This is a genomic window from Alcanivorax sp. REN37 (assembly GCF_041102775.1).
In the GTDB taxonomy this organism is placed as follows: domain Bacteria; phylum Pseudomonadota; class Gammaproteobacteria; order Pseudomonadales; family Alcanivoracaceae; genus Isoalcanivorax; species Isoalcanivorax beigongshangi.
Window position 1 is genome coordinate 212521 of record NZ_JBGCUO010000002.1, and the last position, 57347, is coordinate 269867.

48 protein-coding genes (1 of these 48 running past the window's edge) are annotated in these 57347 nt (G+C 63.5%); 15 read left to right on the top strand and 33 right to left on the bottom strand.

Going from position 1 to position 57347, the window contains the following annotated elements; genetic code table 11:
• On the top strand, positions 1–865 hold the 3' portion of the coding sequence (locus tag AB5I84_RS12650) for an S-(hydroxymethyl)glutathione dehydrogenase/class III alcohol dehydrogenase (protein WP_369456273.1). 245 nt of this gene lie to the left of the window's left edge; 865 of the gene's 1110 nt are visible here — the last part of the coding sequence; its start codon lies off the left edge, out of view; it ends in the stop codon at positions 863–865.
• Positions 866–1035: 170 nt separating this feature from the next.
• Here AB5I84_RS12650 and AB5I84_RS12655 read toward each other — a convergent pair whose 3' ends face one another.
• From AB5I84_RS12655 to ubiD, 3 genes are all read right to left on the bottom strand, one after another.
• Positions 1036–2949, bottom strand: coding sequence for an FTR1 family protein (locus AB5I84_RS12655; protein WP_369456274.1), 1914 nt, complete (start codon positions 2947–2949; stop codon positions 1036–1038).
• A gap of 129 nt (positions 2950–3078) precedes the next feature.
• Complete coding sequence (locus tag AB5I84_RS12660) at positions 3079–3564, bottom strand: FKBP-type peptidyl-prolyl cis-trans isomerase (RefSeq protein WP_369456275.1); 486 nt, start codon at positions 3562–3564, stop codon at positions 3079–3081.
• A gap of 109 nt (positions 3565–3673) precedes the next feature.
• Entirely contained in the window at positions 3674–5140 is a 1467-nt protein-coding gene (ubiD, locus tag AB5I84_RS12665) for a 4-hydroxy-3-polyprenylbenzoate decarboxylase (RefSeq protein ID WP_369456276.1), read from the bottom strand.
• 197 nt (positions 5141–5337) lie between these two features.
• Between ubiD and AB5I84_RS12670 the strand changes: the two genes are divergently transcribed.
• The gene (locus tag AB5I84_RS12670) at positions 5338–7113 is read left to right on the top strand and encodes a hypothetical protein (RefSeq protein WP_369456277.1); all 1776 of its coding nucleotides are present in this window, start codon (positions 5338–5340) and stop codon (positions 7111–7113) included.
• 141 nt (positions 7114–7254) lie between these two features.
• Positions 7255–9309 (top strand): PhoX family protein, encoded by a 2055-nt coding sequence (locus tag AB5I84_RS12675; RefSeq protein WP_369456278.1) that lies wholly within the window; start codon positions 7255–7257, stop codon positions 9307–9309.
• A gap of 64 nt (positions 9310–9373) precedes the next feature.
• Here AB5I84_RS12675 and rho read toward each other — a convergent pair whose 3' ends face one another.
• Together rho and trxA are read right to left on the bottom strand one after the other, a co-directional pair.
• Positions 9374–10633 (bottom strand): transcription termination factor Rho, encoded by a 1260-nt coding sequence (gene rho / locus AB5I84_RS12680; RefSeq protein WP_369456279.1) that lies wholly within the window; start codon positions 10631–10633, stop codon positions 9374–9376.
• 209 nt (positions 10634–10842) lie between these two features.
• The gene (gene trxA / locus AB5I84_RS12685; RefSeq protein WP_369456280.1) at positions 10843–11169 is read right to left on the bottom strand and encodes a thioredoxin TrxA; all 327 of its coding nucleotides are present in this window, start codon (positions 11167–11169) and stop codon (positions 10843–10845) included.
• Positions 11170–11326: 157 nt separating this feature from the next.
• On the opposite strand from trxA, the gene ppx reads away from it, so the two are divergent.
• On the top strand, positions 11327–12823 hold the full coding sequence (gene ppx, locus AB5I84_RS12690) for an exopolyphosphatase (protein ID WP_369456281.1): 1497 nt from the start codon (positions 11327–11329) through the stop codon (positions 12821–12823).
• A 5-nt stretch (positions 12824–12828) separates the two neighbouring features.
• Here ppx and ppk1 read toward each other — a convergent pair whose 3' ends face one another.
• The gene (gene ppk1, locus AB5I84_RS12695; protein ID WP_369456282.1) at positions 12829–14919 is read right to left on the bottom strand and encodes a polyphosphate kinase 1; all 2091 of its coding nucleotides are present in this window, start codon (positions 14917–14919) and stop codon (positions 12829–12831) included.
• A gap of 128 nt (positions 14920–15047) precedes the next feature.
• A complete protein-coding gene (hemB, locus tag AB5I84_RS12700) occupies positions 15048–16016 on the bottom strand; it encodes a porphobilinogen synthase (RefSeq protein WP_369456339.1) in 969 nt (322 codons plus the stop codon).
• 190 nt (positions 16017–16206) lie between these two features.
• Between hemB and greB the strand changes: the two genes are divergently transcribed.
• From greB to AB5I84_RS12730, 6 genes are all read left to right on the top strand, one after another.
• A complete protein-coding gene (gene greB, locus AB5I84_RS12705) occupies positions 16207–16728 on the top strand; it encodes a transcription elongation factor GreB (RefSeq protein ID WP_369456283.1) in 522 nt (173 codons plus the stop codon).
• Positions 16725–17396, top strand: coding sequence for a DUF502 domain-containing protein (locus AB5I84_RS12710; protein WP_369456284.1), 672 nt, complete (start codon positions 16725–16727; stop codon positions 17394–17396). The genes greB and AB5I84_RS12710 overlap by 4 nt, the downstream gene beginning before the upstream one ends.
• Positions 17393–18049 carry an isoprenoid biosynthesis glyoxalase ElbB gene (elbB, locus tag AB5I84_RS12715; protein WP_369456285.1) on the top strand — a complete coding sequence of 219 codons (657 nt, stop codon included), beginning with the start codon at positions 17393–17395 and terminating at the stop codon, positions 18047–18049. The genes AB5I84_RS12710 and elbB overlap by 4 nt, the downstream gene beginning before the upstream one ends.
• Before the next feature lie 203 nt (positions 18050–18252).
• A complete protein-coding gene (locus AB5I84_RS12720; RefSeq protein WP_369456286.1) occupies positions 18253–20328 on the top strand; it encodes a TonB-dependent receptor family protein in 2076 nt (691 codons plus the stop codon).
• Positions 20316–21011 carry a redoxin domain-containing protein gene (locus AB5I84_RS12725; protein WP_369456287.1) on the top strand — a complete coding sequence of 232 codons (696 nt, stop codon included), beginning with the start codon at positions 20316–20318 and terminating at the stop codon, positions 21009–21011. Before AB5I84_RS12720 ends, AB5I84_RS12725 begins: the two co-directional genes overlap by 13 nt.
• A 133-nt stretch (positions 21012–21144) precedes the next feature.
• Complete coding sequence (locus AB5I84_RS12730; protein WP_369456288.1) at positions 21145–22293, top strand: porin; 1149 nt, start codon at positions 21145–21147, stop codon at positions 22291–22293.
• 67 nt (positions 22294–22360) lie between these two features.
• On the opposite strand, the gene AB5I84_RS12735 is transcribed toward AB5I84_RS12730, so the two are convergent.
• From AB5I84_RS12735 to pedF, 5 genes are all read right to left on the bottom strand, one after another.
• A complete protein-coding gene (locus AB5I84_RS12735; RefSeq protein ID WP_369456289.1) occupies positions 22361–23752 on the bottom strand; it encodes a protein adenylyltransferase SelO family protein in 1392 nt (463 codons plus the stop codon).
• Between the two features lie 78 nt (positions 23753–23830).
• The gene (gene exaC / locus AB5I84_RS12740) at positions 23831–25351 is read right to left on the bottom strand and encodes an acetaldehyde dehydrogenase ExaC (protein WP_369456290.1); all 1521 of its coding nucleotides are present in this window, start codon (positions 25349–25351) and stop codon (positions 23831–23833) included.
• 62 nt (positions 25352–25413) lie between these two features.
• The gene (locus AB5I84_RS12745; RefSeq protein ID WP_369456291.1) at positions 25414–26427 is read right to left on the bottom strand and encodes an MBL fold metallo-hydrolase; all 1014 of its coding nucleotides are present in this window, start codon (positions 26425–26427) and stop codon (positions 25414–25416) included.
• A complete protein-coding gene (locus AB5I84_RS12750; RefSeq protein WP_369456292.1) occupies positions 26399–27166 on the bottom strand; it encodes a quinoprotein dehydrogenase-associated SoxYZ-like carrier in 768 nt (255 codons plus the stop codon). Before AB5I84_RS12750 ends, AB5I84_RS12745 begins: the two co-directional genes overlap by 29 nt.
• 14 nt (positions 27167–27180) lie before the next feature.
• Positions 27181–27615 (bottom strand): cytochrome c-550 PedF, encoded by a 435-nt coding sequence (pedF, locus tag AB5I84_RS12755; protein ID WP_369456293.1) that lies wholly within the window; start codon positions 27613–27615, stop codon positions 27181–27183.
• A 342-nt stretch (positions 27616–27957) separates the two neighbouring features.
• Between pedF and AB5I84_RS12760 the strand changes: the two genes are divergently transcribed.
• On the top strand, positions 27958–29763 hold the full coding sequence (locus AB5I84_RS12760) for a methanol/ethanol family PQQ-dependent dehydrogenase (protein ID WP_369456340.1): 1806 nt from the start codon (positions 27958–27960) through the stop codon (positions 29761–29763).
• 58 nt (positions 29764–29821) lie between these two features.
• Positions 29822–30487: a pentapeptide repeat-containing protein gene (locus AB5I84_RS12765; RefSeq protein ID WP_369456294.1), complete on the top strand. Its 666-nt coding sequence runs from the start codon at positions 29822–29824 to the stop codon at positions 30485–30487.
• Between the two features lie 3 nt (positions 30488–30490).
• Here the strand turns inward: AB5I84_RS12765 and AB5I84_RS12770 are convergent, their stop codons facing one another.
• The 14 genes from AB5I84_RS12770 to dksA form a co-directional block, all read right to left on the bottom strand.
• The gene (locus AB5I84_RS12770) at positions 30491–31903 is read right to left on the bottom strand and encodes an ATP-binding response regulator (RefSeq protein ID WP_369456295.1); all 1413 of its coding nucleotides are present in this window, start codon (positions 31901–31903) and stop codon (positions 30491–30493) included.
• Positions 31872–33035, bottom strand: coding sequence for a nitric oxide-sensing protein NosP (gene nosP, locus AB5I84_RS12775; RefSeq protein WP_369456296.1), 1164 nt, complete (start codon positions 33033–33035; stop codon positions 31872–31874). The genes AB5I84_RS12770 and nosP overlap by 32 nt, the downstream gene beginning before the upstream one ends.
• A 37-nt stretch (positions 33036–33072) precedes the next feature.
• A complete protein-coding gene (locus AB5I84_RS12780) occupies positions 33073–33759 on the bottom strand; it encodes a response regulator (protein ID WP_369456297.1) in 687 nt (228 codons plus the stop codon).
• 815 nt (positions 33760–34574) lie between these two features.
• The gene (gene acs, locus AB5I84_RS12785; RefSeq protein ID WP_369456298.1) at positions 34575–36512 is read right to left on the bottom strand and encodes an acetate--CoA ligase; all 1938 of its coding nucleotides are present in this window, start codon (positions 36510–36512) and stop codon (positions 34575–34577) included.
• 213 nt (positions 36513–36725) lie between these two features.
• Entirely contained in the window at positions 36726–37106 is a 381-nt protein-coding gene (gene panD / locus AB5I84_RS12790) for an aspartate 1-decarboxylase (protein ID WP_369456299.1), read from the bottom strand.
• A gap of 148 nt (positions 37107–37254) precedes the next feature.
• A complete protein-coding gene (gene panC / locus AB5I84_RS12795; protein ID WP_369456300.1) occupies positions 37255–38106 on the bottom strand; it encodes a pantoate--beta-alanine ligase in 852 nt (283 codons plus the stop codon).
• Between the two features lie 53 nt (positions 38107–38159).
• A complete protein-coding gene (gene panB, locus AB5I84_RS12800) occupies positions 38160–38951 on the bottom strand; it encodes a 3-methyl-2-oxobutanoate hydroxymethyltransferase (RefSeq protein ID WP_369456301.1) in 792 nt (263 codons plus the stop codon).
• A 105-nt stretch (positions 38952–39056) separates the two neighbouring features.
• Positions 39057–39557 (bottom strand): 2-amino-4-hydroxy-6-hydroxymethyldihydropteridine diphosphokinase, encoded by a 501-nt coding sequence (gene folK, locus AB5I84_RS12805; RefSeq protein ID WP_369456302.1) that lies wholly within the window; start codon positions 39555–39557, stop codon positions 39057–39059.
• Positions 39554–40936 (bottom strand): polynucleotide adenylyltransferase PcnB, encoded by a 1383-nt coding sequence (gene pcnB, locus AB5I84_RS12810; RefSeq protein WP_369456303.1) that lies wholly within the window; start codon positions 40934–40936, stop codon positions 39554–39556. The genes folK and pcnB overlap by 4 nt, the downstream gene beginning before the upstream one ends.
• Positions 40937–41485: 549 nt before the next feature.
• Complete coding sequence (locus AB5I84_RS12815; RefSeq protein ID WP_369456304.1) at positions 41486–42862, bottom strand: sigma-54-dependent transcriptional regulator; 1377 nt, start codon at positions 42860–42862, stop codon at positions 41486–41488.
• Positions 42863–42881: 19 nt separating this feature from the next.
• Complete coding sequence (locus AB5I84_RS12820; protein ID WP_369456305.1) at positions 42882–45821, bottom strand: ATP-binding protein; 2940 nt, start codon at positions 45819–45821, stop codon at positions 42882–42884.
• Positions 45811–45987 (bottom strand): hypothetical protein, encoded by a 177-nt coding sequence (locus AB5I84_RS12825; RefSeq protein ID WP_369456306.1) that lies wholly within the window; start codon positions 45985–45987, stop codon positions 45811–45813. The genes AB5I84_RS12820 and AB5I84_RS12825 overlap by 11 nt, the downstream gene beginning before the upstream one ends.
• A 10-nt stretch (positions 45988–45997) precedes the next feature.
• Positions 45998–46861, bottom strand: a complete 864-nt coding sequence (gluQRS, locus tag AB5I84_RS12830; protein ID WP_369456307.1) for a tRNA glutamyl-Q(34) synthetase GluQRS — start codon at positions 46859–46861, stop codon at positions 45998–46000.
• 82 nt (positions 46862–46943) lie between these two features.
• On the bottom strand, positions 46944–47384 hold the full coding sequence (gene dksA, locus AB5I84_RS12835; RefSeq protein WP_369456341.1) for an RNA polymerase-binding protein DksA: 441 nt from the start codon (positions 47382–47384) through the stop codon (positions 46944–46946).
• 259 nt (positions 47385–47643) lie between these two features.
• Between dksA and AB5I84_RS12840 the strand changes: the two genes are divergently transcribed.
• The 3 genes from AB5I84_RS12840 (at position 47644) to sfsA (ending at position 50306) form a co-directional block, all read left to right on the top strand.
• Entirely contained in the window at positions 47644–48264 is a 621-nt protein-coding gene (locus tag AB5I84_RS12840) for a hypothetical protein (RefSeq protein ID WP_369456308.1), read from the top strand.
• A 147-nt stretch (positions 48265–48411) separates the two neighbouring features.
• Complete coding sequence (locus tag AB5I84_RS12845) at positions 48412–49596, top strand: aminotransferase class I/II-fold pyridoxal phosphate-dependent enzyme (protein WP_369456309.1); 1185 nt, start codon at positions 48412–48414, stop codon at positions 49594–49596.
• On the top strand, positions 49593–50306 hold the full coding sequence (sfsA, locus tag AB5I84_RS12850) for a DNA/RNA nuclease SfsA (protein ID WP_369456310.1): 714 nt from the start codon (positions 49593–49595) through the stop codon (positions 50304–50306). The genes AB5I84_RS12845 and sfsA overlap by 4 nt, the downstream gene beginning before the upstream one ends.
• A 1-nt stretch (position 50307) precedes the next feature.
• Here sfsA and AB5I84_RS12855 read toward each other — a convergent pair whose 3' ends face one another.
• From AB5I84_RS12855 to AB5I84_RS12885, 7 genes are all read right to left on the bottom strand, one after another.
• Positions 50308–50811: a JAB domain-containing protein gene (locus AB5I84_RS12855; protein WP_369456311.1), complete on the bottom strand. Its 504-nt coding sequence runs from the start codon at positions 50809–50811 to the stop codon at positions 50308–50310.
• 289 nt (positions 50812–51100) lie between these two features.
• The gene (locus tag AB5I84_RS12860) at positions 51101–52075 is read right to left on the bottom strand and encodes a serine/threonine protein kinase (RefSeq protein ID WP_369456312.1); all 975 of its coding nucleotides are present in this window, start codon (positions 52073–52075) and stop codon (positions 51101–51103) included.
• Positions 52076–52090: 15 nt separating this feature from the next.
• The gene (locus AB5I84_RS12865) at positions 52091–52846 is read right to left on the bottom strand and encodes a sulfite exporter TauE/SafE family protein (protein WP_369456313.1); all 756 of its coding nucleotides are present in this window, start codon (positions 52844–52846) and stop codon (positions 52091–52093) included.
• Complete coding sequence (ccoS, locus tag AB5I84_RS12870) at positions 52843–53043, bottom strand: cbb3-type cytochrome oxidase assembly protein CcoS (RefSeq protein ID WP_369456314.1); 201 nt, start codon at positions 53041–53043, stop codon at positions 52843–52845. Before ccoS ends, AB5I84_RS12865 begins: the two co-directional genes overlap by 4 nt.
• On the bottom strand, positions 53022–55406 hold the full coding sequence (locus tag AB5I84_RS12875) for a heavy metal translocating P-type ATPase (RefSeq protein WP_369456315.1): 2385 nt from the start codon (positions 55404–55406) through the stop codon (positions 53022–53024). Before AB5I84_RS12875 ends, ccoS begins: the two co-directional genes overlap by 22 nt.
• Positions 55406–55927 carry a FixH family protein gene (locus AB5I84_RS12880; protein ID WP_369456316.1) on the bottom strand — a complete coding sequence of 174 codons (522 nt, stop codon included), beginning with the start codon at positions 55925–55927 and terminating at the stop codon, positions 55406–55408. Before AB5I84_RS12880 ends, AB5I84_RS12875 begins: the two co-directional genes overlap by 1 nt.
• A partial coding sequence (locus tag AB5I84_RS12885) for an RdxA/RdxB/FixG family protein (RefSeq protein WP_439650217.1) occupies positions 55899–57347 on the bottom strand: 1449 nt, incomplete at its 5' end. The genes AB5I84_RS12880 and AB5I84_RS12885, both read right to left, overlap by 29 nt.

The window sequence follows — 57347 nt, forward strand, 5'->3', positions numbered from 1 at the left end:
CCATGTGATTCCGCTCTACACCGCTGAATGCGGCCAGTGCAAATTCTGCCTGTCCGGCAAGACCAACCTGTGCGGTTCAGTGCGTGCCACCCAGGGCCGCGGGTTGATGCCGGATGGTACCTCGCGCTTTTCTCTGGACGGCAAGATGCTGCACCACTACATGGGCACTTCTACCTTCTCCGAGTACACCGTGCTGCCGGAAGTGTCGCTGGCAAAAGTGTCCAAGGAGGCGCCGCTGGACAAAATCTGCCTGCTTGGCTGCGGTGTCACCACTGGCATCGGTGCAGTGCTCAATACCGCTAAGGTGCAGGCTGGCGACACGGTGGCGGTGTTTGGCCTCGGCGCCATCGGTCTGGCGGTGATTCAAGGCGCGGTGATGGCCAAAGCCGGGCGCATCATTGCCATCGACATCAATCCGGACAAGTTCGAGCTGGCGCGCAAGTTCGGCGCCACCGATTTCGTCAATCCCAAGGACCACAGCGGCTCGATCCAGGAAGTGATCGTCGACATGACCGACGGCGGCGTGGATTACTCGTTCGAGTGCATCGGCAACGTTAACGTGATGCGTTCGGCGCTGGAGTGCTGCCACAAGGGCTGGGGCGAGTCGATCATCATCGGTGTCGCTGGCGCCGGCGAAGAAATCGCCACCCGTCCGTTCCAGCTGGTCACCGGCCGGGTGTGGAAAGGTTCGGCGTTCGGTGGTGTGAAGGGCCGCAGCCAGCTACCGGGCTATGTCGACCAGTACATGCGTGGTGAGCTGAACATCGACGACTTCATCACCCACGACATGAAGTTCGAACAGATCAATGAAGCCTTCGATCTGCTCGATGCGGGCCAGAGCATTCGCACCGTACTGCACTTCTGAGGCGCACTCGGTTACCGCGCCGACCCAAACGCCCGCAGTACGCGGGCGTTTTTTATTGGGCCAGCATGACCGCTCTGCACGCCCACACGGCAACCACAAAAAAGCCCGGACTAGCCGGGCTTTTTTGTGGGACCAAGACGGCCGCGGCAATCAGTCCGCGGCCGCGCGGCTCAGCCCGGTTGGCGCGCTGCGCGGTTGCCCAGCAGCCACAGCACCACCGCCAGCACCAAGTAGGCGCCCTGAGCCAGCAGGCCCTGCAGCGTCGGGTAAATGCCGAGCCAGCTAACGCTGGGAACATCCAGGTAGCGCACCGACAGCCAGCCGGCTTCCTGCAGCGCCGCCACGCCCTTGCCGAGCAGCACGAAGGCCAGCCCCAGCAGCACCACACTGGTGACGCGGAAGAACAGCGCCAGCGGTAGTTTCATGCCGAGACGGAAGATCAGCAGCGCCACCACCGCCAGCGCTACCAGCGCGGCGATCATGCCGTAGAAGATCGACATCCGCTCGCCAGGGCCGACTTGGGTCCACAGCGCCTGGTAAAACAGGATGGTCTCGAACATCTCCCGGTACACCGAGATGAACGCCACGAACGCCAGCGTCCACAGCGCACCCCGGCCGAGGGCGCTGTCCACCTTGTCGCGCAGGTAGCCCATCCACTGTTGGCTCTTGGCGTTGGAGTGCATCCAGAAGCCCATGTAGAACAGGATCGCAGCGGCAATCAGACCGGCCAGACCCTCGGTCACTTCACGGGTGCTGCCGCTGATGGTGATCACGGTGCTGGCCACGAACCAGGTGGCAAAGCCGGCCAGCACCGCGCCGATCCAGCCAAGGTGGATGAAGCGGGTGGCGCGCTGCACCTGCGAGCGGCGGGTGAAGGTGATGAGCGCGGCGACCACCAGCAGTGCTTCCAGGCCCTCGCGGAACAGGATCACGAAGCTGGCGGTGGCGGCAGCGGAAGCGGTCAGGCCATCGCCGTCGAGCAGGTCAGCCGCTTCGCGCAGCAGTGCGCGGGCGTGCTGGATGGCGCCGCTGACGGCGTCGCTGCCAAGGTCACGGTCGATGCTTTCACGCACGCCCATAAAGGCCCGCTCGGCGCGCTGCATCAGGCCGCTGTCGAGGGTGGCCACCTGCTGCTCGATCATCTCGTAGCCATCGAGGTAGGCCGACAGCGCGGCACTGCGAGCGGCCGCTTGGTCGCCGGCGCGGTACAGCCGTTCGGCATCGGCTAGCCGTTGTTGGCTCAGGGCAATGAAGCGGTTGGAAGCGAACAGCCGCTGCGGGTCGGCGCGCAGCAGCGCGGCAGCGGCATAGGCCGGCTCGCCCCAGCGCTCGATCACGTCTTCCGGCGCCAGGCTGATGACGGTGTTTAGATCCAGCTGCTGATCCAACGCTGGCAGGTTCTGCAGTGCGTGGGCGCCGTCGGCGCGCATCTGCTCGGTGACCGCCAGACTGCCGACGTAGAACGCCAGCGCCCAGCGCTCGTCTTCGCTGAGCAGCTCGGCATAGGCCGCCATGCCGGTGCCGTCTACGCCGTCGGTGATGGTGGTGTAGAGCCCCACCAGCGAGCGGCCTTGGAAGCGCTCCAGCTCATGGAAGTCGGTGGGCTCCGGATCGAGGTTGGCGCCAGCCGGACCGTCGCCGTGGCCTTCTGTGCCGTGGCACAGGGCGCAGGTCTGTTGGTAAACCGTGGCAGCGCGGGTCAAGTCGGGCGCTGTGGACGGCGCCACCGCGACGCCGTAAATGTCGATCAGGCCGGCGCGCAGGCGTGCGGTTAGGCGCTTGATGTCGGCGTTGGTCGCTTTCGCTTCGATCGCTTGGTGCAGCGTTACGGTGAGCGTTTCCAGCTCGGCACGGCCTTCGGCGTCTGGCAGTTGGCCGACGCCCTCCAGCAGCAGCTCGGCGAACTCGGTCATTTCCTCGAATTCGTCGTCGTTGATAATTTCACCGTTTTCCACGGCATTGATGTAGTCGGCACCGATGTATTCGGCGAGTTGCACCATGGCAACTTGGCTCACCGCCCAAGCCGGTTGCAGCCACAGCAACAACCCGATCAGCCCCAGCAAGCGAAAGACAGCTGCTTTCATGAAATAGCCTTCAAGTGAATGATAATCAGAGGCGTTTATGTTCGAGCTATGACGGGGGGATGTCAAAGACAAACGGCAGGATGCGCAATGGGGAAATGCCGGGGACTGTTGCAGTCCCCGGCTGGCGGATCAGTGGGCGTGGCCACCTTCGCCGTGTACGTGACCGTGCTCCAGCTCTTCTGCACTGGCAGCACGCACGTCGGTGATCTCAACGTCGAACTGCAGCACTTCACCGGCCAGCGGGTGGTTGCCGTCCACAGTGATGGTGTCGCCGTCGACCGCGGTGATGGTGAACATGCGCGGGCCCATTTCGGTGCTGGCTTGAAATTGCATGCCCGGTTGCAGGTCGTCAACGCCCTGGAACGCTTCGCGCGGCACGTCTTGAATCAGGCCGTCGTGGCGTTCGCCGTAGCCTTCTTCCGGCTGTACCGTCACCACCAGCTTGTCGCCGGTCTGCTTGCCGGTCAGCTCTTTTTCCAGACCCGGGATGATGTTGCCGTGCCCGTGCAGGTAGCCCAGCGGCTCGCCACGGTCACGGGAGCAGTCCAGTTTCTCGCCGGCGCTGTTGGTGAGGGTGTAGTGCATCAGCACCACGGAATTTTCTGCAATCTGCATGAAGCACCCGTTGGGGTAATGAATTGAGGCGCCCATGCTAATGGCCATGGCCGCCAGCGGCCACCGCTGATCCGGTTTCGGCGCCGAGAAAGGCTGGCGCCAAGGCCGTTCAGTCGATGCCGAGTTGGTCCCAGAGGGCGTCCACGCGCTGCTTCACCGCCTCGTCCATGACGATCGGCCGGCCCCATTCCCGGTCGGTTTCGCCCGGCCACTTGTTGGTGGCATCGAGCCCCATCTTGGAGCCGAGGCCGGACACCGGCGAGGCAAAGTCGAGGTAATCGATCGGTGTGTTTTCCACCAGCGTGACGTCGCGCGCCGGGTCCATGCGCGTGGTCATGGCCCAGATCACGTCCTTCCAGTCGCGGGCGTTAACGTCGTCATCGCAGACGATCACGAATTTGGTGTACATGAACTGCCGCAGGAATGACCACACGCCCATCATCACGCGCTTGGCGTGACCGGCGTACTGCTTCTTCATGGTCACCACCGCCAGCCGGTAGGAGCAGCCTTCCGGTGGCAGGTAGAAGTCGACGATCTCGGGGAATTGCTTGCGCAGGATCGGCACGAAGATTTCGTTCATCGCCACCCCCAGCACTGCGGGCTCATCCGGCGGGCGGCCGGTGTAGGTGCTGTGGTAGATCGGATCGCGGCGGTGGGTGATGCGCTCCACCGTGAACACCGGGAAGCGGTCCACTTCGTTGTAATAGCCGGTGTGGTCGCCGAACGGGCCTTCATCGGCGTAATCGTCCGGATAGATATAGCCTTCCAGCACATATTCGGCGCTGGCCGGCACCTGCAGCGGCACTGATTGCGCGTCCGCCACTTCGGTACGGCCGCCGCGCAGCAGGCCGGCAAAGCCGTATTCGCTGAGCGTGTCCGGCACCGGCGTCACGGCGCCGAGAATGGTGGCCGGGTCGGCGCCCAGCGCCACCGCCACCGGGAACGGCTCACCGGGGTGGGCCGCCTGCCACTCGGCGAAGTCGAGTGCGCCGCCGCGGTGGCTGAGCCAGCGCATGATCAGCCGGTTGCGGCCAATCAGTTGCTGGCGATAGATGCCAAGGTTCTGGCGGCTCTTGTGCGGGCCGCGGGTGATGACCAGCGGCCAGGTTACCAGTGGCGCGGCGTCGCCCGGCCAGCAGGTCTGGATCGGCAGCCGGTACAGGTCCACCGCATCGCCTTCCAGCGTCACCTGTTGGCATACCGGATTGCTGACCACCTTCGGATTCATTGCCAGCACCTGCTTCACCACCGGCAGCATCGATAGCGCATCGCGCAGGCCTTTGGGCGGTTCCGGCTCCTTCAGGAACGCCAGCAGTTCGCCCAGCTCGCGCAATTCTTCCAGCGACTCCCGGCCCATGCCCAGCGCGACCCGCTTTTCAGTACCGAACAGGTTGCCAAGTACCGGAACGTCCGAGCCTTTGACGTTCTCGAACAGCAGCGCCGGGCCACCGGCCCGTAGGGTGCGGTCGCAGATCTCGGTCATTTCCAGTACCGGGTCGACTTCCACGGTGATGCGTTTGAGTTCGCCGCGCTGTTCCAACTGGCGGATGAAATCGCGCAGGTCGCTGTATTTCATGGCAATCGGCCTGTGTCCGGTGGGTGGGGAAACCGGGCGAGTATAGCAGTGGCGTCTGCGGCGGCCACGTTGGCGGCGGCACATGTAAAAGATAACGCCGTCACATTGTCGATCGGGCGTGCGTCCCACTACCCTGCGGCCATCCAGGATGACGATTGCTCTCCGCCGTCGCAGTACACCGAGAAGGATGTCCCCCCATGCTGTTTGTGCGTTTGCCCTTGATTAGCAGTCTGGTGCTGGCGCTGGCTGCCTGTGGCGCCGCCCCGCGTGCCCCGGAAACTCCCCAGCCGCCGCCGTTCCCGCCCTCCGATCTGAGTCGGTTGGATGCCGAGGATGGCGCCGCCGTGGTGATCAACGCGGAAGGGCGGGTGCTGGATGCCCAAAGCGGCACCCTGCAGTTGCTTGGCTCACGTCATTGGGCGCGTGTGCGCGCTGATGGCACCACCATCTATGACGCCGTAGGTCGTGCGCAGGCGCGTTATCCGCGGTTGGCGTTTGATCCGCCGCTGGCGCTGCGCAGCGGCGCGCGCTGGGGGGCGACCGTGTACCCGGTGCGCTCCGGCCAGGGCTCGGCGGTGCTCAATGCTGACGGCAAATTGGTGGTGCCGTTTCAGCAGGAAGCCGGTTGGTGGGAGCGCACGGCGCATGCCGACCGGGTGCTGTTCATCACCCCGACGCACGAAACGCTGTTCGATGCGGACGGCAACGCCTTGCTGCGCTGGGATCTGGCGCAGCAACAACGGGTGTCCGGCCCGTTCGCGGGCACTGGTGAACTGCTGTTATGCCCGGTGGGCGCGGGCGCCTGTCACCTGCATGGCGCCGACGGTAAGCCGCGACTGACGTTCGAAGTGGACCAATTGGCGGCGTTGCAGGGCGGCCAATATCTGGGGCGCCGTGGCAGTGCTTGGTTCCGCTTTGATGCGGAGGGCCGGGTCAGCGCGCCAGAGCTGTTCCAAGAAGATGGCGCGCTGCGCCCGCGCCAAGCCGACACGCCGGCGCCGCGCTGGCCGCTGTGGGTGACGCGCTTCCCGGTCGACGCCAGCACCTTGGAGCCACGCCGCGGTGAGGCGATGCCAGGTTTCCTGCACCAAGACGGTCGTTTTGTGCCGGTGCCGGGCGGCAAGGACGCCGAACGTATTTGCCCGCAGGTGTGGTTGGTGACCCAGCAGCAAGGCGGTCAGCGCAGCCGGGTGCGCATGGATGGCCACAGCAGCACCGGCACGCCGATGACCGACGATTTCTGGGGCATGGTCACCTTCTCACCGGATTGGCGGGTGGCGCGGCGCAGCAATCCGCGTCAGCAGGCACTGCTCGATTGCGCCGGACGCACTTTGGTGGATGACCCGCAAATCATCCGTTTCAAGGAGCACGGCGAAGGATTGGCGGCGCTGCTGAAAGGCGAATACGCCGCGCGAGTGTGGTACAGCCGTGATCTTCAACGCAGCGAAGTGCCGCGTGGCTACGGCATCGAGGACGCCAATGCCCGCGGCACGGTGCTGAAGCTGGAAACGGCGGGCGGCCAAGCACACCTGTTCGATGTGGCCAGCGGCAAGCTAGTCAGCACCACGTTGCCGGCTAACGCTGAGTTGCTGGAGGGCGGCGCCCGCTACCGGCAGGGTGAACTGTGGGGCTTCCAGTCGGCGACCGCGGCGCCGCTGGCCCCGGTTTATCAGGAAATGCTGCCGTGGCAGCAACGCTTGGTGACGCTGCAAGTGCTGCCGGGGCAAGAACAGGTGGTGCTGCGCCGCGCCAGCGGTGAGCCGCTGACTGAGTGGCAGGGCCAAGGTCTGCTGGTACAGACCGAAGGCGAGCTGCTGCGGGTGGGCCTCAACACGCTAGTGGGCCGACAACAGCAATGGGTCACTGCGGATGGCGCAGTGCGCGCCACGCTGGTCAGCTGCCCCGGCGGCCGGGTGGTGGTCGGCAGCAGCGGTGAGCCGGTGCAGGACGGCGCCGGTTGTCCGGCGCCCTGATCAGCCGGCGCGCTTCCACGCGGCGATAAGCTGTCACTGGCTTGTCGCCGCACTGTCATCCAGGCGTCATGGGGGTTTCACTCAGTACCCATAGGGTCTTTGTTCCGAAACTTTGCATTGATGCAGTGGGAGGAACACCGCGTGAAGACCCGACCGATCAAACCGATGCCGCAGCAGGAGCAAGGCAACAACCCGCCGGAGCCGAGCAGCAACCAGGCCGGCAACCGCCACTTTGATGAGGTGCTGGCCGCCAACCTGTCACGCCGGACGTTGCTGCAGGGCACCTTGGGTGCTTCGGCGGTGGCCTTCTTGGGTGGCACCTTGGCCGCCTGTGGCAGTGATTCTGGCTCTGACCGGCCGGTGATCCCGGGTGTACGGACCCTCGGCTTCAAAAGCATTGCCACCGGCCGTGATGATGCGGTGATGGTGCCGGAAGGCTACACCGCCACGGCGTTCTTGCCGTGGGGCACACCGATCCTAGGCGCGTTCCCGGACTACCGCGATGACGGGCTCAATACCGGTGATGAACAAGCCGAGCAAATGGGTTCCAACCACGACGGCATCATTTTCTTCCCGATCGACGGCAAATCCGACCACGGTCTGTTGGTGATGAACCACGAATACGTGGACCAGAAAGTGCTGCACGCCCATGGCGCCGACCAGAGCGGCGCACCGCGTCCGGCGGACGACGTGAAGAAAGAAATGAACGCCCATGGCATCAGCGTGGTGGAAATCCAGAAAAGCGCCAACGGTGGCTGGGAGCTGGTCGCGGGCGGTTACAACCGCCGCGTGACCGCCATCACCGAGATGAAAATTTCCGGACCAATGCGTGGCACCGACGCCATGAAAACCGCCTTCGATCCCAGTGGCCAGCGCACCCGTGGCACCCTGAACAACTGCGGCAGCGGTTACACCCCTTGGGGCACCTATCTGATCTCGGAAGAAAACTGGGCCGGTTATTTCCACGCCGACAAGGCGCTGCTGGATAAGAAGACGCCGGGCTATAACCGCTACAACATCACCGGCTGGCAGAACTACCACTGGTACGCCGCCGATCAACAAGACGATCTGTACCAGCGCTTTGCGCCGGATGAGAGCGGCGCCAGTGCCAGCGAAGACTTCCGCAACGAGCCGCACTGCTTCGGTTGGCTGGTGGAAGTGGATCCGTTCGACCCCAACTATGTGCCGCGCAAACGCACCGCCATGGGCCGCTTCTCCCATGAAGGGGTGATTCCGGCACCGGTGAAAGTCGGCAAACCGATGGCGTTTTACTCCGGTGACGACTCCACTAACGAGTACATTTACAAATTCGTCACCAAGGCGGTGTGGGCAGAAAATATGGAAGGCGGCGATGTGCTCGATGAAGGCACTTTGTACGTCGCCCGCTTCAACGACGACGGCAGTGGCGACTGGTTGCCGCTGGACTTCGACCACCCGCTGTTCAAAGCGGCGATGGACAACGAAGCTGAGCGGCCGCCGACCAGCGACCGCCCGCGTCTGGTGTTCACCTCTCAGGCAGACGTGCTGCTTAACACTCGCGGCGCTGCCGACATTCTTGGTGCGACGCCGATGGATCGTCCGGAGTGGGGGGCGGTGAACCCGAACAGCGGCGAGGTGTATTTCACCCTCACCAACAACAGCCCTCGCACTGTCAGCAATGCGGCCAACCCGCGCGTGCTCAACCGCACCGGCCATATCATCCGTTGGAACGAAGAAGCGGGCGAACCGGCGGCGACCAAGTTCTACTGGAACATCTTTGTGTTTGCCGGCCATACCGAGGGTCACTTGGCGGGTTTCCTGCCGCGCAGCGGCAAGCGCCTGACCGACGAAAACGTTTTCGCCAGCCCGGACGGCTTGCTGTACGACGACAACGGTATTCTCTGGATTCAAACCGACATGTCTGGTGATCAGCAGGCCGGTAAAGGCCCTGATGGCGATTTCGGCAACAACCAGATGTTGGCGGCGGTACCGGAGACCGGGGAGATCAAACGCTTCATGGTGGGGCCGGTGGACTGTGAAGTGACCGGGGTGTGCATGACTCCGGATCACAAGACCATGTTCATCAACATCCAGCACCCTGGCGATCGCTCCCAACCGGGGCAGTTCACCAGCCATTGGCCCACCGGAGGCAATGCCCGCCCGCGTTCGGCCACGGTGGTGATCACCAAGGACGACGGCGGTGTTATCGGTCTTTGATCGCTGTTGTTCGCCCACAAAAAAAGCCCGGTTAATACCGGGCTTTTTTTTATTGCGTGAACGCTTATTTGCGCTTCATGGAATCGAAGAACTCATTGTTGGTCTTGGTTTGCTTGAGACGGTCGATGAGAAATTCGATGGCGCCGATCTCATCCATGGGGTGCAGCACTTTGCGCAGTACCCACATGTTCTTGAGCTCGTCTTCGTGTACCAGGCGCTCTTCGCGGCGAGTGCCGGATTTTTTGATATGAATAGCCGGGAACACACGCTTTTCCGCCACTTTGCGGTCCAGGTGCAGTTCCATGTTGCCGGTGCCCTTGAACTCCTCGTAGATGACTTCGTCCATCTTCGAGCCGGTGTCGATCAGCGCGGTGGCGAGGATGGTCAGGCTGCCGCCTTCTTCAATGTTTCGCGCGGCACCGAAGAAGCGCTTGGGTTTTTCCAGAGCGTGGGCGTCGACACCGCCGGTGAGCACCTTGCCGGAGCTGGGCTGCACGGTGTTGTAGGCACGTGCCAGACGGGTGATGGAGTCGAGCAGGATGATCACGTCTTGCTTGTGCTCGACCAGTCGTTTGGCCTTCTCGATCACCATTTCTGCCACTTGCACGTGGCGCGCCGGCGGCTCATCGAAGGTGGATGCAACCACTTCGCCGCGCACCGTACGGGACATCTCGGTCACTTCTTCCGGACGCTCGTCGATCAGCAGCACAATCATGTGGGATTCGGGGTTGTTGCGCGCGATGGAGTGAGCAATCTGCTGCAGCAACATGGTCTTACCGGCTTTCGGCGGTGCCACGATCAGGCCGCGTTGGCCTTTGCCGATTGGCGCCACCAGATCGATGACGCGGGACGTGATGTCTTCGGTGGAGCCGTTGCCCAGCTCCATGACCAGGCGCTCGGTGGGGAACAGCGGCGTCAGGTTTTCAAAGAGGATTTTGTTCTTGGCGTTTTCGGGCTTGTCGAAGTTGATCTCGCTGACTTTCAGCAGGGCGAAGTAACGTTCGCCTTCCTTCGGGGGCCTGATTTTCCCGGAAATCGTATCGCCGGTACGCAGGTTGAAGCGGCGAATCTGGCTGGGCGACACATAAATGTCGTCAGGGCCGGCCAGGTAGGAGCCTTCCGAGCTGCGCAGGAAGCCGAAACCGTCCTGCAGGATTTCCAGCACGCCGTCGCCGTAGATATCGGAGCCGCTTTTGGCCGCCTTCTTCAGGATCGAAAAAATAACATCCTGCTTGCGGGTACGGGCAAGGTTTTCGAGGCCCATTTCCTGGGCGATGGCCAGCAGCTCTCCAATCGGCTTCTGCTTCAATTCGGACAGGTTCATCGGTTGAGTACGATTCCAGAAAGATGATTAAGTGTGATTGCCGGACAGGGGGGGTGTCGGGCTTGGGTATCGGTGTCTTTATAGAGATTGCTGCGTCGGGCGATGCCGAGCGTCAATAGGAAGTGCGAAGCTGCCCCGGAATGTAGCACCGGGGCCTGCGGACTGTCCAGCCCCGGCGGGAGGGGGCTGGCAGCGCATTGTAAAGATTGTCAGATGGTGCTGTCGAGGAAGGCGTTGAGCTCCGCCTTGTTGCGGGCGCCGACCTTGGTGGCCTCAACTTTGCCGTTGCTGAACACAGTCAGCGTCGGGATGCTGCGGATGCCGTATTGGCGCGCAGTGTTGGGGTTGTCATCAATGTTGATCTTCACCACCTTCACCCGGCCGGCGTATTCCTCGGCCAGTTGTTCCAGGATCGGTGCGATCATCTTGCACGGGCCGCACCAAGGGGCCCAGTAATCCACCAGCACCGGCACGTCGGACTTGAGGACGTCGTCCTCGAAGCTCGCATCGGTGGTGTTTAAAATCTGGCCGCTCATTGCCTTCTCCTGATTTGGGGGTTCGCGGAGCGCATAATATCGGGGCTTGGGGGCGGGGATTCAACCCTTGCTGCTGGGCACTGTCATCTGTTTGCCATGGCACCGTCGTGTTGCGACGGCATGCTGTGACGTTTCTTCTACAGCCAGGAGCCTGCTGTTGTCTGATGCACCGGAACAGTTTGCCGCCATTGATCTCGGGTCCAACAGCTTCCACATGGTGGTGGCGCGGTTGGTGGCCGGGGAACTGCTGATCCAAGAGGGGCTGTCAGAAAAAGTACAGCTCGCCGCCGGGTTGGACCCGCACAACTTCATCACTGCGCCGGCGCGCGAGCGGGCGTTGGCCTGCCTGGCCCGGTTTGCGCAGCGCATCCAGGGCATCCCGCGCCGTAATGTGCGGGTGGTGGGCACCAATGCGCTGCGCGTGGCGGAAGATGCGCCGGCGTTCATGGCAGAGGCACAGACGGTGCTTGGCCATGACATCGAGATTATTGCTGGGCGTGAGGAAGCGCGCTTGATCTACCTCGGCGTCAGCCACAGCTTGCCGGGCCTGCCAGGTCGCACGGTGGTGGTGGACATCGGCGGTGGCAGCACCGAGCTGATCGTCGGTGAGCAGTTTGATGCGCTGGAGCGTGAGTCGATGGATATCGGCTGTGTCAGCCTGACGCGGCGCTGTTTCGCAGATGGGCGCTGCACGGACAAGCAGTTTGATCGCGCGCTGATTCTCGCGCGGCAGGAAGTGGTGATGCACCAACGCAGCTTCCAGAGTCTCGGTTGGCAGCAAGCGGTGGGTGCGTCGGGTTCGATCAAGGCGATCGGCCAAGTGTGTGAAGCCAACGGCTGGAGTGATGGCACCATCACGCTCGATGGGTTGCAGCGCATCCGGCGTCGGTTGGTGAAGGCGCCCAGCGTGGCTGAAGCCGGGCTGAAGGGTTTGAAAGAAGACCGAGTGCCGATTTTCGCCGCCGGCGTGGCCATTCTCACCGGCGTATTTGAGCAGCTCGGGCTGCAGAGCATGGTGGTCAGCAGCGGTGCGTTGCGCGAAGGGGTGCTGTACGACCTGCTTGGTCGCCTTGGCCATGAGGACGTGCGCGAGCGCTCAATCGCGACGCTGATGGCGCGTAACTTTGTCGATACCCGCCATGCCGAGCGCGTGGCGGGCACCGCACTGGCGCTGTTCGATCAGGTGTGGGCGGCGTTCGGTCACGGTGACGACGACAACTGGCGTGATGTGCTGCGCTGGGCGGCGTTGCTGCATGAGGTGGGGCTGTCGGTGTCCCATGCCCAGTTCCACCGCCATGGCGCCTATCTGGTGCAAAACTCTGATCTGCCCGGCTTCTCGCGCCGTGACCAGCAATTGCTGGCGGCGCTGGTGCGCAATCACCGGCGCAAGTGGGCGGCAACGCCGCTGGCGGAGCTGCCGGCAGCGCAACAGGCACCGGTGGCGACCTTGTGTTGGCTGCTGCGTCTGGCGACGCTGCTGCACCATGCGCGCAGCCCGGAGCCGTTGCCGTCACTGGCGTTGTCGCGCACCGCTGATGGTTTGGCGTTGGCGTTTCCCACCGGCTGGTTGACGGAACACCCGCTGACCCAGGCGGACCTGGATCAGGAGCAGGAGTTCTGCCGTGAAGCTGGGGGGACGCTGGCGGTGTCCTGAGCGGCTCAGCTGAGCCGCTCAAGCAGCAGCTGCTGGGCAGAGACCGGCGCGCTGCCGTCGCTTTCTACCCGCTCATAGCTGCCGTCGCCCTGCATTTGCCAGGCTTGGGTGTTGTCTTCCAGGTACAGCTCCAGATCCTCGATGATGCGCTGCTTGAGCTTCTTGTCGTTGATCGGGAAGCAGGTTTCCACCCGGTTGATCAGGTTGCGTTCCATCCAGTCGGCGCTGGACAACAGCACCCGCTCTTCGCCGCCGTGATAGAAATAGTGCACCCGCGTGTGTTCCAGGAAGCGCCCGATGATGGAGCGCACGCGGATGTTATCCGACAGTCCCGCCACCCCCGGCCGCAGGCAGCACATGCCGCGGATTACTAGGTCGATGCTGACGCCCGCCTGGCTGGCGCGGTACAGCGCCTTCATCACTTCCGGCTCGGTCAGCGAGTTCATCTTGGCGACGATGCGTGCCGGCCGCCCGGCCAGCGCTTCCTGGGTTTCGAAGTGGATCAGGTCGAGGATGCCGCTGTGCAGTGTGAACGGTGAATGCATCAACTGCTTGAGGCGGGCTGCTTTGCCCATGCCGGTTAGCTCCAGGAAGATTTTGTGCACGTCCTGGCAGATCGCTTCGTTGGCGGTGAACAGCCCGTAATCGGTGTACAGCTTGGCGGTTTTGGTGTGGTAGTTGCCGGTGCCGAGGTGGGCGTAACGGCGAATGCCACCGTGTTGGTCGCGGCGGATCACCAGCATCATTTTGGAGTGGGTTTTGTAGCCCACCACCCCGTACACCACGATGGCGCCGGCCTCCTGTAACCGCCGGGCGCCTTCGATGTTGCTGGCTTCGTCAAAGCGCGCGCGCAGCTCGACGATGGCGGTCACTTCCTTGCCGTTACGCGCCGCCGCCTCCAAGTGGTCGAGAATCTCCGAGGTGGTGCCAGTGCGGTACAGCGTCTGCTTGATCGCCAGCACGTTGGGATCGCGCGCCGCTTCCGCCAGCAAGTTCACCACCGGCGAGAACGATTCAAACGGGTGGTGCAGCAGCACATCGCCGTCGTCGATGCACTCAAACAAACTGTCGTGGCTTTTCAGCCGCGCCGGTACCCGCGGGGTGAACGCCGGATACCGCAGCCGTGGTCGTTTCACGTCGGTGAACATGCGCGCCAGGTTCACCGGGCCGTTCACTTCGTACAGGTCTTCTTCGTCCAGCTCGAACTTCTTCAGCAGGTAGTCGACCAAGTGGCGCGGACAGTTGTCAGCCACTTCCAGCCGCACTTCCTCGCCGTAGCGGCGCCGCAGCAGGCCGCCCTTGAGCGCGCTGGCCAAGTCTTCCACGTCTTCGTCCAGCTCCATGTCGGCGTTGCGGGTGACACGGAATTGGTAGCAGCCGGTGGCCTTCATGCCGGGGAACAGGTCGCTGACATGGGCGTGGATCATCGACGACAGGAAAATAAAGTTGTCGTAGCCGTCGTTGCAGATGTCATCGGGAATGCGGATCAGGCGCGGCAGCGAGCGTGGCGCCGGCACGATGGCGAGGCCGGATTGGCGGCCGAACGCGTCCTTGCCTTCCAGCGGCACGATGAAGTTAAGGCTCTTGTTCACCAAGCGCGGGAACGGGTGTGCCGGGTCCAGCGCGATCGGTGTCAGCACCGGGTAGATTTGCTCGCGGAAGTAGCGTTTGACCCAGGCTTCCTGTTCGCGCGTCCAATGGTCGCGGCGCAGGAACTGCACGCCTTCCTGCGCCAGTGCCGGCAGCAGTACTTCATTGAGAATGTGGTATTGGCGCGCCACCGCTTCATGCACCACGCGCGAGATGATCTTCAGCACTTCCAGTGGGTGCATGGCGTCGGGGCCGGTATAAACCCCCACCGAGGAGCGGCGCAGCAGCTGGTTGTGCAGCCCGGCGACGCGGATTTCGAAGAACTCATCCATGTTGCTGGAGAAGATCAGCAGGAAGTTGAGCCGCTCCATCAACGGATGGCGCTCATCCATGGCCTGTTCCAGCACCCGTAGGTTGAAACGCAGCATGCTGAGTTCACGGTTGACGTAATGGTCCGGCTGATCGAGGTCCGGCAGAAAATCCGGCGGTGTGGTCTGCTCCGTCATGTGAGGCTTCCCGGCGATGTCCATGGGCGCGCAGCGGCGGTGCGCGAAACCGCGTCAGAATAGGTCAAGAATATGACAGCTTGCGGTCGCCGGGAACGGGACGGCGTGCTGCCGTCCCGCAGGGGAAATCAGCCTTTGAGCAGGATCGCCGCTTCTTTTGCAAAATAGGTGAGGATGCCGTCAGCGCCGGCCCGTTTGATGCTGGTCAACGACTCCAGAATGATTGGCTCGCGCTGCAGCCAGCCCTGCTGGAACGCGGCCACGTGCATGGCGTATTCACCGCTCACTTGATAGACGAACGTGGGCACCGCGAAGGTGTCTTTCACCCGCCGCACGATGTCCAGATACGGCATGCCGGGTTTCACCATCACCATGTCTGCACCTTCCGCCAGATCGAGGCCCACTTCGTGCAGCGCTTCGTCGCTGTTGGCGGGGTCCATCTGGTAGGTCTTCTTGTCGGCTTTGCCGAGGTTTGCGGCGGAGCCCACCGCATCGCGGAACGGGCCGTAGTAGGCCGAGGCGTACTTGGCGGAATAAGCGAGGATGCGGGTGTGCTGGAACTGGTTCTGCTCCAGTTGGGTGCGGATGGCGCCGATGCGGCCGTCCATCATGTCGCTGGGCGCGATCACATCGACCCCCGCCTCAGCATGGGACAGCGCCTGGCGCACCAGCGCGGTGATGGTGGCGTCGTTCACCACATAGCCGCTGGCATCGATGATGCCGTCCTGGCCATGGGTGGTGTAGGGGTCGAGCGCGCCGTCGGTGATGACGCCCATTTCCGGCACCGCCTGCTTGATGGCGCGCACCGCGCGCTGCACCAAGCCGTTGGGGTTCCAGGCTTCGGCGGCATCCAGCGACTTGGCGTCGGCGTCTACCACCGGGAACAGCGCCATGGCCGGTACCCCCAGCTTGGCTAACTGTTCCGCTTCCTTGACCAGCAGATCGATGCTTTTACGCTCCACGCCCGGCATCGAGGGCACCGCTTCGGTGCGTTGTTTGCCGTCCAAGACAAACACTGGGTAGATCAGGTCATCGGCGGTGAGCACGGTCTCGCGCATCAGGCGTCGGGAAAAGTCGTCGCGGCGCATGCGGCGCATGCGCGTGGCCGGCCAGGCGGCCCGGTTCACATTCAAGGACACAATGGTCTCCAGATCAGGACGGGGTGGAAAACGGGCAACAGTGTAGCGCACCGCGCCGCCGATGGCTGGACGGCGAGCCTGCTTCCCGGTCATGCTCCACGGCCGCGGGCCCCGAGGGCGGCCTGTTGCAGCTTCAGGAGGATGTGCCATGGGACGCTGGCGCCCGCCGGCCCGGCCGGCATCGAAATACATCACGCCGGAAGGCTACCGCATGCTCAACGATGAGTTGCAGCATCTGTGGAAGGTGAAGCGGCCGGAGGTGACCCAATCGGTGCAGGAGGCGGCTGCCCAAGGGGATCGCTCGGAAAATGCCGAGTACATCTATGGTAAGAAAATGTTGCGCGAGATCGACCGGCGCATCCGCTTCCTGTCTCGGCGGCTGGATGACATGACGGTGGTTGAGCAGCTGCCGGACGACCGCAGCCGGGTCTATTTCGGCGCTTGGGTGGAGTTGGTGGACGAAGACGATCAGCGCCACTGTTACCGCTTGGTTGGCCCCGACGAAACCGATGCCGCGCGCGGCTGGATCAGTGTCGATGCGCCGCTGGCGCGGGCGCTGTTGAAGAAGCAAGTGGATGACGAAGTGATGGTGCACACCCCCACCGGCGAGCGTTATTACGATGTGGTGGCGATCCATTACGGCGCCCCACCGAATGAGAGCCAAACATGAGTCTGTTCCAACGCATCAAACGATTTGTCGGCAGCGCGCTGTTAGGCGGGCTGGTGGTACTGCTGCCGTTGGCGGTGGTCGGTTTCCTGTTCCGCTGGCTGTATGGCGTCACCACCGAGATTGCCGCACCGCTGATCCACTATGTGGTGCAAGAGTGGCATTGGCATCCGACGGTGGCGGATTGGGTCGGTATTCTGGCGCTGGTGCTGGTGTGTTTTCTGGTTGGCAATTTGGTCGCCACCCGGCTGGGACACTGGTTTTGGAATGCCATGGAGACCCGCATCATGGCGCGCTTGCCGGGCTACCGGGCGGTGCGTGAGGTGGTCAGCCAGCTGCTGGGCAATAACGAGGATTCCCCGTTCCGCCGTGGCGAGGTGGCGCGGGTATGGATTTACGGGCGCGGCGCAGACGTGTCCGTACTGGGGCTGGTAACGGCCCGTTTTCCCGATGGGCAGCTCACTGTTTTCGTGCCCACCGGACCCAACCCCACCACCGGTTTCATTTATCTTGTGGAACCGGGTGTGGTAACACTGTGTCCTGATATCAGCGTAGAGCAAATGATGAAGGTTGTGGTCGCCTGCGGCGCCGGCAGCCAGCGCCTGTTCCCGACGGACAGCGCTGCGGCAGCCTTGCGAGCGGATGCGGGTGCCACGGAGGAGGAAAGATGAAAGTAGCAGTTTTGTTGGCCGGCTGTGGTGTCTACGACGGCTCGGAAATTTACGAATCCACGGTGACCCTGCTGGCGCTGGATCGTCTTGGGGTGAGTTACCAATGCATGGCGCCGAACATCGAACAGGCCCATGTGATCAACCACATCACCGGCGAAGAAATGGTCGCCGACCGCCGCAACGTGCTGGTGGAAGCCGCCCGTTTGGCGCGCGGCAACATCATCGACTTGAAAGTGGCCAACGCGGAAGACTATGACGCGCTGATCGTGCCCGGTGGCTTCGGTGTTGCTAAGAACCTCAGCGATTTCGCTTTCAAAGGCGCCGAGATGACGGTGCTGCCGGCAGTGCGCGATTTCATCCGCGATCTGCATCGCGGCGGCAAGCCGGTGGGGCTAGTGTGCATTGCGCCGGTGATGAGCGCGGCGCTATTCGGTGAAGGGGTGCGCTGCACCATCGGTAGCGATGCCGATACGGCCGCGGCGATCACCGCCATGGGCGGCAAGCACGTCAGCTGCGCGGTGGATGACATTGTCGTCGACCAGCAACTGAAGCTGGTGACCACGCCGGCCTACATGGCGGCGCAGCGCATCAGCGAAGCGGCCGCCGGCATCGACAAGCTGGTCGCCAAAGTCGTGGAGATGGCGCGCGCCTAAGGCGCATGGCGGATGCAATGAAGGGACCTGCGGGTCCCTTTTTTATGGACCTCAACATCATACTTTGGGTCGGCTTGCGCCGGTCTTTGGGCGCAACCGGCATAGGCCGCGCTTGTGCCACCGGCGATGGCTGCCTAGCGTGAAACGGCAGGCTGCCGACGCCACAACAATACAACCAAGAACAACAACATGAGGGGTTTGTCATGACTCGACAGGGTGGTGCTGTCCTGGCCCGTTGGCGTCACGTCGCATGCGGCGTCGCGTTGGCGGCAGGGACCGCCCAAGCGGCACCGGTGCATGAGTTGGCGCCGGTACGTATCGATGGCATGCGTCTGGAGCGCTCGCTGGCGGACGCGCCGGCGGCGGTGGCGGTGGTGGATACCGAAGCGGCTCAGCAGGGCCAACCGCGCCTGCAGTTGGATGAGACCTTGTCGCGGGTGCCGGGGCTGATGCTCACCAACCGCTACAACTATGCCCAAAACCTGAGACTGTCCTCGCGTGGCTTCGGGGCCCGCGCGCCGTTTGGCGTGCGCGGCCTGCGGGTGCGTGTGGACGGCTTCCCGGAAACGGTGCCGGATGGCCAGTCGCAGGTGGACAGCATTGATCTGGACAGTTTGCGCGACGCCACCGTGCTTCGCGGCCCGGCGTCGGTACTGTACGGCAATGGCAGCGGCGGCGTGGTGGACCTGAACACCTATGACGGCCGCAACATGGCCTATGGCCGCGAGTTGCGCGTGACGGCCGGCGAGCACGGGCTGCGCAAGGCGCACCTGCACGCCGGTGGTGAGGAGGGCGACTGGTCGTACTACGGGGGTGTCACCGGCCTGCGTTACGAGGGCTACCGCGACCAGAGCGAGGTGGAAAAATACCAAGCCATCGGCCGGGTCGGTTGGCAGATGACGCCGGCGCAGCGGTTGGAGTTTGTGCTCACCGCCATGGACATCCCCCGCGGTGAAGACCCCGGCGGTTTGACCGCCGCACAGGTGAAGGCCGACCGCCGTGCCGCGGTGCCTATGGCGCCACGCTTGGATGCCGGCCAGGAAGTGTCCCAGCAGCGCCTCGGCGTGCGCTATCGCCATGATGACGTGGCCGGTGGTCAGTACCAGGTGCAGACCTTCATTGCGCGCCGTGATTTTGAACAGCAGCTGCCGTTCCCGGGTAACAGCCACATCGAATACCAGCGTCTGTTTTACGGATTGTCCACCGACTACAGCCGAGAGCTGATGGTGGCGGGCCGTGCGCAACGTTTCGTGGTGGGACTGGATGCCGACGCCCAGCGCGATGACCGTGATCGGCACAGCGTCAATGCCAGCGGCCAGACCACGGGTCGCACTGCCGAGGAAAAGCAGGCCGCCAGTGCGGTGGGGGTGTTCGCGCAGCTGGACAGCGCGCTCACCGATCAACTGTTGCTGTCACTGGGCCTGCGCCACGACACCGTGCGGCTGCGTATCAACGACCGCTTCCTCAGCGACGGTGATGACAGCGGCACCCAACGTTTCCATGAACAGAGCTACAGCGCCGGGCTGACCTGGCATTACAGCGATGCGCTGCAGCTGTACCTGACTGGCAGCACCGCCTTTGAAACCCCGACCTTTACCGAGCTCGCCAATCCAGTGGGGGGCGGCTTTGATTCGCAATTGGGGCCGCAAAAAGCCCGTAACCAGGAGCTGGGGCTGCGCAGCCTGATCGGTGCCGGTTGGTGGAGCACGCTGGCGCTGTACCGGGTGGATGTAAAGGACGAGATCACCCCCTATGAGTTGCAGGGCCGCACCTTCTACCGCAACGCTGCACGCACACGCCGCCAAGGCCTGGAGTTAGGCATTGAAGGGCCGCTCAGCGAACAGTGGAGCCTGGCATTGGCCTACACCTGGGCGCACAACCAGTTCCGCCGTTTCGATGACGTGCAGCAGGGGGCCGATGTCAGTGGCCTGCGCATGCCCGGGTTGCCACGACACATTGCCTTTGCCGAGCTGGCGTGGCGCGGTGGGCTGGGGTACTACGCCATCAGCGACCTGCGCTTTGTCAGCGACCAGTACGCCGAGAACACCAACCAGACGCGGGTCGCCAGCAGTACCCTGGTGGGGCTGCGCGGGGGACGCCAGTGGCGCTTCGGCGATGGCGAACTGGACCTGTACAGCGGCATCAACAACCTGTTCGATCGCGAGTATTTCGCCAACCTGCGTATCAACGCCAACAGCGACCGGCCGCTGGCGCAACGTGGTTACTTCGAACCGGGGCCGGGCCGTACCGTCTACGCGGGGGTGGCATGGAAATGGTGAGCCGCGCGCTGCTGTGGGCGACGTTGCTGTGGGCGTCGCCACTGCTGGCGCTTCAACTGGGCGACAAGGTGCCGGACTTCACCCTGCCGAGTACCGAAGGGCCGTTCACGCTGTCGGAGCAGGGCGCTGATCACTGGGTGCTGTTGGTGTCGCACCCGGCGGCGTTCACGCCGATCTGCACCACCGAGCTGGCGGCGCTGGCGCAGGAGCGGGAGTGGTTTGCCGAGCGCGGTGTGAAGCTGGCGGCGATTGCCGTCGGCGACGCCGAAACACTGGCCCGCTGGCGCGCCGACATCAGCAAGTTGGCTGGCAAGTCGGTGGGCTACCCGCTGCTGGCGGACGGTGAACGACAAGTGAGCGAGCAACTCGGCATGTTGCACCCGAAGGCGCTCGATACCCATACCGTGCGCAGCGTGCTGATCATCGACCGCCGCCAGCGGCTGCGGCTGCGGATTGATTATCCGCCGGATATTGGCCGCAACGTGGACGAAATAAAACGTGTCACCGAGGCGCTGTTGCGTAGCGAGCGTTATCACCTGATGGCGCCGGTGAACTGGGTGCCCGGCACCGACATGGTGGTGCCCGGTTGGATGCAATCAGAGCAGGCCAAAGAGCTGTTCGGCACGCTGTCAGAAGGCGCGGTGCCCTACCTGCGCTACACCCCCGATCCGGACCGGCGCTAGTCTTTCCGGTTACGACCTTGGCGCCATGGATGGCGTGCCAGAGCAGCACCAAAGCGGAATACTGCCGGCTTGCCAAGCCATCAATACTCTCCCTGTTTTGCGTAAAACAGATTATTCAAACGGAGAGGAAAACATGAAAAAAACAATCCTTGCTGGCGCTGTTGCGCTTGCAGTGCTGCCGCTTTCCGCCACCGCTGCCATCCCGCTGTATGAAGAAGGTGATTTGAGCTTCACCACCGATGGCTACATCAACGCGTTCTACGTGCACCAGGATGTGGACCGTCCTGGTACGGCACTGGATCGCAACCAATCGCGGGTAAAAATGGGCTTCCTGCCCAACTACCTCGGCTTCAATGTGGCCAACCGCGTCGGTGATCTGAACTTCGGCGCCCGCGCCTCGTTTTGGGTGACCATCAACGACAGCAGTGATGCCGGCACCGCCACCGCCATCGACGTGCGCCAGTTCTACGGCACCGTGGGCGGCGACTGGGGTGAGGTGACGCTGGGTAAAGACTTCGGCCTGTTCGCACGCTCTAACATCTTGCGTGACGAGCTGCTGTCCGGCTTCGGTCACGCCAGTGATCTGATGGGCATCCTCAATTGGGGCGGCGTGTCGTTCGGCAACATCGGCAGCGGTTACCCCTATGCGTTCCCAAGCGCGCAGATCACTTACCGCATGCCGACCGTGGCTGGCTTCAATCTGGCGGTGGGCGTGCTGGACCCTTACGACACCACCGATGCGTCCCAAGTTGGCGGCGCGTCATATCAAGACAGCCCGCGGGTAGAGTCTGAAATCTCCTACACCAACAGCTTCGGTGATGCCGAGCTGTATGCGTGGGTGAACGGGGCCTGGCAGCATTCGCGCAACACCGATCCGCTGGTGGACTCAGTCACCTCCTCCGGGGTTGGCTACGGCGTGCAGATGAAAGTGCAGGATCTGTCGGTGACGGTGTCCGGCTTTAACGCTGACGGCATGCACCCGTTCTTCACCAACAACCTCGGTCAGGCCAGCCTGCAGGAAGTCGACAGCAAAGGGCACCTGGCGCAGATCGGTTATCAGTTTGGCAAACTGCGTGCGGCAGCGTCCTACGGCCGCACTCAGGATGATGGGCTGGTGACCGGCAACCGTTTGAAACTGACCCACACGGCCCTGCAGCTGAGCTACGCGGTGACCCCGCAGTTCACCTTGGTGGCCAACGGTGGCCGCTTTGAAGCCCGCGATGGCGGTGTGAAAGCGGAAGAAACCGATACCGTGGCAGTGGGTGCGGCGCTGTCCTGGTAAGCGCTGTCTTGCAGGTAATAAAAAGCCCGGTGTCGCAAGGCACCGGGCTTTTTTATCGCTCAGTGGTTCAGTCGGCGTCCTCTGGTAGCAGCTGCTGACGCAAACGGCGGACCGCTTCGAGGTCGCCGTCCAGCACCGCGTCGGTGCAGCCCTGCAAGGTAGCCGAATCGAGCCGCCAACACGGGTTAGCGCGTCGGCGGCGCTGCTGGCGCTCCGCTTCGCTGCAGTGCTCCTGTTGCAGCCGCTGCTGATAACGCTGCAGCCACTCTGTCAGCTGCAGTGGCGCCTGCGGCACGCGGAACAGCTGGCACAACGCCTGCTGCCAGGCGTCCGGATGGTCGCCGGCGAGGCCGCCGAACGCATCGTGATAATCCACGTCGTACCGCTGCAGCAGTGCGCACCAGTCGCGTACCCAACCCAGGTCGCCGGGCAGCGTTTGGGCGAGGCCAAAGCGGCGATTCATGGCGCGCAGGTAGTGCAGGTCGAGCTGACTAAAGAAATCATCCAGGGTGCGGCGGTGGTGATGTTGGCCGCTGAGTTGGTCTAGGGCATCGGCCAGCAGCTCCAGCCCCTCCAGCACCGCTTCCGGTTGGCGGTGGTAGGCGTAACGGCGCAGGTTGTCGTCCTTGGCCGGGCTCCAGTTGGGGTTGTAGCGCTGCATGAAGGCGCCGGTGCCGAGATCCAGCGTCAGCCCGAGCACCGAAATGTTGTCGCTGTTGAGGCCGCCGTGCACGTAACCATAGGCCTGCCAAAGGGCCACGGTTTCCGCATGGCGCCGCACCAGCGCGGCCAACAACGACGGGCTGTCGTCACCCAGCGGCTGCGGGCCGCGTTGGTTGAGGTAGGCCAGTACGCCCGGCAGCACATCCGGGGCCCCGCGTAGCGCGAGCCATTCCAGGTGGCCGATGCGCATCAACGACGGGCCGCTGCGCAGCAACATGCCAAGCGGTTCGTGGGTGCGCACACGCCGGTCAGGGCATTGCAGCAAGGCAGTGCCGCCGGCGCAGCCGATGCCGAGTGCCTGCAGCGCTTTGGATAGCACGTATTCGCGGATCGCACTGTGCAGTGACAGGCGGCCATCGCCCTGGGCAAAACAGGTGGCGCCGCCGCCCTTGAGCCACCACTCCAGCCGCCAGCCGTCGCGCTGCAGATCCGTCAGCAGCAATGCGCGGCCGTCGCCCAATTGCGGATTAAGCACACCGAATTGGTGGCCCACATACTTGGTGGCGAGCGCTTGCGGACAGCGCTGGCTGGCGTGGGCGAGCAGGTCAGTGAGAACAGCAGCGCCGGTGGGATGCAGTTGATTCAACAGCGGCGCGGTGGACTCGGGACGCAGCCGCGGGTCGGCATCGAGCAGCTGCAGGCCGGGCCAGTCGGCGGGCACATGGGGCTGCCAAAGGGTGCGGCTGAGCTGGTCGAAATCGGCAGCGGGCAGTGGGTTCGGGAGCAGGTCGGTCACGGTCTTCACCTCCAAAAAAAACCACCCCGCAAGCGGGGTGGTGGCAGTGAGCGCAGTGCGGTGGGCAGACCGCTGGGATCAGAAGAATCCGAGCGGGTTGGTGCTGTAGCTCACCAGCAGGTTTTTCACTTGCTGGTAGTGGTCGAGCATCATCTTGTGGGTTTCACGGCCGATACCGGATTTCTTGTAGCCGCCGAACGCGGCGTGGGCCGGGTAAGCGTGGTAGCAGTTGGTCCAGACGCGGCCCGCCTTGATGGCGCGGCCCATGCGGAAGGCGACGTTGATATCGCGGCTCCACACGCCGGCACCCAGACCGAACTCGGTGTCGTTGGCGATGCGCAGCGCTTCTTCTTCGTCGCGGAAGGTGGTGACACCCACCACCGGGCCGAAGATTTCTTCCTGGAACACGCGCATGCGGTTGTGGCCCTTGAGCAGCGTTGGCTGGATGTAGAAGCCGCTGTCGAGATCACCGCTCATGGCTTCGCGGCCGCCGCCGGTCAGCACCTGGGCGCCTTCGCCGCTAGCGATGCTCAGGTAGGACATGATGCGGTCGTATTGCTCTTGCGAGGCTTGCGCGCCGACTTGGGTTTCGGTGTCGAGCGGGTTGCCGCGTTTGATCGACTTGGTGCGCGCGATGACGCGGGCAATGAAGTCGTCGTACATGCTTTCCTGGATCAGTGCACGGGACGGGCAGGTGCACACTTCACCTTGGTTGAAGAACGCCAGCGTCATGCCTTCCACGGCTTTGTCGATGAACGAATCTTCCGCTTTCATGATGTCGGCGAAGAAGATGTTCGGCGACTTGCCGCCCAGCTCGACGGTGGACGGGATGATGTTGTCCGCGGCGCAGCGCAGGATGTGCGCGCCGACCGGGGTGGAGCCGGTGAAGGCGATCTTAGCGATGCGGCGGCTGGTGGCCAGTGCTTGGCCGGCTTCCTCGCCGAAACCGTTGACGATGTTGAGTACGCCCGGCGGCAGCAGGTCGCCGATGATTTCCGCCAGTACCAAGATGGACCACGGCGTTTGTTCGGCTGGCTTGAGTACCACGCAGTTGCCTGCCGCCAGTGCCGGTGCCAGTTTCCACGCCGCCATCAGGATCGGGAAGTTCCACGGGATGATCTGGCCGACCACACCCAGTGGTTCATGGAAGTGGTAGGCCACGGTGGTGGCGTCGATGTCGGCCGCGCTGCCTTCTTGCGCGCGGATGCAGCCGGCGAAGTAGCGGAAGTGGTCCGCCGCCAGCGGGATATCTGCCGCCAGCGTTTCGCGTACCGCTTTACCGTTGTCCCAGGTTTCCGCTACCGCCAGTTTTTCCAAGTTGGCTTCGATGCGGTCGGCAATGCGCAGCAGGATCAGGCTGCGTTCTTGGGCCGAGGTCTTGCCCCAGCTCTCGGCGATGCGGTGGGCAGCGTCCAGCGCCAGGTCGATGTCTTCGGCGCTAGAACGCGGAATCTCACAGAATACTTTGCCGTTAACCGGTGAGATGTTATCGAAATAGCGACCCTTGACCGGTGCCACCCACTCGCCACCAATGTAGTTGCCGTACTTGCTCTTGAAAGAGACTACTGCGCCTTCGGCGCCCGGATTTGCATAGATCATGGTGTCTGTCCTCTTGTTCTTGTCCACGGTCGTGTGTCGCAGGCGTGACCTTCACAGGCAGATTACGGCCCTGTCGGCGCCGGCGTCTTTTCGCCCTCGGTGCCATCTTTCTCACCCTTTGGTGCCATAGCGCTGTCGGCAAAGGCCCGTTCTTCATAGGCCGGGTAGAAATGGCTGGCCGAGCGCGTCAGCTCGTAGCGGGCCAGCGGCCAGTCGGCAAACTCGGCCGGCAGGTCGTGGTCCAGCATCTCATTGGTACTGAGTCCGTTTTCCGCGCTTTGTTTCAGCAGCTGGTCTAGCCACCGCAGCCAGCGCTGGTTCGCTGCCAGTGCGCGGGCATCGGTCAGCGGCCCGTGGCCGGGCACCAAGTGACGCACCGGCAGCGTGGCCAGTTGGTCCAGGTCCTGGATCCAAGCCGCCAGTGATGGCGTATGGGCAGTGGCGGGCGCCCGTTGCCAAAACACCATGTCGCCGGTGATCAACAATTCCCGCGCCGGTTCGTACAGCACCGCGTCGGCGCCACTGTGGCCATGTAGCTCCAACAACTCGAACTCGCGGTCGCCAAAGCGGTGGCGGCCTGGTGCCAGCAGGCGCGGCGGCTGTTCGAAGGGCTGCGCCGGCGGCTGACTGCTACCTTCCGGCGCCAGTCGGGTGGCGAGGGTGTCGAGGTAATGGTGCTGGTAGCGCTGCAGGTCCCGCCACGCGCCGGCCAACATCAGGGTGTCTGCCTGGGGAAACGCATGAGCGCCGAACACATGGTCGGGGTGGTGATGGGTGAGGACGATCCAGCGCACCGGTTCGTCGGTGAGTGCGGCCACGGTCTCGGCCAGCGCCGTGCCCACCGCCTCGCTGCCGCCGCTGTCCACTAGCAACACGCCGGCGCCGGTGTTGACGATGGTGATGTTGCTGATGTGGCCGCGGTTATCCGGGGAGAACTCCTCGGCCGCGCCTTGCACTAGCCAGGTGTCGGCGTCGATGGCCTGCACCGCTAGTGGGGCGGGCGGCGCACTGCAAGCGGCCAGCAGCGCCGCCAGCAGCAGTGCCGGCTTAAAGGGCTTGCTCGAATAAATTGCCATTGTTGTCACGCGCATCCAGTCGCAGTGGCAGCTCGTTGTCGCCACGGAAAGCCAGAGTCAGGGTCGGGTTTTCGCTGATCGAGGCGTGCCAGATCAGGTCGGCCAGTGGCCGGTCGCCGGACAGCACTTGGTAGTGCTCGATGTAGAATGGGCTTTCGCTGGGAATCAGGCCGCTGTCCATCGGGTGTTGGATGCGGACCTTGACGCGCTGTTGGTCGCCGACGCTGCGGCGCTGCACCTGCACGGTGCCAAAGCCGTCAGACCAGTTCTTCACGGTCTTGGCGATGCCGGGGGTGGTACAGCCGCCGCCGGCGGCGTCGACAAAGGTGCTACCGACGTGCCAGACGCCATCCTTGAGCACCGCACTGCGGATCAGTGAGCCGCGCTCCAGCCGTAGGTTGATCGACAGCCGTGCCACGGCGTCTTCGCTGGCGCGATAATCGAGTACCAGCGGGATCGGGTTCAGCTCCACCCACAGCAGCAGCCGTTCGAACTGACCTAGCGCACTGGCATCCACATCCACCGGCACCTGGCCGGCGTCTTCAGCAAACTCTGGTGCGCGCACTTTTACTTGCGGATCAAAGCGGTACGGGGTGTCGCCCAAGAACCGGGCACGCATCGGGGCCCACATGAACGAATCTTCCGGGTCCACCGCATCGGCGGCTGTGGCGGTCAACGGCAGCAGCAACAGCAGCAGCCAGCTCAGCCAGCGAGCTTGGGACAAGGCAGCAACGCGCATGGGGCCTCCTGGCGTCATTGGTTGTCGAGGGCAACGGTTTCCAGCCAAGCGCGGATCGACCAGAGCGCTTCTTGGTTAAGGAAGTTGGCCATCTTCGGCATCATCACGCGGTCATCGCGCACGGCACCGTTAATGACCCGCTCCTTGAACCATTCATCGCCGTAGTCGCCGCTTTCCAGTTCGCGCAGGTCGGGGGCGATACCGCCAGACTTGGCTTCCAAGCCATGGCAGGCGGCGCAGTTCTGGTTGTAGGCGGATTTGCCCAGGTCCACCGCCTTCTCGTACTCGGCGTGGCCTTTGCGGTAGGGGTTGTGCTCGAGCCAGGTGTCGCCGAGCGGGGTCAGGCCGGCGGTATTCACCGGTTGCGGAACCACGTCACCGTGGGCGAAGGCGAGGCCGCTGCCGGCTACCGACAGGCAGGTGACAACAACAAGGGCGGCTTTTTTCATGATTATTGTCCGTCGTGGTGTAAAACAAATTCCGAAAAAATCGGGACCATGAACGGGACGGTAAACAACTGGCGGGCGCAGCCATAGTGACCGATGGCAGAAGCTCCGATGATGCTTTGGTAGTAGACCCAAAAGTCAGTGCGCTTTGCCCCCTCCGGTCGGTATCTGTGCCAACTTGATGCCTCCTAAGATGCGGAGAGAGACAGCGCTCCAGCAGTGGCTGTGCTTCCCTTGAATCCTGCTTGCGGGATTTCTTGAAACCGATCATGAGGCTGCGAAATGAGAACAACAAGCCCTTCTCCGACCCCGGCATCCCACCCGTTCAAGCGGTTGGGCGTGGCGATGGCCACCACTGTTATTGCGGGTGCCATCAGTGCTTCAGCACTGGCCAAACCTGTGACCTGGAACGACATCCTCAACGACCACAAAACCACCCATGACGTACTCGGCTACGGCATGGGCATTGATGCACAGCGTTACAGCACCCTGAACCGCATCAACGACAAGAACGTGGCCCTGCTGACCCCGGCATGGTCCTTCTCCTTCGGTGACGAGAAGCAGCGCGGCCAGGAATCCCAAGCCGTGGTGCACGATGGCGTGATCTACGTCACCGGCTCCTACTCGCGGGTGTTCGCCATTGACGCACGCACCGGCAAGCGCCTGTGGAGCTACTCCCACCGCCTGCCGGACGACATCCGTCCGTGCTGTGACGTGGTGAACCGCGGCGTGGCGATCTTTGGTGACAAGGTGTTCTTCGGCACCCTGGACGCCTCCATCGTGGCGCTCAACAAAGACACCGGTAAGGTCGAATGGCGCGAAAAGTTCGGCGACCACAAAGTCGGCTACACCCTGACTGGCGCCCCGACCATCGTCAAAGACCAGACCACCGGCCGCATGCTGCTGATTCACGGCTCCTCCGGTGACGAATTCGGCGTGGTCGGCAAGCTCTACGCCCGCGATCCGGAAACCGGTAAAGAAATCTGGATGCGTCCGTTCGTGGAAGGCCACATGGGCCGTCTGGATGGCAAGGACAGCACCCCGTCCGGCGATCCGCGCGCACCGTCCTGGCCGGATGATCCCAACAGCCCCACCGGCAAGGTACAGGCTTGGAGCCAAGGCGGCGGCGCACCCTGGCAGAGCGCCACCTTCGATCCGACCACCAACACCATCGTGATCGGTGCCGGTAACCCGGCTCCCTGGAACGGTTGGGCGCGTACCGCGCCGGACGGCGATCCGGGCGATTACGACAGCCTCTATACCTCAGGTCAGGTCGGTGTCGACCCGACTACCGGTGAGATCAAGTGGTTCTACCAGCACACCCCGAACGATACTTGGGACTTCTCCGGTAACAACGAGATCGTGCTGTTTGACTACAAGGACAAGAACGGCAAAACCCACAAGGCCGGCGCCCACGCTGACCGTAACGGTTTCTTCTACGTCACCGACCGCACCAACGGCAACTTGCTGAACGCCTTCCCGTTCGTGGACGGTATCACTTGGGCCAAGGAAATCGACCTGAAAACTGGTCGTCCGGTAGAGAACCCGGGCCAGCGTCCGGCGCGTCTGCAGCCGGGTGAAACCCGCTCGCCGGTGGTGGAAGTATCGCCGCCGTTCCTGGGTGGCAAGAACTGGAACCCGATGGCGTACAGCCAAGACACCGGTCTGTTCTACGTGCCGGCTAACCACTGGAAAGAGGACTACTGGACCGAGGAAGTGGAGTACAAGCCGGGTTCCGCGTACCTGGGCATGGGCTTCCGCATCAAGCGCCTGTTTGATGACCACGTAGGTATCCTGCGTGCCATGGACCCGACCACCGGTAAAGTAGTGTGGGAGCACAAAGAGCCGATGCCGCTGTGGGCCGGCGTACTGGCCACCAAGGGTAACCTGGTGTTCACCGGTACCGGCGATGGCTACTTCAAAGCCTTCGATGCCAAGAACGGTAAGGAGCTGTGGAAGTTCCAAGTGGGCACCGGCATCGTGTCGCCGCCGGTGACTTGGGAAATGGATGGCCAGCAGTACATCGGCGTGACCGTCGGCTACGGTGGTGCAGTACCACTGTGGGGCGGCGACATGGCTGAGCTGACCAAACCGATCTCCCAAGGTGGCGCGTTCTGGGTGTTCAAACTGCCCGATAACGTTCGTCGCTGATTCCTGCCAATCCAACGGGCCACGCAAGTGGCCCGTTGCTGTCTGAGGAGTTGTAACCATGATGGGACGATCTGTTTCGCTGCTGGCACTGGCCGGCGCATTGATGGCGGCGCCCTGGGCGCAGGCACAGCAGGTGGACGACCTGGGTAACATGCGCATGAATGGCTGCACGCTGGAGCCGGGTGCGGTATGCCCGAAGGCGGATTTGTCCGGCGCCAAACTGGCCGGCCAGGACCTGCGCGGCGCTGATTTTTCCGGTGCCAATCTTGCCGGTGCCGACCTGCGTCACGCCATCCTCATCGGCGTGGACCTGTCGGGCGCCAATCTGCGCGGCGCGCAGTTGTCGCGCGCCAACATGAAGAGCGCCAACCTGCGTGAGGCGGACCTCACCGGCGCGGTGATGGTGGGCACCCAAGCATGGGGCATTCACGGTGCCAATGCGGTGTTCGACAAAGTGCAGGCCACCGGCGCCAATTTTGACTTTGGCCGCTTGACCCGGTCGCGCTGGCATCAAGCTCAGCTGCGTGGGGCCTCGATGGAAATGACCTGGGTGAACAAAGCCTCGTTTGAAGGCGCTGATTTCACCGATGCCAATTTGCAAGAAGTGAAAATGAACATGGCGAAGTTGCGCCATGCGGTGATGACCGGTGCCAGCATCAAGTACGCCAACTTCCAAATGGTGGACATGGAAGGCTGCACCGATTGCCCAGTGGACTGGGAGTAAGCGTCACTCCTGGCGCTGCTGCACTTGGTGTTGCAGCGCCAGTTTTAGCTTCATCGGCCGCACCGGCTTCGGCAGGTGCAGGTAGTTGTTCTCATCACACAGCTGGCGCACCGCCGGACTGCGATCCGCGGTCAGCAGGATCACCGGCAGCGGCTCACGGCGACCGGCGTTGATGAACCCGGCCAATTTGATGCCGTCGTCATCGTTGGGGAAGTGATAGTCCATCACCAACACATCCACCGCGTCGGCGCTGGTATTTACCTGGCGGCGCAGGTTATGCAGCGAATCCGCCACCACCACATCACAGCCCCATTGGCGCAGCAGCGCCTGCATGCCGAGGCAGATGGCCTCGTCGTTATCCACCACCCACACTTTCAGGCCCTGCAATGAATCGCGCGCGGCGGTGCCGTTGGCAAGCGGCTCCTCCAGTACTCGCTGGTGGCTGCGTGGCAGTCGCAGACGCATGGTGGTGCCGCGCCCCGGCTCGGAATGCACCTGCAACCGGTGGCCGAGGATATTGCAGATCTTGGTGACGATGGCGAGGCCGAGGCCCAGCCCGCGTTCCTGGTTGTGCAGCGGCGTTTGGCCGCGCTTGAACTCCATGAACAGCTCGTCCATGTCGTTCGGATGCATGCCGATACCGGTGTCGGTGACCCAGATTTCCACGTCCTGCCCGCGTCGTCGGCAGCCCAGCAAGATGCGGCCGTTGACGGTGTAGCGGATGGCGTTAGACAGCAAGTTGCGCAGGATGCGCATCAGCAGCTGCGGATCGGAGTGCACCACCAACTTGGTGCGCACATAGCGGAAACGCAGTCCTTTGCCGAGCGCTAGTTGGCGGCTCTCGTCGGCCAGCGCGTGCAGCAGATGATCGAGCGGCACCGGCCCAGGTTCAGCGGATACCACGCCGGCATCCAGCTTGGAGGCGTCGGTCAGGGTGGTGATCAACGATTCCAGGTCCTGCAGCGCGATGTTGATATGGCGCAGCGAGGTGTGCAGGTTCTCGCCCGGATCTTCCAGCAACGCACTGGCAAACAGCCGCGCGGCATTGAGCGGCTGCATCAGGTCATGGCTGATGGCAGCGAGGAAACGGCTCTTGGACAGGTTGGCGTCTTCCGCGCGTTTGCTGGCTTCACGCAGGCGCTGCTCGATGCGGCGGCGCTGCTCGACTTCGAACAACAGCCGCTTGTTCACATCCTGCAGCGCCTGGGTGCGCTGCTTCACCTGCTCGGTGAGGATCACCGCGTGATGAAACGCCGCGTAGGGCCCGGTGGACGGGATGGCACTGTTTTCCACCCGCTGGATCAGCGCATCGCAGATGCGCTTCAAGCGGGCGTTCTCGGCCATCAGGCGCGCCTCGTGCAACCGCCAGGGCGAGGCGCTGTCGTCAGGACTGCGGTGTTCGCCGACGTCGTCCAATGGCTACTCCAGTGAGCGTGTGGTTAATGTGCATGCCGTTGATCTGTTCGCCGTAGGTGCTGAACCCCACCAGGCCGTAATGGCTTACCAGGCGCGAGGCTTGTTCCATGGTGCCGCGCTCGCTCAGTTCCATGCCGCGCAGGCAGCAGTCGCAGGTCAGCGTCACCCAAGGGGTGCCGAGGCGGTCATGAACGCCGTCCATTTGCTCCACCAAATCGTCCAGCAACGGGCCGTTTTCCATGCGCGTCAGCACGATGCCGTTCTCCACCGCGCAGTAGAACGACAGGCTACGGTCCGGGTTCACCCGCTGGATGGCGCGCGCGTAATAGCGTTCGTTGATGCACACCGCCAGTGGGGTGGTGGCGAAATGGGCCGGATTCAGTTCGGGCACCGAGACGCCCACCAGTCGCGCGTAGACATCGGCGGCCGGCTCGGCATTGAGTTCATAGACCTTGCGGTGCAGCGCGTCGGCGGAGGTCACCACCAGCTTTTCCGTGGTCGGCAGCAAATGGTGGGAAGAAAACACCTCGAACTCTAACGCCGTGGACACCATCACCACCGCCGCCGCATTACGGTAAAAGCGGCCGCGGTCGTAGACGTAGGTGCCGGTGAGGTTGTAGCCGTCGCCGGCGGAACCACCAAAGAACGGAATCGAGCCGAGCGCAGCCGACAGGCTGGCCAACACCAGCTCTTCGCGGAACGACAGCCCGTCCATCATGGTGAACACGAAACTGTGCTCGGCGCTGGGTGCCAGCGGCTGGCGGTAACCGGCTTGGATCAGGCTTTCTGCCAGCGGCACCGCTTCTTCGCTGCGGAAGCTGTCCAGCGGCGTAATCAGCCGGTGACAGATGGAGAACCAGTCGCGGTGGAAGCCCAAGGCAGTGATGGTGCCGGTGGCGTAGCCCTCTGGCGTCAGTTCGCCGCAGGAGGTGCAGCCGCTCATGGGCACATCGCCGAACGCCTGTTCCAAAGCGGTGGCCAGGCGCGGCAGGTCATAGTCCATGGAGCAGAAGAACAGCACGAAGCCCAGCGCCGGATGGCGCAGCGCCTCCGCCAATTCGTCGGCAGCGCGCTGTTCGTCGGGCGCCGTGGTGAACGCACGGATCACGGCGTCGTGAGCGGGAGCGGTCATGGCCGGCCTCGTCAGGTCAGGAAATCATGGCGCAGGCTCAATCCAACGCCCGCGCTGCAGGTCGGCGCAGGTAGGCGCTGAAATCGATGTCACGGGCGGCGATCACCGCTTGCACGCGGTTGGTGGCGCCCAGTTTGCGCAGGATGGCGGAAACGTGGGCCTTCACCGTGCTTTCGGTGATGTTCAGGTCGTAAGCAATCACTTTGTTGGAGCTGCCGTGGGCCATCTTCTCGAACACCTGCATCTGCTTGCGGGTGAGAGTATCGAGTTGATCGGGGTAGATACGGCTGCCGTTGCTGTTGCGTTCCGGCGGCGCGCTGGCGCCAGCACGCACGATATCGGACGGCAGGTACACGGCACCGTCCAACACCTGCTGGATGGCCGCCACGATCTGCTTACGGGGCGTGGATTTGGTGATAAAACCCACCGCACCACAGGTCACCGACTGCAGGATGACGTGTTTGTCTTCCTCCGCCGAGACCACCACCGCGGGGAGCGTGGGGTGCTGGTTGCGCAGCCGGATCAGGCCGCTCATGCCATTCATGCCGGGCATGTTCAGGTCGAGCAGCAGCAGATCCAGCTCGTCGTGTTCTGCCACCGCAGCCAGGGTGGAATCAAAATCGTGGGCCTCATGAAGGTGGGTCCCCGGGAACCCGTCATGGATCACCTGAGCAATGGCCTCACGAAAAAGCGGATGATCGTCCGCCACCAGTATCTGGTACATGGTGCGTCGCTCCTGCCTTGGAATGTGCGTAATTGTTGTAGGAATCGGGGTTCTGCCCCGGCAGTAGTGCGCAAGACGCTGTACCCGACTGTAAAACGAAGCGTCGGCAGCGACCATAGCGCCAAAGTACTACGATTGGCGCTCTCCGCAAATCATGCACGACGGTCCATGCAGTGCCTTGGTGTCATATTCCGAGTAGTATCGGCGAGCGCTGACAGTGCGGTCGCCGATGCCGGTGGCGATTTGCTGAGGCCTCTGTTGTGGCGGCGGCTGCCGCTGGCCCTGACTGGGGCGGTGGCAGCGACCTGCTGTGACGCCAACCACATACTCACCGCCACCTTGGCGTATACGCACCCTTAACCGTGGTAATAGGCGGCTGAGGAGTTTTCCGGTTGCGGGCTTGCGCGCCTGGTAGTGGGGTCCGCCTACCACCGCTTGGCACAGGGGTTCCCACCGCAGTTTGGTCGTCCTCCGGCCAACAGTGGTGCCGCCATCGATAGTCTGGTCGCCTCTGCGTGGCTGTGCCTGATGAGCGCTTTCGGCCGCGCGCCCGCAGTGCGGTTGAATCGGGTTGCCTACGCCACCTTCCGGATGGTCCCTGCGCGCGCTTTTAAGCGGCTGGCCGCTTGGCGGCAGAATTGGCGGCGGGCTAATTGCCGCGATCGGCGCAGTGGCCTCGGCACGCGAAAGCCTAGTGTGAGTGCCATTCGGGCTCGGCGTGGTCGGCATGCATGGCGCGTTTGCGCTGGCATGCACAGGTTGGTGTGCCGCCGCGGATAACGTCCGGCGCACCGGTTGGTGCGCCGTACGATGGCTCAAGTATTGAGGCGAGCAGCGATCAGCACATCCACCACCGACGGATCGGCCAGCGTGGAGGTGTCACCCAGGGTGTCGATCTCGTTGTTGGCGATCTTGCGCAGAATGCGGCGCATGATCTTGCCGGAACGGGTTTTCGGCAGTGACGGCGCAAACTGCAGCTGATCTGGGCGGGCAATGGCGCCGATTTCCTTGGTCACCAATGCTTTCAGCTCGTCGATCAGTGCCTGGCTCGGTTGCTCGCCGTCCATCAGGTCGACGAAGGCATAGATGCCTTGGCCCTTCACGTCGTGGGGGTAGCCCACCACCGCAGCCTCGGCCACTTTCGGATGCAGGACCAGCGCTGATTCCACCTCGGCGGTGCCCATACGGTGCCCGGAGATGTTGAGCACATCGTCGACCCGGCCGGTGATCCAGTAGTAGCCGTCTTCATCGCGCCGCGCGCCGTCCCCGGTGAAATAGGTGCCGGGGTAAGTGGAGAAGTAGGTGTCGTACATGCGCTGGTGATCGCCGTAGATCGAGCGGATCTGGCTCGGCCAGGATTGCTTGATCACCAAGTTGCCGCTCACGGCGCCCTCCAGTTCCTTGCCTTGGTCATCGACAATCGCGGGCACCACGCCGAACAACGGCAGTGTGGCGGAACCGGGTTTGGTGTCCACGGCGCCAGGAATTGGCGCGATCAGGATGCTGCCGTTCTCGGTCTGCCACCACGTGTCCACGATCGGGCAGCGCTGCTCGCCGACCACGCGGTAATACCACTCCCAGGCTTCCGGGTTGATCGGCTCGCCCACCGAGCCCAGCAGTCGCAGCGATGCGCGCGAGGTGCCGGTGACAAACTGGTCTCCCGCGCCCATCAGTGCCCGGATGGCCGTCGGTGCGGTGTAGAAAATGGTGACCTGGTGCTTATCCACCACTTGCCAGACCCGTGAAGCGTCCGGGTAGGTGGGTACTCCTTCGAACATCACCGTGGTGGCGCCGTTGGCGAGCGGGCCGTAGACAATGTAGCTGTGGCCGGTGACCCAGCCCACGTCGGCGGTGCACCAGTAGACGTCGTCGTCCTGGCAGTCGAACACGTAACGGTGGGTCAGCGAGGCGCCCAGCAGGTAGCCGGCGGTGGTGTGCAGCACGCCCTTCGGTTTGCCGGTGGAGCCAGAGGTGTAAAGGATGAACAGCGGATCTTCCGCGTCCATGCTTTCGGCGGGGCAGTCGACCGGTTGTTGCGGCACTTGTTCGTGGTACCAGAAATCGCGGCCGTCTTGCCACGCCACTTGGCCGCCGGTGCGTTGCACCACGATGCAGCTGTGCACGCTCGGGCACTGCGACAGGGCACGGTCGGCGTTGGCTTTCAGTGGCACCTTGCGGCCGCCCCGCACGCCTTCGTCGGCGGTGATCAGGGCGCAGGCTTCGGCGTTCTGAATGCGATCTTTCAAAGCTTCCGGCGAAAAGCCGCCGAACACCACTGAATGCACGGCGCCGATGCGGGCACAGGCGAGCATGGCGTAAGCGGCTTCCGGGATCATCGGCATGTAAATGCAGACGCGATCGCCCTTGCCGATGCCGCGCGCGCGCAGCAGGTTGGCGAGGCGGCCGACTTCGTCGTGCAGCTGGCGGTAGGTGATGGTCTTGCTCTCGGCGGGATCGTCGCCTTCCCAGATGATGGCGGCCTTATCGCCGCGCTGGGCCAAGTGCCGGTCGATGCAGTTTTCGGCCACGTTGAGGGTGGCGCCATCGAACCAGCGGGCGTCGCCGGTGCTGAAGTCCCAGTCGCACACGCTCTGCCACGGGCTGCGCCATTGCAGCAGTTCCTGGGCACGGTCGCCCCAGAATGTGGCGGGGTCGTTGATCGACTGCTGGTACCAGCGTTGGTACATCTCAGCGTCCATCAGAGCGCGCTGACGGAATGCGGCGGGCACCGGATAACGTTTCGTGTCCGACATCGTGACTCTCCTTTGCGGCATTCGCTTGTTGTTCTGTGGCATCACGGGCACGGCGCGGCGGCCATGCTAGAGGCACAACACTATCCTGCTTCAAATGCGGAGCGTAAAGGGTCAAAACGGATGAGGACCAAAGCATTAGGTCAATCGGACCAGAGCCGGAAACAAAAAAGCCCCGCATGATAGCGGGGCTCTTGAAGCCGGGTCAGAAGGCGGTCAGGCCACCTGCACCGGAATTGCGTTGCTGGTGCCTTTGACGGTGTTGCCTTCACCGCAGTACACCAGCCGCGGCTGGAAGTTGATCAGTTCAGCGGCCGAGTAATTGGCGTACGCACAGATGATCAGGCGATCGCCGGGTGCAGCTTTGTGGGCTGCCGCGCCGTTGACGGAGATGATCTTGGAGCCTTCTTCCCCACGGATGGCGTAGGTGGTGAAGCGCTCGCCGTTGTCGACGTTGTAAATCTGGATCTGCTCGTATTCAAGAATACCGGCCAGGTCGAGCAGGTCGCCGTCAATGGCGCAGGATCCTTCGTATTCGAGCTCCGCGTGGGTAACGCGCGCCTGATGCAGCTTGGCCTTCAGCATTGTGCACTGCATGACTCAATACCTCATTTGCGTGGCCGCATGCGGCCATGGCGACTAGTGACAGCTGGACGACGTGATCCGCCCTGATGCGCACTGGCACGTGTGACCACCGGAGAACGGAAGCCACGGCCCAAAATGGCGCGCCAGTATGCCGGAATGGTCAGTCACGTACAATTGCCACCGGGAGATTGTCGATCAATCGGGTTTCGCCCAGACGGGCTGCGGCGGCCAGGTGCAGGCGCAGCGTGTCTGGAGTTACCGGATAAAGCTTTTCCGCATCAACGATCTGGAAGTAATCCACCACGAAGCCGGCAGCTTCCAGCTGCGCGCGGGCACGCTCGATCAGCGCCGGATAATCGCGGTCGCCACGTTCCAGCGCTGCCTGAGCAGCACGCAAGGTGGCATATAGCGCTGGCGCCTGCTGACGTTGCTCGGCGCTCAGGTAACCGTTGCGGGAACTCAGTGCCAGGCCGTCGTCCTCGCGCTCGGTGGTAACACCGATGATCTCGATGCCGTAGCACAGGTCTTGCACCATGCGACGGATTACTGCCAATTGTTGGTAGTCCTTCTCACCGAAGCAGGCCACATCTGGGGTGACGATGTTGAACAGCTTCGACACCACCGTGGTGACGCCACGGAAATGCCCTGGCCGCGCCGCGCCGCACAAGTGGTCGCCCAACTGGTCTACTTCCACCCAAGTCAGGTTTGGCTCGGGGTACATTTCGTCGGCGGAGGGGGCGAACAGCAGATCGCAGCCGGCGGCGGCCAGTTTTTCTTGGTCTGCCTCTAGCGTGCGCGGGTAGCTGTCGAAATCCTCGGTGGGACCAAACTGGGTCGGGTTCACGAACACGCTGGCGACAACCCGGTCAGCGTGTTCGCGGGCGGTGGTGACCAAGCGGATGTGGCCGCTGTGCAGGTTGCCCATGGTTGGGACCAGTGCCACCCGTTCGCCGGCGGCTTTCCAGGCGGCCACACGGGCGCGCACTTCGGCAATGCGATGAAGGGTCTGCATGATGATGTCCTGTAGCTGGCAGAGTGCGGGGCCGTGCGGCCCCGCCAGAAGGCTCAGAAGCAGTGTTCGTCAGCCGGGAAGGTCCCGGCCTTAACGGCACTGTCGTAGGCGCGGAAGGCGGCGTTGATATCGCCGCCGGCGTCGAGCATGAAATTGCGCACAAAGCGGGCCGGTTTGCCCGGTGTCAGGCCGAGCATATCGTGCATCACCAGCACCTGGCCGTCGCACTCCGGCGCGGCGCCAATGCCGATCACCGGGATGGTCACCGAGCTCAGCAGCTGGCGGCTGACGTCGCGCGGCACGCACTCCAGCAGCAGCACCGCGGCGCCGGCTTTTTCCAGTGCCACCGCGTCTTGGATCAACTGGCGGGCGCTGTCTTCGTCACGGCCCTGCACCCGGTAACCTCCGAAAGCGTTCACGGCTTGGGGCGTCAGGCCCATGTGTACACACACCGGCACGCCATTGCGCTTGAGCAACTGTACGGTGTCGGCCAGCCAGGCTGCGCCTTCGATTTTCACCATATGGGCACCGGCCTGCATCACTTTCAGTGACGCGTCCAAGGCGCGTTCTGGAGTGGCGGCGGCTAGGAATGGCAAGTCGCTCATGATCAGCGCGCCCTGGTTGCCGCGGGCCACCGCGGCGGTGTGGTACGCCATCTCGTCAACACTGACCGGCAGGGTGCTGGAGTTGCCTTGCACCACCATGCCAAGGGAGTCGCCCACCAAGATGGCATCGACCCCTGCCTCGCTAATGCGGTGGGCAAAGGTGGCGTCATAGGCGGTCAGAACGGAAAATTTGCGGCCTTCGTTCTTGCACTGCTGCAAGGTACGGACGGTAACGCTCATGCCGGTCTCCGGGTTGTGGGAAAAAGCACGGTGGCGTGATGTGACGCGCGCCGGCGGGCCTAAAGTAGTAGCCGGTTCCGGCAATGTCCAGCGTCGGTGCCGGCCTCAGACTGTCAGGTCGGAACCGGCGTCCAGTGGCGCAATGCCGTGTCGCGCGCAGTGGGCGGCCAGTGTGAGCACGCTGCGGCCGTCCGGCAGTGTCAGATCGGGCGCCAGTTCCGCCAGCGGCACCAGTACGAAGCCGCGCTCCGCCAAATGCGGGTGCGGCACTGTTAGACGCGGGTGGTTGATGATTTCGGCGCCATACAGCAGCAAGTCGAGATCCAGGGTGCGTTCGCCCCAATGGCGCAGGCGTTGGCGGCCGGCAGCCTGCTCCAGCGCTTGCAGTGCATCCAGCAGAGCGAGGGGAGACAGGGCGGTGTCCAGCCCCGCCACCGCATTAATGAAGTCCGGCTGGTCCTGGGGGCCCACCGGGGGCGTGCGGTATAGCAGTGATTGGCCGGCCAGGCAGCTCTCCGGCAGTGCTGCAAGCGCTGACAAGGCATCACGCACTTGCTGCGTCGGCCCGGCCAGATTGCTGCCGATACCGATATAGGCGCGCATCATGCGTCGGTGCTGCCGCCACCGGCGGGACGGCGACGACGGGGACGCCGGCGCCGACGGCGCTGGCCATCGTCGGTTTCTGGCTCGGCCAACTCCGGTCCACGCGGGCGCCGTACTTGCTGGGCCATCTCATCGCGGGTTTCCGGGTCAGCGTCTTGGTAGTCGGTCCACCATTGGCCGAGGCCCGGCGCAATTTCGCCGGCTTCCTCGCGCAGCAGCAGGAAATCGTAGGCGGCACGGAAGCGCGGGTGTTCCATCAGTTGCGCGGCACGCTGGCCTTGGCGACGCGGTAGGCGCAGCTGCAGATCCCAGATCTCGCGCATCACGCTGGAAAAACGGCGCGGAATCGCTACCCGGTTGACCTGTTGCACCACCACATCGCCAGCGGCCTTGCTCATCGCCTGTACCGGCGGCATGCCCTGATCCAGCGCGCGCTGGAAGCGCCGGCGTACCGCCGGCCACAGCAGCACCGCAAACAGGAACGCCGGGGTGACTGGCTTATCGTCCGCCAAGCGACGGTCAGTGTTGCGCATTGCGGCTTCGAGGAAGGTCAGGTCAACGCCGCCGTCCTTGTCGCGCATGGCGGTGGCCGTCAGCGGCAGCAGCGGTTCCAGCAAATCATGGGCGCGCAGGCCGTCGAGGGTGGCCAGTGCGTGACCGCTGAGGAACAGTTTCAGGACTTCTTCGAACAGCCGAGCAGCGGGCACTTGCGCCAACAGTGGGGCCATGGCGGTGATCGGTGCAGCGGTGGCCGGGTCCAGCTCGAAGCCGAGTTTGGCCTGGAACCGAATGGCGCGGATCATGCGTACTGGGTCTTCACGATAACGCTGTTCGGGCTCGCCGATCAGGCGCAACGTGCGTTGCTCAATGTCGTGGAGGCTGTCTGCGAAGTCATGCAGGCTGAAATCGGCAATGTCGTAATAGAGGGCATTGACGGTGAAGTCTCGGCGCAGCGCGTCCTCTTCGATCGAGCCGTAAACGTTGTCACGCAGGATTTGGCCGTCCTTGCTGAGTTTGACCAGTCGCTCGTCATCGCGGTCATCGCTGAGAGCGCGGAATGTGGCCACTTCGATGATCTCGCCGCGGTGGCGCACATGCACCAGCTTGAAGCGGCGACCGATCACGCGCGCTCCGCGGAACAGACGCTCGACTTCTTCCGGCCGTGCGTTGGTCACCACATCGAAATCTTTTGGCGGTACCCCGGTCAGCAAGTCGCGTAGGCAGCCGCCGACCAGGAAGGCGTCGTAACCGGCTTCGTGCAGGCCGTACAGCACATGCAGGGCGCCGCGGGAGATGTCCTTGCGGGAAATTGGGTGGTCAGCGCGGGGAATCAGGGTGCTGGTGGGCAGCGTCGGCGTGGTGGTACGGCGGAATGGGCGCATCAAGAGATTCCAGAGTGCGGCCCAGCTCGCTGCAAGGCGCTGGACGAAGGATGGCATGACATCGGGGTTGGGCGGCATGAAGGGCGACAGCTCGCTTGGGTACGGGAACAAGCCAAGCATCTTACAACCTAACGTCGGGACTGCCCACTTGGCATCCGCGCTGTGGCTGGGGCGAGATGAAACATCCAGACATGAAAAAGGGGCCCCAGACGTGCTGAGGCCCCTTATGATTGCGCTGATTCTGTTATTGTTATTTTTTCTTATATTTTGTTTTCTGCCTTTTTTGTCATGACATCACTGTCATGTTGAGCACTGCATTGGCTTCGTTCGTTGTTATTCTTTTTTTCAGCCTTGCCGCCGGTGTTGTTGTTGTTTGCTGGCGTAGAGTCATCTTGTCGTTTGACCGATCTGATTGCAAGAATTTCAAAAGTCCTTGTAAATCAGTTGGTTGCGGTGATTTTGAATTTTATCTCGGTTGTGGTGACGTGGGGCGCCGGTTGTGGGTGTTACTCGCTGTGTAGGACGGTAACAGCCTCGTGGGGAAACCACTCAACTGGTCGCCACGTTGCCACGGCGTCGCGGAATGCCAAGCCGTTGTCGACGTTCCCACAGACACTTTCTGCTGATGCCCAACTTCTGCGCCAGTTCGGTCTCGGTCATGGCGTCCTGGTTTTCCAGTACGAAGCGGGTGAAGTAATCCTCCAGTGACAGGTCTTCCTGTGGATCCTGCAACGCCGCGCGGCGCGGGGCGCTGCGTGGGGCCTGCACCGGGAAGGTGTCGGCGGGCAACGCCAGCAATTCAGGCGTGATCGACGGGCTGTCCGCCAGGATCACGGCGCGCTCAATCGCATTCTCGAGTTCGCGCACGTTGCCTGGCCACGGATAGCGCTGCATCGCCTTCACTGCATCGGTGTCGAAGTGCAGTTCGTTGCTGTTGTGTCGTTCGCACAGGCGCGACAGCAGCGCGTGGGCCAGCGCCATGATGTCCTCGCCGCGGTCGCGCAGCGGTGGCACTTCCAGTTGCACCACATTGAGTCGGTAGTAGAGATCCTTGCGGAACTGGCCGTTGGCCACTTTTTCATCCAGCAGGCGCGGCGCGGTGACCACCAGCCGTACATCCAAAGGGCGGCCTTGCAGTGCGCCGAGGCGCAGGCTCTCGCCATTTTCGATCAGGTGTAGCAGCCGGCCTTGGGCTTCCATCGGCAATTCGCCGATGTCGTTCAGGTATAGGGTGCCGCCATCGGCAGCTTCCACTAAGCCGCGTTTGGTCTCGCTAGCGCCGGGCACGGCGTCTTTCTCATAGCCAAATAGTTCGGCTTCCAATTGTGGGCCGGGCAGCGCCGCGCAGTTGAAGACCACCAGCGGCGCGCCTTCACGGCCGCTGCGTTCGTGCAGGGTGCGGGCCAGCATTTCTTTGCCGGTGCCCGCTTCGCCGATGATCAGTACGGCAGCATCGGTGGACGCTACGCGATCGAGTCGGCGCAGCAGCTCCTGCATCACCGGGCTGTCGCCGAGCATGCCGTGGGCGGGCACGCTGCGAGCGATGTCGGCGCGCAGCGCATCGTTGTTACGACGCAGGGTGCGCTCTTTGAGGATGCGCTCCACTACCAGCACCATTTCATCGTGGTCGAACGGCTTGGCGATGTAGTCCACTGCGCCCTGGCGCATGGCATCGACCGCCGAGCGCAGGCTGGCATAGCTGGTCATGATCAGCACCGGCGTCGGGCGCGCGGCGTCGATCAGGGTGGTGCCTTGGGCGCCGGGCAGGCGCAGGTCGCTGATCACCAAGTCAAAGTGGCTGAGGTCCTGCTCCAGGGCCTGCTCGGCGGATTCCGCCTCCACTACGGTGTGCTCATGGCGTTCGAGGAGCTTCTTGAGGGCGCCCCGGATGACCGGCTCATCCTCCACTATCAGGATGTGACTCATGACAAACCTCCCCTGGAATTCAGGTGTCGTGCTGGAAGCCAGGTAGCGTGATGACAAAGCGTGTGCCGCGCTGGTCGGCGATGGGACTTTCCGCACGGATGCTGCCGAAATGGTCCTCAATGATACTGTAAACCAGAGCCAGACCAAGGCCGGTGCCGCGGCCCACCGGTTTGCTGGTGGCAAAGGGCTCGAACAGCGCGTCGCGCAATTCCGCCGGAATGCCGTGGCCGTGGTCTTCCACCAAGATGTCGATGCTGTGTTCACCGGCTTGCGCGGACACCCGTACCGGGTCTTCTGGCTGGCTGGCATCGGCGGCGTTGGCGAGCAGGTTGACGAACACTTGCAGCAGCCGCTGGGCATCGCCGCGTACCGCTAGCCCCGGCGGGCAATGATTCTCGAACTGCTGGCGGCGGCGCTCCGGGTCCATTTTCAGCAGCTCAATGGCTTCGCTAACCGTGGCTTGTACATCCACCGGCATGTTCAGTGCATGCTGCGGTGTGCCGCCGCTGTGGCTGAAGGTCACCAGTGATTCCACGATGCGGCTGATGCGGCGCGTCTGCTCCACAATCTGGCGCGAGGTCTGGCGGATATCGGCCAGGTCTTCGTCGTGGTCGATGTTTTGTGCCAGGCAGGCGATGGCGGTGACCGGGTTGCCGATCTCATGGGCGACGCCGGCGGCCAAACGGCCGATGGAGGCCAGCCGCTCGTTATGGGTCAGTTGCGCTTCCAGTTCATGCAGGTCAGTGATGTCTTCGATCACGATCACCAAGCCGCCGGAGCGTTCCGCCGGCAAATCGCCCTGCACCTGGGATTTGTGCAGCGACAGTACGCACTGCTGGCCACGCAGTGATACTTCGGCGGCCGGTTCGCGGGTGGCGCTGCCTTGTGCGAAGCGGCACAGCGTTTCGCTCCAGTCCTCACCGAGATCGCTCAAACGCGACCCGGTGATGCGTAGCGCGCTGACCCCGGTGAGCTGCTCCATGGCGTGGTTCCAGCCGATGATCTCGCCGTCGCTGCCGAGCGAAATCACCCCCATCGGCAGCTCCAGCAGGGTCTGGCGATGGAAGCGTCGCAGGCTGTCGAGTTCAGCGGCGAGGCCAGACAAGCGATCGCGGTACAGCTCCAGCCGCGCTTCGATGAACTGAATATCTTCGTCGGATTCGTTTTCCTTCTGCGCCTTATAGGGCAGTACGTCATCCATGATCTGGTGCGCCACCGCCGGGCCGAGCAGGCCGGAGAGGTTGGTTTCCACCCGGTCACGCAGTCGCCGCAGTGCATAGGGGCGGGTTTCGCCATCGTTGAAGCCGAGATCGCGCAGGGCCAGTGTTACCTCACGCTGGGCGGTGGCCGGTCCCAGTGGTTCGGTGAGGGCAGCAACGAAATCCGGTACCGAGGTGGCGGCCAGTTCCCAACGGAACGGCCGGCGCAGGCTGCCGATGATGCAGGCATCCGCCGCCGCTCGCTCTGATTGCGACGACTGGCTCAGCAGTGACACCGCCACGAATACCAGTGCGTTGGCGAGCACGCTGGCGATGGTGATGTGGTGCCACTGCATGTTCATCGAGTGCCCAGAAATGCGCAGCAGATCGTACAGCCAAGACGGCTGCCACTGGGGCACCATGGTGGGGAAGAACAGCATCAGAGCCCAGATCAGGAAGCCCGCGTAAAGACCCCACAGCACCCCGCGACGGTTGGCGGCGGGCCAGAACAGGACCCCGATCAGGCCGGGCACGAACTGCAGCGTGGCCACAAACGACAGCACTGCCAGCTCGGTGAGCGAGTGGTTGTTGCCGGTGGACAGGTAGAACAGGTAGGCCGCCAGCAACACCGCACAGATCAGCAGGCGCCGCGCCCATAGCAGCCAGCGGTAGAGGCGCTCATCCAAGCCGCGCCGGCGTACCGGCAGTACCAAATTGTTGAGGGCCATGGACGACAGTGCCAAGGTGGCCACGATCAGCATGCCACTGGCGCCGGCGAGGCCGGCCAGATAAGCCAGTAGAGCGCCGTGGTAGCCAATTTGACCGCCCAGTGCCAAGGCGAAGAAATCGGCCGGGCTATCGAGCCCTTCATGCATTGCCGCCCAGATGATGATCGGGATGCACAGTGCAATCACCAGCAACAGCAGCGGCAGGCCCCAGCTGGCGGTCACCAGCGCACGCGGATTGAGGTTCTCAGTGAAGGTCATGTGGAACATGTGCGGCATCACCACCGCCGATACGAAGAACGCCAGAATGGTGGTGTGCCAGGTGTTGTCCTTGAGCGGGCCATACAGCGTGTACAGCGCTTCGGGGGTATCGACCAGCCATTGGTTGAGCGCGTCGAGACCACCGAAGCTGCCAAACAGGCCGAGCAGTGCGATGGCGACGAAGGCGACAATCTTGATCACCGACTCGGTGGCAATCGCCATCACCAGCCCCTCGTGTTTCTGGCGCGCGGTGGCGTGGCGGGCGCCGAACAGGATCGCAAACAGCATAATCAGCACGCAGAAACCGAGCGCCATGCGGCGTAGATCCGCGACGCCAGTAAGTAGCTGGATCGACTCCGTGACGGCTTTGATCTGCAATGCCAGCAGCGGCAGCATGCCGAGCAGCATCAGCACCGTGGTGGCGGCGCCGACCATGCGGCTGCGGAAGCGGAAGGCGAACAGGTCGGCCAGTGAGCCGAGCTGGTGGGTGCTGGTCAGGCGCAGGATCGGCGCCAGTAGAATCGGCCCGAGCATGAAGGCGCCGGACAGCCCGAGGAAGTAGGCAAGGAAGTTATAACCGTAGGCCTGAGCGAAGCCGATGCTGCCGTAAATTGCCCAAGCGCTGGCGTACACCCCCAGCGAGAACACATAAATCGCCGGGTGACGCACGATGCGTGACGGCACCCAGCCTTTGTCAGTCACCCAAGCAACGGCGAATAAAAACAGCAGATAGCCAAGCGCAATCAGGAATACCTGAAGAAGACTATAGTCCATCGAAATCGCGACTCTTGCCGATCCAGTAACACAGGCCGATCAGGGCCAACCACATGGTGTAGGGGCGGTACCAAGCGTCGCCGCCTTGGCTCCACCACTCGATGATCGCCGGTGACAGCAGATAGGCACCGATGATGAACAGGATCAGTAATCGGTCGGTATACATGGCGTTCTCGTCAGTCCGCGGGCACCGAGGCCAGCCCGCAAAGGCATTCAGACTGCCAGTGAGGCAGCGCCCAGGCCAGCAGTTCTGCCACTGGCGCGCCGGTGAGCGCAGCTGGCGGCGTCAGCCGCAACCGTTGCAGGGTCTGCATCAAGTTGGCGGAAACATCGGTGGACAGCGCCGCGGCGCCCGCGGACTTGGACAGTTTATGGCCGCTGCGGTCCACCACCACCGGCAGATGGCCGTAACGTGGCGGTGCGCAGCCGAGCGCTTCCATCACTAGGCACTGGCGGTGGGTGGAGTCCAGCAGGTCGATGCCGCGCAGCACGTCAGTCATGCCGTCGTCCACATCATCCAGCGCGCAGGCCAGCTGATACGCCGGGATGCCGTCACGGCGGCGGATCACGAACGGCCCTCCGCAGGCGGCCAGGTCTACCCAGTGATCGCCCTGCAGGCGGTCATGGATGCAGTGCGGTTGCGCCGGCACCCGTAGCCGCACCGCCGCGTCGCGCAGATCGGCGGGCTGCGCTGCGGCGGCACCGGGATGGAGACCGCCGCATGCGCTCAGATCTTTGCGCGACAGCGAGCAATAAAAGGCATGTCCGGCTGCGAGCAGCTCTTCCACCGCGGCTTGGTAGCGCGGGCAGCGTTGGGACTGGTACTGCACGGTGCCGTCCCAGCACAACCCGTGTTGTTCCAGTTGCCGTAGCTGGGTGGCGGCAGCGCCGGGCACCGCGCGGGCCTGGTCGAGGTCGTCCACCCGCACCCACCATTGGCCACCGGCGGCGCGTGCATCCAGCCAACTGGCTACTGCGGTCAGCAACGAACCCGCGTGCAGCGGGCCGGACGGGGTGGGCGCAAAGCGGCCGCGGTACAATGTCAGCCGGCCAACGATGAAAAACGCCGGGCGGGGCCCGGCGTTGATCGATACTGGAGAGGAAGCGGCATGCCGAGGTGCCTCAGCCAGCCATCTGCTTCTCTTTGATTTCTGCCAGCTCTTTGCAGTCGATGCAAAGTTCGGCAGTGGGACGCGCTTCCAGCCGGCGAATGCCGATTTCAATGCCGCAGGCTTCGCAGTAGCCGTACTCGCCTTCGTCGATCTTCACCAGTGAGCGCTCGATCTTCTTCAGCAGCTTGCGCTCGCGGTCACGGGTGCGCAGTTCCAGCGCGAACTCTTCTTCCTGGGTGGCGCGGTCGGCCGGGTCAGGCAGGTTGATCACTTCGTCTTTCATGTTGTTCATGGTGCGGTCGGCTTCCGCGACCAGCTCTTGCCGCCAGGCATTGAGGATGCGGCGGAAATGCGTGTATTGCTCGTCGCTCATGTAGTCTTCGCCGGCTGCTGGTTCATACGGCAGTACGCCGTGAATCAGCATGCCAGGCTTGGCGGCGGGAACGTCCATCGGGTTCTTCACGGTGGTTTCCTGGGCAAGGGGAGGATGAACAGTGCCCGCTGGGGCGGCCACGCTACGGCGCGGCGGCTTACCAGGCAATGGGCGACTGACTGCTTGATCCGTTTTTGCAGGGCTGTCCTTGGCGCGGGCGGCACTTTTGGCCGCAGTCTTGCCGGCACGGGCCGGCGCTGCAGCGGCTTTCGGTGCCGCAGCAGAGGTACGGGTCTTTGCCGGGCTGGCTTTGGCCGCTGGCTTGCTCGGCGCGGCCTTGGCGGCAGCTTTCTTCGGCGCGGCTTTCGGCTCCGCTTTGGCGGGGCTCGCTTTCACCGCTGCTTTCGGTTTGGCAGCGGCCTTAGCCGGTGTCGCTTTGGCGGTTGGCGCTGCGGTCTTCGCGGCGGCTTTGGTCTTCACCGGCGCGGCCTTGGCGGCAGTTTTGGCCGGCGCGCTCTTGGCGCTGGCGGCTTTCGCCTTCGCTGGCGCAGCGGCTTTTGCTTTGGCGGCGGTGGCCTTGGTCTTCGCCGGTGCTGCCTTGGCGGTGCTGGCTTTCGCTTTTACTGCGCTGGCTTTGGCCGACGCAGCCTTGGTGGCAGCGGCTTTCTTCGGTGCGGCCTTGGCAGTGGTTGGCTTGGCGGCAGCAGGCGTAGCGGCTTTCTTAGCCGCCGGCTTGGCGGCCGCTGCAGGTTTCTTGGCGCTAGCCTTGGCTGCCGGCTTGGCGGCGGCCTTGGCTTTGCCGGTACTGGCAGCAGCGGCTGGTTTCACCGCGGCTTTGCTGGAAGCGGCTGTTGTCCCTTTCTTGGACTCGGCAGACGACACAGACGTCTTTTTACGGGTGGCCATCCTGAATAACTCCCTTAACATACTCGCTGCTCACTACTACCAGATCGATTGAGCGCCGCATCCACCGGCGCCGCAGGCAAGTCTTGGACAATAACCTCAGGCTTCGGTCATTGTCACCCCCAGCCCGACTTGCAGGGCCGAGGCGTCGCGGGGCGCGCCGATTATAGACATCCCCCGTGAACTTGAAAGAGAACCCGTCGTGACCGACCTCGTTGCACCTGCTTTCCGGGCTGATCGCTGTGACCGCATCGCACCGTTCCATGTTATGGCACTGGTGGAACGCGCCCAGCAGTTGGCCGCCGCCGGCATGGACGTGATCCATCTCGGTGTTGGCGAGCCGGATTTCGCCACCCCACCGCAGATTGTGGCCGCGGGCGCGCGCGCGTTGGCTGACGGCCGCACGCGCTACACCCCGGCGCTGGGCATTCCGGCGCTGCGCGAGGCGATTGCCGATTTCTACCGGCAGCGTTTCGGCGTAACGGTGTTGCCGGAGCAAGTGGTGGTGACGCCGGGCGGCTCCGGTGCGTTGCAATTGCTGCTGGCTGCGCTGATCGGCCCTGGCGACGGCGTGCTACTGACCGACCCCGGCTATCCCTGCAACCGGCACTTTGTCGAGCTGGTGAGCGGAACGCCGCAGGCGTTGGTGTTGGAGCGCAGCAACGGCTTCCGTGTCACCCCCGAGCAAGTGGCGGCGGCGTGGCAGCCCAACACCAAGCTGCTGATGCTGGCAACGCCGGATAACCCGACCGGCAGTGTGCTGTCGGCCGCTGAGTTGGCTGCGCTGGCGGGGGTAGTGGCGGAACGTGGGGGCGCGCTGCTGGTGGATGAGATCTACCAGGGGCTGGTGTATGGCGCGCCGGTCCATACCGCATTGGCGGTGGCCCCAGACGCGCTGGTGCTGAACAGTTTCAGCAAGTACTTCGGCATGACCGGCTGGCGGCTTGGTTGGGCGGTGGTGCCGCGCTCGCTGGTACCTGACCTGGACCGGCTGGCGCAAAACTTCTTCCTGTCACCCACCACTATGTCTCAGTACGCCGCGCTGGCGGCGTTCGAGCCGGACACACTGGCGGAGTTGGAACGCCGTCGCGCTGAGCTGGCTCGTCGCCGGGCGCTGCTGCTGGAGCGGTTGCCGGCGCTGGGGCTGCCGGTGGTGGGGCAACCCGACGGTGCCTTCTACCTCTATCTGGATGTCTCCGCGTTCACCTCTGACAGCTTCGAGTGGTGTGGCGCGCTGTTGGAACAGAGCGGGGTGGCGATGACGCCAGGGCTGGATTTTGGCACCCAACATCAGCCGGGGCACTATGTGCGCGTTGCCTACACCGCCGACTGTGAGCGGCTGGAGCAGGCGTTGGCGCGGGTGCAACAGTTCCTGGAGCGCAGATGATTTTCGATCCGCCATTGGCGCAGGGCACCCTAGTGCGCCGCTACAAACGCTTCATGGCCGACATCATCACCGCCGACGGTGAGGCGCTGACGCTGCATTGCCCGAACACCGGATCCATGAAGCATTGCGCTGAACCCGGCGCCACGGTGCTCTACTCCGACAGCGGCAACCCCAAGCGCAAGTATCGCCACACCTGGGAAGCGGTGCAGGTGGCGCATGGGTACTGGGCCGGGGTCAACACCGGGCGCACTAATGCGCTGGTGGCCGAGGCCATCGCGGCTGGGCAAGTGCCAGAGCTGGTGGCAGACGGTCTGCGGCGCGAGGTGACTTGGGGTGATAGCCGTTTCGACCTGGCGCTGGGCGGTGACTCGCCGCACACCTGGATTGAGGTGAAGAACGTCACCCTCGGGCCTGGGCCGGAGCAAGCCGACGACGGCGTGATCCGGTTCCCTGATGCTGTGACCGAGCGCGGCCAGAAGCACCTGCGCACCTTGATGCAGGTGGTGGCCAGCGGTGGCCGGGCGGTGCTGTTCTTTTGTGTGCAGCACACGGGCGCCCGGGCCGCGGGCGCCGCGGCGGACATTGATCCGCGCTACGCTGCTCTGTTACGCGAGGCGCAGCAAAGTGGGGTTGAGATCCTCGCCTGGCGCACCCGTATTTCACCCCAGCAGTTCGCACTGGAGCAGCCGCTGCCGCTGGTGTGGGACTGATTCAGTCGTCGCTGAAGCGCCAGCCGCGCGCCGACAAGCTGACCCAATCGCTGGCGCTGACGATCAGGTGGTCCAACACGCGCATGTCCAGCAAGGCCAGCGCGTCATCAATGCGGCGTGTGAGCAGGATGTCTTCCGGGCTTGGCTCGAGATGGCCGGACGGGTGGTTATGAACCAGGATCACCGCCGCCGCATTCAGCGCCAGTGCGCGCCGGACCACCTCGCGTGGATGCACCTCGCTGCCGCGCAGTGAGCCCATGAACAAAATCTCGAAACCCAGATATTGATGGCGGCTATCGACAAACAGCACGCCGAACAGCTCCCGTGCAGCACCGCCAAGGCGGGTGCGCAGGAATGCCTGTACTTGCTCGGCACCGCCAAGCACCGGGCCGCGTTGCAGGCGTTGTTCGAGCAGGGTGCCGGCAAAGGCAATGATCTCGTCGGCGGTGGCCGGTCGCAGCAGATCAAAATGCTGTGCTGAAAGCGCTTGGAACGGAGCAATCACGGTCAGGCTGAAAACTGCATCGGGCCGGGGGCGGAGAGGTGCATGGTGGGGCAGTGCCGCAGCGCGGACAACGCAAATTGGCGAAAACCAATATTTATTGGTAATTCGGTTTGCGCAAATGCCGAAATAGGCATAACCGCAAAGTGCCTTAATGCCTGGTTGGGGCGCTGACATCAATGCTTTAAACCAATTGGCCGTGGCCGGGAGCCGTGGCGAGCGGCGCGGCACTCCGGCTGACCGGCAATGCCTGTTTTTGCGGGAAGGTGCAGATCCGCCAGAGCGAGGCGGTTCAGCCCGGCAGCGACAGCGGTGGTTGCTGCATGCGCTCCAGTTGCTGCGCCAGCGCCAGACACTGCTCTGGCCAGAAGTGCGGTTGGCCATACCACGGAAAAGCGCGCGGGAACGCCGGGTCGTCCCAGCGCTGGCCGACCCAGGCGGTGTGATGCAGCATGCGCGCGGCGCGTAGCGGTTCGATTAAGGCCAGCTGGCGGCGTTCAAAGTCGAACTCCTCCTGGTAGCCGTCCAGCAAGCTCAGTAGCTGTTGGCGCTGGCGGTCGCGATCGCCATCCAACAGCAGCCACAGGTCCTGAATGGCGGGACCGTCGCAGCTGTCGTCCAAGTCCACCAGCCAATATTGGTCATCACGGGCCAGCAGATTGCCGCGGTGACTGTCGCCATGTAGCCGCAGGCTGGTGAAGGGGTGTTCCTGCCAGGCGCGGTCAATGCTCTCCACCAGTTGCGCACACAATTTCTGGAACCGGGCCTGCTCTGCTTTCGGCACCGCATGGCGCAGTAACCAGTCGGCGGCATCGCGGGCACGCTGCGGCGCGTCCAGCGGCGGCCGCTGCAGGTAGTTCTGCTGGCTACCGCAGTGGTGTAGCCGACCTAAATGGCGGCCCAGTTCATACAGGGTGTCGTCGTCATCGAGGTCGGGGCTGCTGCCGGGTACCACTGGGAACAGCGCGAACAGAAAACCGTCGTGCTCGAACAAGGTATGGCCGCGGTGCGCTTGCGGCGCTACCACTGGTACCCCGGCATCGACCAATTGTTGGCTGAAGTGGTGCTCTTCAAGGATCTGCGCAGCGCTCCAGCGGCCGGGCCGGTAGAACTTGGCGATCAGTGGCGACTGCGCTTCTTGGCCGACGCGGAAAACCCGGTTTTCATAGCTGTTGAGCGGCGTGACGCGACCGTCGCACAGCAGACCTTGGGCGTCGATGGCATCCATCAGCCGGTCTGGCGTCAGGTCGCTGAACGGGGATGTCATGGCAGGCTTACCGCCTCAATGGTGGTGATGGTGGTCGTGCTGGTGCAGTGTCGGGTCCTGCCCAGGCAGCAGCGGCGCCATCGGATGTGGAGCGGCCAGCCCTTGATAGAAGAACAGTCCGGCCAGCAGTAGCGTGGCCACGAGCGCCACATAGCGGAACCGGCCTTGGCGCAAGCGCGCCAAGCGGCCAGCGAAAATACCGGTACCGGCCACCGGGCCGATGGTGATCAGGCCGAACAGCAGCATGGTGGCAGCGCCGGTGGCGGCATGGCCGGTGGCGGCAGCGAGCACCAACGCTGAGTACAGCAGGCCACAGGGTAGAAAGCCCCATAACAGCCCCAGCAGTACCGCCTTGTACGGCCGGTCGAGCGGCAGCAGTCGGCCGGTCAGCGGCGATAGCGCGCGCCAGAGGCGGCGGCCAAGCGCTTCCAAGTGCCGCAGCGGAGCACCGAGGCCGCCTAGTTGCAGCGCCAGCAGCAACATCAGCACCCCGGAGGCCAGCGCCGCCCAGTTCCAATGTAGGTTGCCAAGATGACTGAGCAGTTGCTGACCCAATGCGCCAGCTCCGGCGCCAAGCAGGCAGTAAGTGGTGACTCGCCCCAAGCCAAGCAGCAGTTGCCACAGCCACAGGCGGCCGCTGTGCCGCAGCGGCTCAGGAATGGCGAAGCTGAGGGTGGCGGCAATACCGCCGCACATGGCGGAGCAGTGCAGGCTGCCGGCCAGCCCTAGCAGTGCCGCAGCACCGAGAGCGGCGAGAAAGGTTTCCATCATGGCGCGGTCTCGTCGTCCTCGGACTTGAGCGTGGTCGGTTTTTTGCCGTTGCGTTCGTCGAGATCGTCGAACACCACCTGCCAAGCGGGCCGTTCGAGGTCATCGAACTGCCCGTCACGCAGGGCGCGAAACAGAATCCAGATGGCGGTGCCGACGAAGGCAAGGCCAATGGGGATCAAGATGATGATGCTTTCCACTTGTTAATCCGGTTGGCGTTGAGGGTAACGATCAGCGAAGAGCTGGCCATGCCGATTGCCGCCGCCCAGGGCGCGATGTAGCCGCCCATGGCCAGCGGAATGGCGACGATGTTGTAGAGCGCGGTCCAGGCTAGGTTCTGATACACCGTGTGGCGGCAGCGCCGCGACAGGTCTGGCAGGGACGGCAATTGGCGCAGGCTGTCGCCGAGCAGGTAGATGCCGGCCGCGCGGCGGGCGAGGCTGGTGGCGTTGCCCGGGGCCACTGCAACGCTGGCGGCGAGCAGCGCCGGGGCGTCGTTGATGCCGTCGCCGATCATCATCTGCGGGCCTTCCAGTTGCTCCAGTTGGGTCAGCCAGTGGGCTTTCTGCTGCGGCGTCATTTCGCCACGGTGGCCGTCTAGGTGCAGCTGAGTAGCGACGCTTTCCACCGCCGGCTTGGCATCGCCGCTAGCGAGCCGCACCTGCAAGCGGTGGCGGCGCAATTGCTGAATCACCTGCGCCGCTTCCGGCCGCAGTTCATCGGCCAGCCAGAGACGCAGACTTGGGCTGCCATCGCGGCTCAACTCCAAGCAGGTGGTGCCGGGGCGAGCGTGCTGCGGCGCGCCGGTGATGGTCCAGCGTGCATCGCGCCAGGTGCCGCTGGCGCCGTGGCGTGCCATGCGCAGCTCGGTGACATCGGTGGCGGTGTCCTGCCCATCGAAAGCGCGTGCCAGCGGGTGTGGGTGGTCTCGTTCCAGTGCCGCCACCAGCCGTAGCCGTTCGTTGAGGCTGATCGCGTCGCCAAGGTCTTCCACTTCGGTGATGTGGAAACTGCCTTGGGTGAGGGTGCCGGTCTTATCGAACATCACTCCGCGCAGGCGCGGTATGGCCAGTAGCTGCCGCGGCGACGCGATCAGTAGGCCTTCGCGCAGGGCGGTGGACAGCGTGGCCGACATGGCCATTGGCACCGCCAGCGCCAGCGCACAAGGGCAGGTCACCACCAGCAGCGCCAGCATGTAGGAAAACGCGGTGCCGGGACCGCTGGACCAGTGGATCGCCAGCGTGGCGGCGGCGAGGATCAGCGTGAACAGGATGAATACCGGTGCCACTTTCTGCCAGTCGCGAACGATTTCCAGGCGCTCGTCGCTGGCTTGGGACACCTGTTCCGCAATCTGTGCCACCAGGCTGTTGTCCACTGTGCCCTCGGCGCGAGCGTTGAAGTGGCCTTCAAGCAGTTTGGCGCCGGCCTGCACTAGTTGGCCGGTTGCCACATGCACCGGCACCGATTCGCCGGTCAGCGCAGCTTCAGAGACCTCCGCTTCGCCTTCTAGCACGGTGACATCCACCGGCACGGTCTCGCCTTGGGTCATCAGCAGGATATCGCCGGGCTGGATTTCGCGTGCGCTGACCCAGGCACTGTTGCCACCTTCGAGCCGGCGCACAATACGCGGCAGGGTGTCCTGCAGTCGCTGCCAGGCGCGCTGGATGCGGTGCTGCTGCTTCAGTTCGATGGTGCGGCTGATGAGCAGGAAGAACACAAACATGGAAGCCGATTCGAAATACGAATGGGTGCCGCCCCAGGCGATATTAGCGACCGAGCCAAACCAGGCCAGTGCTAGCGCCAGCGCAATTGGTACGTCCATGGTCAGGTGGCGGTGGCGCAGGCCGCGGAAGGCGCCCTGGAAAAACGGCCAGCCGGCATAGAACACCACTGGCGTCGAGATCACCATGCTGGTCAGGCGGAAGACGTCCTGGAACACGGCATCGCCGTCAAAGATGTCCAGATACAGGAACGCGCCGTACATCATCGCCTGCATGGCGCCGATGCCGGCCAGGATCAGGCGGCCGAGCATGCGCCGGTTTTCCTGCGCCAGTCGCTGGTCGCGCTGGGGATCGCCGGGTAACGCCACGTCGTAGCCGAGTTCGAGTACCCGAGTGACGGCCTCTTCGGCCACGCCCGGCAGCGCTGGATCGTATTCCAGCGTTAGCTGCATGGTGGCGAGATTCACTTGTGCGAGGTGGATGCCGGGTAGGTCGAGCACCACCTTCTCGATCAGCCAGCAGCAGGCAGCACAGTGGATGTCGCCCAGCTGCAGGCGCAGCCGACGTAGAGCTGGGTTATCGCGACCGGGGGACAGGTAAGGATCAAGCAGCGCCGGCATGGCGAACAGGGCCAGGACGTGTTCCGCTTGTTTCTTGTCGGCCACCGGCGCGGTGCGGCTGCGCAGGCGGTAGTAATCGGAGAAGCCGAGCTGGTGCACCATCTCCACCGCTGCAGCACAGCCGCTGCAGCAGGTGGGACGGTCCCCGTCGGGGGTGTGTGCCAAGTAGGAGTTATCCGGGGCTGGCAGCCCGCAATGCCAGCAGGCAGCAGCGGCGGACATTACCTTACTCCTGAAACCAACGAGGCCTTGCCATCATCAAGATGGGCGCGTTGCTGGATGCGCCAGTGGCCATCTGCGGAGACGATGGTGGCGATCATTTCTTCCGCGGTCGGATGGACATCGCCTTGGCCGCGATACTCACCGTTGCCGGTGTGGGTCAGGGTCAGGCTGATGTCCTGATTGGCAAAGGCCGGATGGCGCAGGTTCACCTGCAAGCTCTCCGGCGGTGGGAATGGGACCTGGCTGGTCAGTTGGGCGCGCGGCGCGGCACCGGTGAAGTCGAGCTCCACCTCAATGCCAAGCCGGGCCGCCTGCTGGTCCGCTTCCCAAGAACGGTTCACGGTGCGGCCGTCCTTGTACCAGTCCTCCGACACGGTGTCGTCGGCGTTGTCGATGGCGATGTACAGCGTCACGAACGCCGCGATCACGACGATGGTGGGCAGGATGATCACCAGCCAGAGGTAGCCGTGGCGGTACCACGGCTTACTGGCTTCAGCGGGGCTTGATGAAGCGTGATTCATGGCGGATCTCCAAACCTGAGTCGTCCTTGTCCCGAACGAGGAACCAAATGGTCGGTGACTGGGGTTCGCTCAGGTACGGATCGTAGCTGACAGTGACGGGGACACTGCGCTGCTCGCCGGATGCCAAGCTGACTTCCACCGGGCCATTCACCAGGGACAGCGCTTCATCCCCGATCAAGGTAATGACAAAGCGGTGGTTGTCTTGATCCTTGTTGAGGATCTCAAGCCGGTAGCTGTTTTCCACGTCGCCCTGGCTGGTGATGCGATAGAGTTGGTTACGATCGCGTATCACGTCAACCTGCAAAGGCTGGCGTGCGGCAAGTTGCCACACAAACAGGCCCGACAGCAGCGCCATCACCAGGCCGTAGCCGATCAGGCGTGGGCGCATCATCTTGGTCTTGATGCCGCCGAGTGCATGCTCGGTGGTGTAGCGGATCAGACCCTTGGGTCGGTTGACCTTTTCCATCACCTCATCACAGGCGTCGATACAGGCCGCACAGGTGATGCAGCCGAGCTGCAGCCCTTCGCGGATGTCGATGCCGGTGGGGCATACCTGCACGCACAACTCGCAGTCGATGCAATCGCCCTGGCTGGCTTTCTGAGCGGCTTTGGCGGTGGTGGCTGCCATGGCATCGGTCGCCAGCGGCACCGCCGTAGCAGGCGCTGGCACGTCCGGCGCGGCGGTCTTACGGTGCAGGCCCTTGCCGCGCGGTTCACCGCGGGCTTCGTCGTAGGACACGATCAGGGTGTCCTCGTCGAACATCACGCTCTGGAAGCGCGCATAGGGGCACATGTACAGACACACCTGCTCGCGCATGAAGCCGGCGTTGCCGTAGGTGGCGACGGTGAACATGCCGATCCAGAACACCGCCCAACCATTGGCGTCAAAAGCGACCAGATCCGGCACCAACTCGCGGATCGGGTAGAAGTAACCGACGAAGGTGACTCCAGTGGCGACCCCGACCGCCAGCCACAGACTGTGTTTGGCAGTGCGGCGCACGGCGGTGTCAAAGGTCAGCCCTTCACGGCTGCGGCGCATGCGCTGGTGGCGGTCACCCTCGCACCAACGCTCGATTTGGGTGAACAGACGGGTCCAATTGGTCTGCGGGCAGACATAGCCACAGAACACCCGGCCTGCGAGTACGGTGAAGAAGAATAGTGCGAATGCCGCCAGCATCAGTGCCCAGGCGAGGAACAGGAAGTCCTGGGGCCAGAACGAGAAACCGAAGATATCGAAGCGGCGGTTGGGGAGGTCGAACAGGACAGATTGGCTGCCCCGGTAGTTGATCCATGGCAGTACGAAGTAGAGGGCCATGGTAGCGGTCATCATCAGGTCTCGAACGACCTGGAAGTAACCTTTGATGTGACGGATCTGGATGTGTTCGCGACGGGCGTACAGTGTAGTGGGGGGGCCGCCGCG

Coding starts and splice junctions, on each gene's coding strand:
- AB5I84_RS12655 (WP_369456274.1), bottom strand. CDS start 2,949: ATGAAAGCAGCTGTCTTTCGCTTGCTGGGGCTGATCGGGTTGTTGCTG.
- AB5I84_RS12660 (WP_369456275.1), bottom strand. CDS start 3,564: ATGCAGATTGCAGAAAATTCCGTGGTGCTGATGCACTACACCCTCACC.
- ubiD (WP_369456276.1), bottom strand. CDS start 5,140: ATGAAATACAGCGACCTGCGCGATTTCATCCGCCAGTTGGAACAGCGC.
- AB5I84_RS12670 (WP_369456277.1), top strand. CDS start 5,338: ATGCTGTTTGTGCGTTTGCCCTTGATTAGCAGTCTGGTGCTGGCGCTG.
- rho (WP_369456279.1), bottom strand. CDS start 10,633: ATGAACCTGTCCGAATTGAAGCAGAAGCCGATTGGAGAGCTGCTGGCC.
- trxA (WP_369456280.1), bottom strand. CDS start 11,169: ATGAGCGGCCAGATTTTAAACACCACCGATGCGAGCTTCGAGGACGAC.
- ppk1 (WP_369456282.1), bottom strand. CDS start 14,919: ATGACGGAGCAGACCACACCGCCGGATTTTCTGCCGGACCTCGATCAG.
- hemB (WP_369456339.1), bottom strand. CDS start 16,016: ATGCGCCGCATGCGCCGCGACGACTTTTCCCGACGCCTGATGCGCGAG.
- greB (WP_369456283.1), top strand. CDS start 16,207: ATGGGACGCTGGCGCCCGCCGGCCCGGCCGGCATCGAAATACATCACG.
- AB5I84_RS12710 (WP_369456284.1), top strand. CDS start 16,725: ATGAGTCTGTTCCAACGCATCAAACGATTTGTCGGCAGCGCGCTGTTA.
- elbB (WP_369456285.1), top strand. CDS start 17,393: ATGAAAGTAGCAGTTTTGTTGGCCGGCTGTGGTGTCTACGACGGCTCG.
- AB5I84_RS12720 (WP_369456286.1), top strand. CDS start 18,253: ATGACTCGACAGGGTGGTGCTGTCCTGGCCCGTTGGCGTCACGTCGCA.
- AB5I84_RS12725 (WP_369456287.1), top strand. CDS start 20,316: ATGGAAATGGTGAGCCGCGCGCTGCTGTGGGCGACGTTGCTGTGGGCG.
- AB5I84_RS12730 (WP_369456288.1), top strand. CDS start 21,145: ATGAAAAAAACAATCCTTGCTGGCGCTGTTGCGCTTGCAGTGCTGCCG.
- exaC (WP_369456290.1), bottom strand. CDS start 25,351: ATGATCTATGCAAATCCGGGCGCCGAAGGCGCAGTAGTCTCTTTCAAG.
- AB5I84_RS12745 (WP_369456291.1), bottom strand. CDS start 26,427: ATGGCAATTTATTCGAGCAAGCCCTTTAAGCCGGCACTGCTGCTGGCG.
- AB5I84_RS12750 (WP_369456292.1), bottom strand. CDS start 27,166: ATGCGCGTTGCTGCCTTGTCCCAAGCTCGCTGGCTGAGCTGGCTGCTG.
- pedF (WP_369456293.1), bottom strand. CDS start 27,615: ATGAAAAAAGCCGCCCTTGTTGTTGTCACCTGCCTGTCGGTAGCCGGC.
- AB5I84_RS12760 (WP_369456340.1), top strand. CDS start 27,958: ATGGCCACCACTGTTATTGCGGGTGCCATCAGTGCTTCAGCACTGGCC.
- AB5I84_RS12765 (WP_369456294.1), top strand. CDS start 29,822: ATGATGGGACGATCTGTTTCGCTGCTGGCACTGGCCGGCGCATTGATG.
- nosP (WP_369456296.1), bottom strand. CDS start 33,035: ATGACCGCTCCCGCTCACGACGCCGTGATCCGTGCGTTCACCACGGCG.
- AB5I84_RS12780 (WP_369456297.1), bottom strand. CDS start 33,759: ATGTACCAGATACTGGTGGCGGACGATCATCCGCTTTTTCGTGAGGCC.
- acs (WP_369456298.1), bottom strand. CDS start 36,512: ATGTCGGACACGAAACGTTATCCGGTGCCCGCCGCATTCCGTCAGCGC.
- panD (WP_369456299.1), bottom strand. CDS start 37,106: ATGCAGTGCACAATGCTGAAGGCCAAGCTGCATCAGGCGCGCGTTACC.
- panC (WP_369456300.1), bottom strand. CDS start 38,106: ATGCAGACCCTTCATCGCATTGCCGAAGTGCGCGCCCGTGTGGCCGCC.
- panB (WP_369456301.1), bottom strand. CDS start 38,951: ATGAGCGTTACCGTCCGTACCTTGCAGCAGTGCAAGAACGAAGGCCGC.
- folK (WP_369456302.1), bottom strand. CDS start 39,557: ATGATGCGCGCCTATATCGGTATCGGCAGCAATCTGGCCGGGCCGACG.
- pcnB (WP_369456303.1), bottom strand. CDS start 40,936: ATGCGCCCATTCCGCCGTACCACCACGCCGACGCTGCCCACCAGCACC.
- AB5I84_RS12815 (WP_369456304.1), bottom strand. CDS start 42,862: ATGAGTCACATCCTGATAGTGGAGGATGAGCCGGTCATCCGGGGCGCC.
- AB5I84_RS12820 (WP_369456305.1), bottom strand. CDS start 45,821: ATGGACTATAGTCTTCTTCAGGTATTCCTGATTGCGCTTGGCTATCTG.
- AB5I84_RS12825 (WP_369456306.1), bottom strand. CDS start 45,987: ATGTATACCGACCGATTACTGATCCTGTTCATCATCGGTGCCTATCTG.
- dksA (WP_369456341.1), bottom strand. CDS start 47,384: ATGGACGTTCCCGCCGCCAAGCCTGGCATGCTGATTCACGGCGTACTG.
- sfsA (WP_369456310.1), top strand. CDS start 49,593: ATGATTTTCGATCCGCCATTGGCGCAGGGCACCCTAGTGCGCCGCTAC.
- AB5I84_RS12860 (WP_369456312.1), bottom strand. CDS start 52,075: ATGACATCCCCGTTCAGCGACCTGACGCCAGACCGGCTGATGGATGCC.
- AB5I84_RS12865 (WP_369456313.1), bottom strand. CDS start 52,846: ATGATGGAAACCTTTCTCGCCGCTCTCGGTGCTGCGGCACTGCTAGGG.
- AB5I84_RS12875 (WP_369456315.1), bottom strand. CDS start 55,406: ATGTCCGCCGCTGCTGCCTGCTGGCATTGCGGGCTGCCAGCCCCGGAT.
- AB5I84_RS12880 (WP_369456316.1), bottom strand. CDS start 55,927: ATGAATCACGCTTCATCAAGCCCCGCTGAAGCCAGTAAGCCGTGGTAC.